The organism is Flavimaricola marinus (genome assembly GCF_900184895.1).
In the GTDB taxonomy this organism is placed as follows: Bacteria; Pseudomonadota; Alphaproteobacteria; order Rhodobacterales; family Rhodobacteraceae; genus Flavimaricola; species Flavimaricola marinus.
Genome location: NZ_FXZK01000004.1, coordinates 112,031 through 168,510, shown reverse-complemented (window position 1 = coordinate 168,510; position 56,480 = coordinate 112,031). Strand labels below are relative to the sequence as shown.

Below are 56,480 nucleotides of genomic sequence, written 5' to 3'. Positions count from 1 at the left end.
TGTAGACGCCCGGCGGGAAAGGCTCTCCCAGATCATTGACGCCCTCCCATTGGATCGGCTCGGCTGAAACCGGAATCGAATAGCGCTGCACCTCTGTTCCGGTCTCGTCCCTGACGACAAGTTCGACGTTTTCGGCAATCGCGGCAGGGTTGGGCGCGATGTCCACTGGCGAGCCGTCGAAATAGGTCGGCATCGCTGCCCGCACTTCCTGCCCGACCCACGCCGACATCTCGGCCACGTTGCTCAGGGCAATTTGCGAACTCAGCGCGACCAACAGATCATTGGTCAGCACTTGCTGCTCCACCGAAGAGAAGGTCGCCAACTGAACCGCAAAATCCGTAGATTCGATCGGGTTGAGAGGATCCTGATTCTGCATCTGGACAGACAGCATCTGCAAGAACGTGTCGAAGTCAGAGCTGATCGCGGATGCGGAGCTTGTCGAAGACGTGGGCGCTGTCGTGGTCGCACTGGTAACTGCTTGGGTTTCCATATCAATTTCTTTCCTATAGTCGGATATCAAGGTGGCCGTCAGGCCCACCTTGATGGGCCCGTTCGACCGTAGCGGTATCAATTTCGCCGCTGTCGGTACCGCTCTGTTCCGATCTGGCGAGGGGACGGTCTACTTGTCTTTGTGGCGGCGCCTGCTCCCCGAAAGCAAAGGTCACGTCCTCGAAACCGAGATCGCGAAACTCCTGTTCCAGCGTCTCGATATTTCGGCGCAGCAAGTCGAGCGTGTCGGGTCGATCGGCCATCACATGAAGCGTAATCGACCGGTCATCGCTCACCATATTGAGGCGCACCTTGCCCAGTTCTTCCGGGTCGAGAATCAGTTCCGTCCGGGCTCCGTTTGCCTGAATGGCCGCCCGCGCAATTTGTGCCGAGGCACTTTGCGCCACGGAGGCCGGGGTTGCGGCCGCGATACTGCTGGGACCGCTTCGCGTGTCCCCCGGCGCATGAACCGAGAAATCCAGTTCGACCATGAGACCGTCTTGCTCGGCCTCGAGTCCGGCGACGGGGTCAAAGGCACTCAGCGTCCGTGTCTGAGGCTTCGCGCTGACCAGTCCTGCGAAAGCAGCGGTTGCGCCGTGGGCCTGGGTTCTCGGATCGATTGCTGATCTCTCCAATACCGTCTCACGAGATGACAGATCAGACTCCGGGGGCCGTGTCAGTCCCGACCGATCAGGACGAAGACCACGACCTTCCTCGTCAAATTCCGACGGTGAGAGCGATTTGACACTCGCTCCGCTCGGCCCGCCCGGCCCCGTCGACAGTGCCGCAACGCCCGTTGCCTGTGTCGTCTCAGCCATTGCTCGACCATCGGGGATGCGGGTCGCGTCCCACCTGTCGTCGAGCGGAATGGCGAGGTCACCAACGCCGCTCGACGGTCGTGCGGAAGGATCGCCCGAAATCAGATGATCAATCCCGGCTATGGACACGTCTTTTGGCTGTGATCCGGCGCTCATTTGCACGGAAGGTAGGGTGTCGAAGTCTCGGCCGCTCCGAGATTCCCGATTCGCGCCCCGCAGCTCATCAAACGCCTGATACCTGTCGAAACCTTCACGTGGCGGGTCACCCATTTTCGGATCGGACCGGGACAAGGAAGTCGCATGTGGCGGCATCGAATCACTGGCGCGCACCAAAGTGCCTGGCTCCCTCGCTATCGGATCCTGATCAGCACCGCGCACGACGACTTCCGCACCCTCCGGCTCGCCGCGGCGAAGCATCTTGGTCATCTCGTGCGTCGAATGGTCAAATAGCAGCGGTATTGGAGAGGTCGCGTCCACCTCCGTCGTATCGGCCCGGGTCAGGACAGGTTCGTCGGCGGTGCCGTCGATTCTCGGTCCGATGCGCTCTGCATCAGCCTTTCCCTCTACATCAGGCAGGTCTTGATCCGAATCCATCGCGGCGGTGGCATCGCCATCTATGTCTTCGTATGTCGGCTCCGTGTCAGCCGAATCCGCTTCTGGATCGGACCGATCCTTTGCCGGCGACGAGCTTTGTCGGTGGCCATCGGTGCCCGAAGTGTTCGACGAATAGATCTCGGCAAAACGCTGGCCATCCCGCGGAGATTTCCCCGGTGGGGCGATCGGCGCGGGCCCGTTTCCGGGTCGCTTTTCTGTCGCGGTAAGGCCGTCCTGAGCGATGAGCAGAAACATCAGTTCTCCGATGCGCGATAACGTTTCGCCTATCTTTGACGGGCAATGCTTACCGTATCTTTACCGTCCTTGACGTATTTCAGACAAAGTCACTCGAATTGGAGTAGTCCATGTCCATACCGATTTCGTCGCCGTCGCCCCAATCGGCGGCCACGGCTGCAACCGCGCCGACGCGGGATGAGCAATTGCTCGCAGCCGCCCAGAACCTCGAAGCGAGTTTCCTCGCGGAAATGCTCAAATCCGCAGGGGTCGGGGCCCCACGTGAAACCTTCGGTGGCGGCGCAGGTGAGGAGCACTTCGCTTCTTTCCTGAGGGAAGCACAGGCCAAGGAAATGGTCCAAGCCGGCGGTATCGGCCTGGCCGAGGCGTTGTTCGAAGCGATGAAGGCACGGGCAGATGGCTGAGCAAAAACCTACCGCACTTCTGAAACTTCTGGACGACGAAAGGGCGGCTCTCCTCCGTGGCGACTATGCCGATCTGGATGAGTTGGCGCCATCCAAGCAGAAACTGCTCGCGCGGCTGGGCGAGCAGGCCTTGTCCGAGCGGAACATGCAGCGCGTCGCCCATGCCGTGCGGCGCAATCAAGCCTTGTTGGCTGCGGCCATCGACGGAATGCGGGCCGCGAGGGGGCGGATGGACGGATTGCGCCAGCAACGGTCCAGCTTTTCGACCTATGACAAATCCGGGCAACGACAGCAGGTCGACGCCGGACGCACCGTGATCGAGCGCAAGGTCTGAAACGTCCGATATTTTCGCTCAAATTGAGGGGATATGGGGGTCCGGAGTTAGGGTTTCGTTAGGCGGAAAGGTGCAGGTTGCACCGGCATCCACCGAGATGGCGCAGGCGGTTCGACGAAAGCGAAACGCAGGCAAATGTCAGAATGACAGTCCATACCGCTAGACAGCGGGATCTCGAAACTATGGCGTAAAAAGCGCCGACCTAACAAAGGACCACTACAACATGTCCAGCATTCTGACAAACAACGGCGCAATGGTTGCGCTGCAGACTCTAAAATCCATCAACAAGGATATGGCCAGCACACAAAACCTGATCTCGACAGGTAAAGCGGTCAGCTCCGCCAAGGACAACTCGGCAATCTGGGCGATCTCGAAGGTGATGGAGTCCGATGTCTCCGGCTTCAAGGCAATCAGTTCCAGCCTGTCCCTCGGCCAGTCGACGGCCTCCGTGGCACGGCAGGCCTCCGAAACAGTGACCGACCTTCTGACTCAGATGAAAGAGAAGATCGTCGCGAGCCAGGAAGAGAACGTCGATCGCGAAAAGATCCAGACCGATATCGCGGCACTCCGCGACCAGATCGGTGCGGTTGTCGGCGCGGCGCAGTTCAACGGGCTGAACCTCCTCGAGAACAGCAGCAATACGGCAGGAACCGGTTCGATCAACGTTCTCTCGTCGCTCGACCGTTCGGGTTCTGGCGTTGCGGCCTCTGAAATCAATGTGACGAAGCAGGACCTCGGCACATCCAGCGGCACGATGGCTACTGCTGGCGGCGCAGCAGGTCCCACCTCGGCCGCTGCTGCAGGGATTGTTGCCGGCGCCACCCAGGCCAACGCATTTACCGTCACCACTGCGCTGGCGACTCAAGGCTCCACCATCCAGATCAGCCAGATTGCCGGTACCGCTCTCGGCGCTGGCAACCAGATCATCGTGGGTGTCCGCGAAGGCGATACTCAAACCGACGTGGCCAACAACATGGTCACCGCGTTGAATTTCGCCGCGGACAAGTTGGGCATCAACGGCACATACTCGCTGAACGCCACAACTGCTGGTCAGATCGATTTCACCAATGACAACGAGACAGGTGGCGCCACTATCTCGCTGACGGCTGCCGACGTGACATCCTACGCGATCACGACACCGGCAACGGCAAACGGCAACGTTGGTGGCGGTCTTGCGCTTCTTGATCAGTTCGACGTGACCACGTCAAACGGCGCTGATGCTGCCCTCGGCGCTATCGAAGGGATGATCCAGACGTCGATCAATGCTGCGGCATCCTTCGGCTCGGCCCAAGGCCGGATCGACACGCAGATGGACTTTGTATCGGGCCTCACCGACGCACTGAAATCCGGTATCGGCAGCCTCGTGGATGCCGACATGGAAGAGGCATCTGCGCGACTTCAGGCGCTGCAGGTTCAGCAGCAGCTGGGCGTTCAGGCTCTGTCGATTGCCAACCAGGCACCGCAGACGATCCTGTCCCTGTTCCGGTAAGTCATCAGGTGAAGGCGGCGCAGGTCGCCTTCACCCCCCTGACCGCCCCTTAATGACGCGAAAAACTCGCGGCCCGTTCCACATTGGCTCCGGAAGGACAGCACGTGAACGCAATAGATCAGGCTCGAAAGGCCTACGCGCCCACCCAAACGCATCTACGCACCTCCAAGTCTATCGAATATCAGGCGTTCAGCGACATCATCGGTCGCCTCAAAGATGCCACAGAAAAAGATTCGTTTCGCGATCTCGTCGACGCACTTCACGACAATCGCACACTCTGGACAATCTTGGCCGCCGATGTGGCTGATCCAGACAATGGCCTACCACAGCAACTGCGGGCCCAGATCTTCTACCTCTACGAATTCACCAACTTGCACTCGAGCAAGGTCCTGCGGGGCGACGCCGGCGTCGAGGCTTTGATCGATATCAACACAGCAATTCTGCGTGGCTTGGGCACCTCGATTCAGGGCCGGGCAAAAGCTCAGGAGATAAACTGATGACTGGTCTTGTCCTCAAACTCGGACCCAAGGAACGGGTGCTGGTGAATGGCGCTGTCATCGAAAACGGAGATCGCCGTTCACGCCTCTCGATCCTCACGCCAAATGCAAACATTCTCCGGTTACGCGATGCCATCCGCCCCGACGAGGTCAACACCCCCGTTCGGCGCGTCTGCTATGTCGCGCAACTGATACTCTCGGGCGATGCCAGCGAGGACGAAGGTGCCATCCAACTGCTGCGCGGCATCGAGCAACTCAGCCAGGCACTCTGCGACCCCGACAGTCGCGCCATCCTGACGGAAGCGACGGAGGCGGTCACCTCGGGCGACTTCTATCGCGCGCTCAAACGTCTACGGACATTGCTTCCCCGTGAAGAGCGGCTCTTAGCCACCGCACCGAGGCTGTCATGACATTCCAGCCGGTCATTCCCATCACGGGCTATGCCGGCTGGCGATTCCTCCAGCGCACGCTCGACACTCAGAAGGACGCCTTCGTTCAGACGACGACCTTCCAGCGCCAAACCGACTACTTTCGAGAGAATATCAGCAAGATCAACACCGCCGAAGAACTGGTGGCAGACCGACGGCTGCTAGAAGTCGCTCTCGGTGCCTTCGGCCTCGACGAAGATATCGGCAACAAGGCCTTCATACAAAAGATTCTCGAAGACGGGACTTTGGCCGAAGACGCCCTCGCCAACCGTTTGTCCGACAAGCGCTACAACACGATGTCTCGGGAGTTCGGGTTTGGAGACCTCGGTAGTCGCACTCGACTGTCCAATTTCGCGGATCAGATCCTTGCGAGATTCGAGGATCGTCAATTCGAGCGCGCCGTTGGTGATGTAAACGGAGACATGCGCCTCGCGTTGAATCTTTCCAGCGGGCTTAGTGACATTTTTGATCAGGATCTTCCAAGTGACGCGCAGTGGTTCGCCGTGATGGGCAGCACTCCGGTGCGGACGATTTTCGAGACGGCTCTGGGGTTCCCGTCGAGCTTCGGCGCCATCGACATCGATCAACAGCGCACCGCATTCCAGGAGCGTTCGCAATCCGTGTTCGGCACGGATAAGGTTGAGGACTTCGCAGATCCCGAGATGCAGGAGAAGTTGATCCGCCTCTATCTCGTCCGATCCGAAATCACGGCCTATTCGAATGCCAGCGGCAGCTCAATCGCGTTGAACCTGTTGCAAGCCATGCCCAATCTCAACGCCTGATCAGCGTTTCGCCGTGCTTCGCGGTTGCGGGCGGGCATAGGACAAGGCCTTGCGCAACGCCGCAAAGCTGGACGCAATTCCCCCCTGCACCCTTTGTGCCATGAAAGTTTCTAAAGGAATGTGACAGGCTATTGCGGCATCGATCGCCGCATCAGACCCGGGTGTATACAGCCCAGCCTGGATCATCATTTCTGCCCGATCATAGGCCCCCATCATGGCCCGCGCCTCTGCAATCAGAACATTCTCCTGATCCGTCGCAGCCTTCGGTAAGGAACGCGAAACAGATCGAAGCATATTGACGGCCGGAAAGCGCCCGCGTTCGGCGATCTCCCGATCAAGGACCACATGCCCGTCCAGAACGCCTCGCAACATGTCTGCCACCGGCTCTTCCATGTCCGATCCCGCGACCAAGACAGTATAGATCGCGGTAATGTCGCCGGTTCCCGGCACGCCCGGTCCCGCTCGTTCACTCAAAGCTGCGATTGCCGGACCGGTGGTCGCCGGATACCCGCGGAGCCCGGACGCCTCGCCCGCCGTCGAGGCGAGCTCGCGGTGGGCTTCGGCAAATCTTGTGACACTATCCAAGAGCAACAGCACCTGTTTGCCCTCATCGCGGAAGTGCTCTGCCACAGCCGTGGCAGCCCATGCGCAGCGGCGCCTCAATTGCGGTGCGCGGTCCGAGGTCGCCGCGACGACCACCGCACGCGCCATTCCCTCGGCACCGAGCACGTCTTCCACGAAATGGCGCAGTTCCCGCCCGCGTTCACCGACCAACCCGATCACGATGACATCCGCGTTCACGCCACGGGCAAGGTCGCCCAGCAATGTCGATTTGCCGACGCCAGACCCGGAAAAGAGGCCAATCCTCTGGCCACGAACAATCGGCAGCATGGTGTCAAAGATGGCAAGCCCAGTCTCCAACCTTGTGCCGAGTTGTCGGCGCGCCTGCGGCGGCGGCGGGTCGGCACGAAGGTTGCGCGCTTTGGCACCGGCAAGCAGCGGGCGGCCATCCAGGGGAAGTCCATCCGGATCGACGACGCGGCCAATCCACGATTCGTCCGGCGCGAACCGAGGACGAGGCTCCAAAATCACCGGGTCGCCGACCAACAAACCGTCCTCGGCACCCTGTAACATCAGTTGAACAGAGCCGCGGTCGATTCGGATTACTTCCGCTTTCACCGGCGCGGATTGCGCCCCAATACGCACGCGATCGCCGAGGCGGGCGAATTCGGACAGTCCGGAGACATGGACCATTCCGCCCGTAGCTTCCGTGACCCGACCGACGCGATGCGTCGCGCGCATGGCGTCGAGGGCGATGCTCATCTTCTCAAAAACAGTCGGTTGCATCTGCAAGAGCTCCTTTGCCGTTCTGGCAACAACTCCTTCTTAAGGAATCAGGCTTAATGCTTGGTTGAAGCCAATCGAGGGAGAAGCCCCGATGTACAAAAACTTGGATCTTTTTCAGGTATCATCGCAAATGGCCCGGCATGCCGGGTCGCGTCAGGCCATTGTGGCGACGAATATCGCAAACGCGGATACACCCGGCTATCAGGCGCGGGCAATCGCGTCGTTCACCGACAGTTACAGCGCCGCGGAAACGGGGCGGATGCGGGCCACTCGCCCCGGCCACATCGGTGCGGCCAACAACTCGCCTGCAATCGCGCGGGCCGAGACAAGCGGCGCCGAGCCGTCGCCCAACGGCAACACGGTCTCGATCGAGCAGGAAATGCTCAACGCCGTCAATATCGAGCGTGAACATAGTCGGGCGCTTGCCATCTACAAACACGCGCTGACCGTCATGCGCACCTCGCTGGGGCGCTGATCATGACGGATTTCAGTGACGCCTTGAATGTGGCCGCCAGCGGCATGCGATCCCAAGCAGAGCGCATTCGCTATGTATCTGAAAATATTGCGAATAACGACACGCCCGGTTACCGGCGAAAGACCGTCTCCTTCGAGCAGGTCGTCGAGCGAGGCGACAGAACGGGGGCGGTGACGACAGGTCGGGTGCAACTCGACCGGACCGAGCTGCCGCAGGTCTACGATCCGGACAATCCATTGGCGGACGAGACCGGCTACTACATCGGCTCAAACGTCAACCTGCTGGTCGAAATCGCGGATTCCCGAGAGGCCAACCGGAGCTACGAAGCCAATCTCAAGATGTTCGATCAGGTGCGCAAGATGTCCGCGGCCCTGATGGATCTACTACGAAAATAGGAGCAATGAACAATGGAACTGAATACGTCCCTTGTTGCGCGGCAGTATGCCGCAAACCGAACCGCAACCACGCCGCAGCCGGGTGAAGAAACCGGCGGTGCGCTTTCCGGCCTTGTCCAGAATTTCGCGAGCACACTGCAAGAAAGCGAAGCCACCGCGATGGAGACGATGACCACCGGGTCCGATCCTCACGCTCTGGTTCAGGCGCTGGCTCAGACCGAGCTTGCCGTCGAGACGGCCGTCACGATCCGCAACAAGGTGGTCGAGGCCTATCAGGAAATCTTGCGGATGCCGGTGTAACCGGATGAACGAGGCTCTGTTCTACGACGTGTTGCGACAGGGTCTCTGGACCGCAACGCTGATCTCGATGCCGATCTTGGCGGTGGCGCTGGTCGCCGGTCTGACGGTCGGCCTGTTTCAGGCTCTGACCTCGATCCAAGAGATGACGCTCACATTCGTGCCGAAACTCGGGGCCATTCTTATCGTCTTCTGGATGACCATGGGATTCATGACCGAAACCCTGGTCAGCTTTTTCCAGACCACCCTCGTGCCGATCATAATAGGGACCTGACGTCCATGGACAATGCAACCTACACCGCGCTTACCCGGCAATCCGGCCTGCTGTCCGAGATGCAATCGCTCGCCAACAACATCGCCAACGCCTCGACGACGGGGTATCGGGCGGAGGGCGTGGTGTTCGCGGAATACGTGGCCAATTTGGGCGCAGACGCGCCATCGCTTTCGATGGCGTCGGCCGAGGTTCGCCAAACCGTGCAGTCCCAGGGCGGGCTCGCTCAAACCGGCGGAACGTTCGATCTGGCGATCGAAGGTGACGGGTTCTTCATGGTGCAGACCCCGCAGGGCGATCGTCTGACCCGGGCCGGGCAGTTCACACCAAACGAAAACGGCGATCTGGTTACGATGGACGGTTTTCCTGTCCTCGACGGCGGTGGAGCACCGGTCTTCGTCCCGCAAGGCACCCGAAGCATCGGGATTGCGGCCGACGGCACCATCTCCGCAGACGGGCAGCCTGTCGGGCAGGTCGGGATGTTCGTGCCGGTCGATCCGTTGAATGTGCGGCGCGAAGACGGCGTGCGGTTTGTGGCCGAGGGCGGCGTCGAACCCGCTTTGGACGCCCGAATGGTGCAAGGCTTTCTGGAGCAATCCAACGTCAACCCGGTTCTGGAAATCACGCGGATGATCGAGGTGCAGCGGGCCTACGAGCTTGGGCAGAACTTCCTCGACAACGAGGATCAGCGCATCCGCACCGTGATCCGTGACCTCAGCAAATAGGCCCGATTGACCGGGCCAAAAAAGGAGTTCGCAAGAAATGCGTGCATTACAAATCGCAGCCGCCGGCATGTCGGCGCAACAAATGCGGGTCGAGGTGATCTCGAACAACCTCGCAAACATGAACACCACCGGCTACAACGCCCGTCGCGCGGAGTTTGCGGATCTGCATTATCAGCAATTCGCCCGACCCGGCACGATAAACGCCGCCGACGGCACCGTGTTGCCAACAGGGGTGCAGCTTGGCCTCGGCGTCCGGCCAACCGCCGTGTCGATGATCCTTGCGCAAGGTGCGCTCAGCGCGACCAACGGCGATCTGGATCTGGCGATCGAGGGCGCGGGCTATCTTGAGGTCACGCTCCCGGACGGACGGGCCGCCTATACCCGCGATGGCGGGCTCAAGCGGACCGGCGATGGCCTGATCGTCACCTCCGACGGGTATCCCGTGGTGCCCAACGTCACGATCCCGGACGATGCCGCATCGATCTCGATCAATGCCGAAGGTGAGGTATACGCCTATTTCAACGACCAGGTGAACCCACAGCTTCTGGGTCAATTCACCCTCGCCGGTTTTACCAATCCACGCGGGCTCGAGGCGATCGGCTCCAACTTGTTTGTCGAAACACCGGCCTCCGGCCCGTCGCTCGTGACCACTCCCGGACAGGACGGGCTTGGCACGTTGCGGCAAGGGTACCTCGAAGACAGCTCCATCGATCCAGTCAAGGAGGTGACCGATCTGATCGAGGCCCAGCGCGGCTACGAATTGAATTCCAAGGTCATCACGGCGGCCGACCAGATGCTCAGCGCGATGGTGCAGATCAGATGACCCGGCTCGCGCTCTGCCTGATTTTGGCAGGCTCTGCCGCCTCGGCAGAGACCCTGGTCGCCAGTCGCACGATTCCGGCGCGCACCATTATCGGCCCCGGCGATATCGTGGTGACGGACGCCACGGTTCCGGGTGCGATCACTTCGCCGGACGCCGCCATTGGGCTGGAAGCGAAAGTGGCGCTCTATGCCGGGCGGCCCGTTCGCGCCGCAGACCTCGGGCCACCCGCAGTGGTCGAACGCAACCAGATCATCCCCCTGATCTACGCCAATGAAATCCTCACAATCTCGACCGAGGGCCGCGCCATGGACCGCGCCGGTCCGGGCGAGACCATCCGTGTCATGAACCTCAGTTCGCGCAACACCGTATCGGCCCTCATCGGACCGGACGGCACCGCCTACGTTTCTCGCTAAGGAACATCCATAATGTCGATCTCCCGCCTGATGATCATCGGTGTGCTGGGCATGTCAGCGGCCTGCGCCCAAGTCGAGCAAATCGGCCAAGAACCTCCGTTCACGCCGGTTCTGTCGACAACGGAACACACGGCCATGATGACCGCGAGCCTGCCGCAAAGCGTGGACACGATGGCCCTGCCGCCAACCGCCCCCGCATCGCTTTGGACCGGCGACCGCGGGTCGCTCCTCGGGGATCGACGGGCCATGCAGCGCGGCGACATTCTGACCGTCGTCATCGAGATCGACGATAGCGCCCAGATCAACAACTCCAGCGACCGGTCGCGCAGCGGCAATCAGGAGATGCAAATCAACGATCTCTTCGGGCTTCCGCAGCGGATCAACGAAGATCTGCCCGGCGGCGCGAGCCTCGATTCCGCAGTTGGCCTCGGCTCGTCGAGCACATTCTCGGGAACGGGATCAGTGCAGAGGAACGAGCGGTTGACCCTCCGCGTGGCCGCAACCGTCGTCGACGTTCTGCCAAACGGCGTGCTCTCGATCGAGGGAAGCCAGCAGGTCCGGGTCAATTTCGAAATGCGCGAGCTGCTCGTCTCCGGTTTTGTGCGGCCGGCGGACATCACCCGTCAGAACGAAGTCACCTACGACAAGATCGCCTCGGCGAGGATCGCCTATGGCGGACGCGGCCAGATCTCGGATGTGCAGCAGCCGCGCTACGGGCAGCAAGCCGCTGAAATCCTTCTGCCGTTCTAGCAAATGCCCTGAACTGGAGACGCCATGAAACTCATCCTGCCCCTGATCTTGCTGCTTGTCGGAACAGGCGGTGGCATCGCCGCCGGTCTGTTCCTGACACCCGCAGCCGAAGAACCAACCGAGGAAGCCATGGCCAACCCCTGTGGTCCTCTTCCCGAAGACGACCACGCCATGACCGCCGCCGAGGATCATTCCGAGCCCGAAGCGGCATCGGACAAGGAATATGCGAGACTGAACAACCAATTCGTCGTCCCCGTCGTCTCCAACGAACAGGTTCAGGCGCTTGTTGTCGTCTCCCTTAGCGTCGAGGTTCCCACCGGCGAGAAGGACTTCGTGTTCGAACAAGAACCAAAACTGCGGGATGCTTTCCTTCAGGTGCTGTTCGATCATGCCAATCTGGGCGGCTTCGACGGGCAATTCACGGCGACGACCAATATGCGCAACCTGCGAACAGCGCTTCGCAACGCCGCCCGTGAGGCGATCGGCAACCAGGTCAGCGATGTCTTGATCCTGGAGCTGGTGCGTCAGGACGTCTGAGCCGGTTCAGAAACCATTCCGTTCGGCCCGCCGGAGTTGCTCCGCGCGGGCCTTTTCGCTTGCCTGTTCGCGCAGTCCCTTGATCGCTTCGTGACGCCCGAATTCCTTGGTGAGCAGGGTCTTGGCTCGTGTTTGAGCCACCAGATTATTCACCAGTTCCTTGTTCAAAGCACTGCGGCGGGTATCGACCCAACGTTGCCACAAAAGATCGGCGCCTGCCCGCCGCGCAGGATCAGAGAACACCGCCTCACCGGCATCATGCTGGCGCGAGGCGGCCAACGCATCGAGCTTCTCGCGCAACTCCGTTTCCTTGCGTTTGAGTGCGCCCATCCTTGCCTGCGCTGCGGTGTATGCAGCAGCGGTCAACCCAGCAAGGGAAGCGAGATCGCGGGCCTTGTTGCTCATGTCATTCTCACCTTGGTGCGGACCTTCTCCGCAAATCGGATTGCCGCGGCGACGGCGCGGTAATGATCAGGCTTGATCTCGTCGCCGATCTCGACGCTGGCGAACAGCAATCGGGCTGTTGGGGGGTCTGAATGGACCGGCACCTCGTGCGTTTGCGCCAATTCGCGAATGCGCGCCGCGATTTCGTCCACGCCTTTGGCCACACAGATCGGCGCGCGCCCCGAGCCGCGCTCCCATTTCAGCGCAACCGCGTAATGTGTCGGGTTGACGATAATGACGTCCGCGTCGGGTACGTCTGCAAGCATCTGGTTCATCGCAAAGCCGACCGCCTTCTGACGCCGCTGCTGCTTCATCATCGGATCGCCCTCGGAATTCTTGTGCTCGTCCATCAACTCCTTGCGAGACATCCGGTTCTTGCGGGTGTGTTGGGCATTCTGAAAGAACCAGTCGACCGCCCCGATCGATACCGCGACCAGGAACACGATGAACAACAGCTGCAATGCCATCCCGAGGAACTCGGAGGCGATGAGTGCTGGCGCCATGATCATCGTGCCGATGATCTCCGGGAACTGGAACGTCAGGAAGAAGCCAAGCACGATACTGTAGATCACCAACTTGCCCGCGCTCTTGAAAAACTCGAACAGGCCCTCACGCCCGAATTTGTTGGTGAAACCCTTGATCGGAGATATCCGGGACAGTTTCGGTTCCAGTTTGCTCGGCGCAAAGACCAGCCCCCGCTGAATGATCACCGACAACAACGCAATGACCCCCGGGAGCACCATCCAAGGCGCGAGGGCCCAGCCCATTTCCGCAAGCATGTTCTTGGCAAAGAGCCCGCCGGACCCCGTAAACACCTGGGTCGAGAAACTGTCCGCCCGCGCCAGCAGCGCGGCCAGCGTTGCCCCAATCGCCAGGATCGACGCCGGGCCCGCCAAAGAGCCGACGACGAGAAACCCGAAATACGCCGCGGAGGTCGTCAGATCCACGGATTTCGGGACTTCACCTTTCTGCCGCGCATCGTCGAGCTTTTTCTGGGAAGGGTCGTATTGCTTGTCTTCTTCGCTGTCGTCACCGCTCATTGGATTGGCCCGAACGGTCGCGCCATGAAGCCAAAGAACTGATCGCTCCAGATCGACAGCAGGAACGGCGCGGAAATCATCAGCAGCGCCAAGCCTCCCGCGGTGATCGCGGGCGCTCCGACAAAGGCCACCATCAGTTGCGGCATGGCGCGGTTGATCACGCCCAAGGTGACATTGTAGAGGAGCGACGCCACCACGAATGGCGCCGCCAAGGTGAAGCCCAGCGAAAAACAGCGTGTGACCTCGGCCACGCCTGCTTCGGCAACAATTCCGGGCATCGGCAAAACGCCAATCGGAACAAGATCATAGCTCTGCAGCATATAGGCGGCGACCCTGACGTGCAGCCCCAAGAGAGCTGCAAGCGCGAGACCCGAAATCACGAGCACATGCCCCATGGCCGGCAACGGGTCCGCGCCGGCGCTTCCCCCAAACAACTGTGACAGAGAGGTCGACTGCGCCGCGATCGTGCCCGCGATCTGAAGCGCCATGATGAACAAGCGAAGCATCATGCCAAAGAAAAGGCCGGAGACGATCTCCGCGCCTGCCAGTCCGAGTATCGCAGTGGTTTCATTTGGCGGTTCAGCAATATGCGGCGCTGTCGCCGGCAGAACGATCAGGGTAAATGCGACCGTCAGACCCAGTTTCACCCGCGCCGGAACCGATTGCTCTCCAAAGGCCGGTATCAGGGCCATCATGGCGCCGATCCGCAGAAACACCAGCAATGCTCCCCAAAGCGTTCCCGTTGCGAGATCCGCAAAATCAGCGAGCGCCAAGGTCATGCGGGGACCAGTCCGACCAATGACGGGCGGGCGTCTACCCCGATCTCCTCGAAAGACAGGCAGGGGTTTGGAATGCCCTTGGCCGTCATGACCGTCCGCAGGAACCGCCTGCGCCGCATCGATGTGACCACCGCCGGATAGGCTCCCTTCTCGGCCGCCCGATTGATCTTGTCGGCGATGGCGGTCGCCAGACGATTGAAGTCCTCCGGCGGCAAAGCCACATCCGACGATCCGCGCTCGGACGTAATCTGATAGGTGTTGAAGGTCTCTTCCCACTCGGGGGCGAGCTGGATCAGGGGGATGGTGCCATCCTCGCGCCGCATCTCGGCGACCAGTTGAAAGCCAAGACGCTGCCGGACGTGCTCCGCGATGCCCTCCGGCGTGGTGTGAACTTGACGACCTTCGGCGACGGCTTCGATGATCAACGGCAGGTTCCGGATCGACACACGCTCTTCCAGCAGAAGCCGCAAGGTCGACAGCAACATATCCGGAGGAACCTTGTCGGGCATCATTTCGTCGAGCAGTTTACGGTTGGCGGTCGCTCTGTCCGTATCGGTGAGGTTGGTCATCTCTTCAATGAGGCGCCGCATCGACTTGTGCGACAGCAGCCTGGGCAAATTGCGCTTGATGATCTCGAGCAAGTGCGTGGCCAGAACTTCGGCGGGCCAAACCGTGGTCAAACCGGTCAGGGCCGCTTCTTCCTGTTGATCGGGCGCGATCCAACGGGCGGGCGCACCATAGACCGGTTCACGAACCGCTTCACCCTTCAGCGCAGATGCATCTCCATCTGGTAGCAACGCGAGCAATTGACCGGGGCGCAGTTGGTCTCGCACCTGCTCCACGCCTTGCACTTTGACAACATAAGTATTGGCCGGCAGTGCCGCGTTGTCCGTCAACCGGATCTCGGGCAGGAGCACGCCGAAATTCGTCGCCACGTGGTTGCGCATATTGGCGATCCGCGCGTCCAAGCCGGTCGCGGGATCAAGAACCATTTCCACCAGATCCGGCGAGAATTCGACATGAATATCGTCGAGATCGAGCAGATCGCCCATTGACGCCTTCTTCGCCGCTTCCGGTCTTGCGACACCTGCCGCCTCTGCCTCAAGCCGTTCACGCTCTTGCTTTCTGGCAAGAATCCAGGCGCTCCCTCCGAGGACGATCGCGCCGATGACAAAGGGCAGAAACGGAAGTCCCGGCACCAGCGCGAACAGAGCCATCAAACCACCCACAGTCGCCAGTGCAGCCGGGTGCCGCCCAAGTTGCGCCACGATGGCGAGGTCGGTGGCCCCGGTGGCGCCGCCTCGGGCTAGCAACAGTGCCGACGCGATCGAAATGATAACCGCGGGAATTTGACTCACGAGACCATCGCCGACCGTCAAGATCGAATAGGTCTCAAACGCTTGACCAAGCGGCATGCCGTGCATCGTGATGCCGATAATCAAACCCACGACCAGGTTGAGCGCCGTGATCAAGAGCCCAGCGACGGCATCGCCCTTGACGAATTTCGATGCACCATCGAGAGAACCGAAGAACGTGGTTTCCGCTTGCTCGAGCTCTCGGCGCCGCTTGGCTTCTGCATGGTCGATGGCGCCAGCCGACATGTCGGCGTCAATGGCCAACTGCTTGCCGGGCATTGCATCCAGCGCAAAGCGTGCGCCCACTTCGGCCATTCGGGTCGCGCCCTTGTTGATCACGATGAAATTCACGATCAACAAGACGCAGAACACGACGATCCCGAGAAGGACGGACCCGCCCATAACGAAATTGGCAAAACCCTGGATGACGCCGCCCGCCGCATCGGTTCCGGTATGACCGTCAGCGATGATCAGCTTCGTCGATGACACGTTCAGCGACAAGCGAAGCATCAGGGACGCCAACAGAACAGTGGGAAAAGCAGAAAAATCCAGTGGCCGCTGGATGAACAAGGTGACGGTAAACATCAGAATGGCGAGGCCAAACGACAAGGCCAGCCCCATGTCGAGAACCCAAGCCGGCATCGGCAGGATCATCATGACGATGACCGCCATGAGAGCCAAAGCGAGCAGCACGGTTGGCTGAAAAATGTTCTGAAGCGTCAGACCCTGCATGTGACTGGCTCCAGTCGAATGCCTCGGATCGCAGTTCCGTCGCAAACGAGAAGAACGGTCCTTTTCGCAGGATCAAAAGGCCGGCTCGGTCTGCAATCGATGGCAGAGCACGCGTCTTTGAATCGCGCAAGCCTGCCCGGCGAGCACCCCATTTCATCGCTCAAATAGGGATGACTCATTAAAACGTCTCGTTCCGAGACGGCCGGTTTTCCACCTGCGATTGGGGTCGGCCATGCCAACCACGCGATTCTCGCGTTCATTCCATGCGCCTTCTGCTACATATCCGATTTGACGCTACGATCGTTGCGTTTACAAATCGTAAGCAGTGACCCGATTTACTCGACGCTCACCTGATCGGCGTCGATGTTAAACCGATCGAGCAGCTCTTCGGTCATGGTCCGAGTGGCCTGCGCCTCTTCGATCAGATCCCGACGTGACTCCAGTGTCGGCGGACTTGGCAGCACGACAGGATCTGACAGAATTGCGCGAGACGCGGTTTGGAGCAGTGGGTCGTCGCCGGATTCCAGCAAGGTCCACGCTCCGGCCCGCCAAGCACCCTCGGGGCTCGCAACGGCATCGGGTTGCTGCAATTCCTCCGCCAGTGCGCTTTGGAAATCACCACTCGCAGCAAGCGCCCTCGCCCGAATCTGCGCTGCCCTCGGATCGGACAAACCGATCAGTGCGGCATTCAGCGCGTCGATATCGCCGATTTCAGCCGCGGCCTCGCCTCTCAGATACCGACGCTCGGCCATGGCCTCCTGCACGGCTGGCCCAGCAAGGATCGACATGGCGCGATCCGGAAAGCCCACTTCCAGCAGTCTCTTTGCGACGGCATTCTCTGCCTCAGCACTCAATCCGTTCGGGAGGTCGGCGAAGGCAAATTCCAGAAAGGATGCGGTGTCTCCGCGTTCAGCCATCTCCGCCACAACTTGCGATGTCTGTGCGTCGCGATCGACCTGAGCGATCGGCAAGGAGACATCAGACACAAGTACCAGCGCGGCATCGAACTCATCTCGCGCCGTGCGCGCCCGTAGTTCGGCCAGGCCCAGTTTTCGAGCATCATCCGATCCGCCCGCCTCAAAGCGCATGGCCGAAGCCAGATCGAGAAGCGGATCATCAACCGTACGGCCCTCTGCCAGCAGCAAATTGATCAACTGTACCAATCCGTCCGCGGTCATCCGGGTGTCTTCGTCGGCCATGGCGCCCAGAACTTCGATTGCCGGCCCCGCGCCTTCCGTCGACTCGATCACCGCGGCGCCGGTCAGATCGGCCTCGACCGTATGCCCCGTTTCCAGCCGCTGGGACGCAGTCAGGATCATATCTGCCGTCGTCGAATCTCCGGCTTCGAGGAACAGCCGGGCAAGGCGTGCGCCCAAATGTCCTCGCAATTGGTCAGGCAGCAGCCGAAAGGCCATTACGGCAGCGTTGCGCCCATCGGTCGAAGACTCGCCCAGGCTGCCGTTGGCCAGAGCCGCCCACATGACGACGAACCCTGAGCAGTCCATCTGATCATCAAGAACGCCGTTGCGCTGAGGCACATCGTCCACAACACGCGACAGGGCGTCGAGGACGAGTCTTTCCTGAGACCCTTGGCCATCCAGCGCCAAGACCTGCCGCGCTTCCTGACCGAAGCCAAAAAAGATGTAGGTCTTGGCGAGATCCTCAATCGAGCCCTCTGGATAGGCGTCAAATTCGCCGGTCAGGATACGGCGATGATCCGCAATCTGCGTCGAGAAGTCCCTATCGTCGCCCCACGTATCCAGGCCGAGCATCTCGTCCGAGATACAGTGGCCGGACTCTTCGATTATGCCCTGCTTCCCATTTTCGTCGCGCTCGATCCCGGTGCGCAGCACCAGCCCGGGGCCGCCGGTGCCCGAGGAGTTGGAAACAGGGGTCGGGATCCCATCCATCGGGTCGGTGATCGGAGTCAGAACAGGAAGCTCGGCGGAATTCGCAGAGCCGTCCTCGCTCAGATTGTCAGGTATGATCGGCACGGGCCGCGATGGAATATCGAAGACACCTTGGCTAGCGGCACGCGCGAGGCTCTCGATGACGGCACGTTCGGCTTCAGCCACGCGATTGTCAGTGGGTGGCGTGACGGCAAATGTGCCGGGGACCAACGGTGGCCGCGCCCCGGCATCGGGTGCTTCAATCAGCAAAGGCAGGTTGACCTGGTCGGCGGAGTTGGATTGTGGCTCCTCGGTCGATCCGCCGACCAAGGCAATCTCGAACTCCGACCCGTCAGGCGGTGGTCCATCCACAACGTCGACCACGAGCTTGTCAGCCCGCCAGAGGAAGGCATCTGCGTGGCATTCACAAGAGACTGAGATGCGCAAACGGCCATCTTCGCTCTCGATCGAAGCGATCCGGTCGGGGGGAATCCTGTCGAAAACAGTGGTGGTATCATAGGTATCCGACCCGTCGCCGAGCTCCAACGCGTATCCATCCGACACGCGGCCCAAGGTCCACTCGCGGCCTTCGGGAATGGTCAGAACCAAGCGCGAGAAACGATCGTGCTCGCCGGAACGTATCGAAACGACCTCGGCCCCGACCGGCGCACAGCAGATCCAGAATACAAGCGCGAGAAAAATCCTCATGCGGCGTCCTTCGTAGCCTTGAGGGCCTCTTCCAAATCCGAGAATGCCGGCCGATTGTGACCGGGAGTGTTCTGACGGCCGACTTCGATGCAGATGTTGGGGGCATGGCGATGCAGGTTGGCGACGAGCACCTCGCGGATGAGTTGATAGAAGTGCCCGTCCTCTTCGATCACAGATTTCAACCGGCCGGCGAGCGGGCCGACCAGACCGTAGGCGAGAAACACGCCCAGGAAGGTTCCCACAAGAGCGCCACCGATCATTTTCCCAAGGATTTCCGGCGGCTGGTCAATTGACGCCATCGTCTTGATAACCCCTAGAACCGCCGCGACGATCCCGAGCGCCGGAAGCCCGTCCGCGATGGAGTGCAGCGCATGAGTCGAGTGCATCGAATGATGGAAATTCGCTTCGATTCTCTTTTCCAAGACCTCTTCGACCTGGTGCGGATCGTCGTAGTTCATGGATGCCGACCGCATCGTGTCACAGATCAGGGCGATGGCCTCATTGTCGGTCATGATTTTTGGATACTTCGTGAATATCGAAGATTCGGTCGGGTTCTCGATATGTTCCTCAAGGGCGACGGGGTTCGCCCGTGCGACCCGGATCAACTCGAACAACAGACACAACAGATCCCGATAATCGTCTGATTTCCACTTCGGGCCTTTGAAGACCTTGCTCACGTCTTTCACCGTGTGCTTGATCCCCGCCCCGTCGTTCGACAACACGAACGCGCCGATGGCCGCGCCGCCGATCATGATCATCTCGAACGGCAGGGCCTTGAGAATGATCCCCATCTTACCACCGGCAAGGACATATCCGCCGAACACCATCACAAAGATGATGACAATCCCCACCACACCGACCATCGCGTCAAACTCCTATGAAGACAGCAGGGCCAGAGGTCTTGGCCCTGCGAACATTTTTGCAGAAAGGCGTTAACGGTTGGTCATCGGCAGAACGATTCTGACTCTATTCCGTCGGTGCGTTGGCATTGCGCCCGGCCAGGACGACGCTGATCAGATAGGCGGTCTGAGATTCGAGATTGGTCATGATCGCTGCAGCAGATTCCGGGCGCATCCGTCCCATGAAACCGGCTGAAAACGCCGGCTCCATCGCCTCGAACAATGCGGCCGCGTCCTGTGGCTTCATGTTCTCGTAGACAGCGGTAAGACGATTGAGATCATCCTCTGCGGCGGAATTCGCCAGTGCGAGCAATGCAGCAAGGGAGTCCTCCGCCTCGGTCAGTTCGGCGATCTTTTCCTCGATCTCGGCCTCGGCGACGGCCATCGCTTGCATCCGATCTGCGATCCGCGCTTCCCGGGCCACGACCCGCGCCTCTCGCTCCTGAAGCGCTTCGATGAGCGCAGCTGGTGTGTCCTCTGGTCCGCAGACAGCAGGCTCCACCGTCTCTGACATTGCCGGTTCTTCGGCTGCCCCAACGGCAAAAGCGGGACCGGCCGTGCCAGCAACCCTGACAACGGCAGAGGCCATCAGAAGACCGGCGATCACTGTCAACGCGCCTCGCCTTGCCGTTCCCCTGCGGCTCATGGGTGGGTTCCCTGACCTTCGGGATGACGCACGAAGAAGGGATTCACAGGCGCTTTTTGAGGCGTCGGCTCCGGCAGGTCGTGCAACGATGCCACAAGCAATTCGAGGCGCCCAGCCGCCGCTTCGGCACGAGCATTCACCTCGTTCAGGCTCGAAACAGAGGTCTTGGCTGACCCCTGCGCCTTGTTCAATGTCCGTGTCAGATCATCGACCTGGGCAGACAACACAGCGACCGCGCCGCCGACGCCCTTTTCAAGGTCGGTGAATCGGCGCAACCGCCTCGACAATACATAGCAGTAGAAACCGGCGCCCAACGCTCCGGCCATCAAGAGAATATCCGATATCAACGACATGAGCTGCCCCTTTCTAGTTCAGCACGAATTCCATAATCAGAAGGTCGCGGACGCGACCCTCCCCCGTCACGACCTGGACGCGACGCAACATCTGCGCGCGCAGACGCATCAACGCCGTCGGATCCTCGAGGTCGGATACTTCGACGGCCCGTAGATAGCCGTTGAGAACATCGACAATGCGAGGTTTGACGGCTTCGACCTCGGCGGCATGTTCGGGGGCCACCTCCAACTGCGCGGCAAACCGAAGGAACTGGCGACCCGACTGATTCGGCATGTTCACGATCAATGGATCGAGTGCGACAAACGACGCCGGAGCGAGCGGCGGCAGCTCTGCGAGATGAGCCTCGTCCTCTGCATGCGTCTCGGTTCCCCCGCCGCCCAGAAGGCCCATTTTTACAGCCATGAACCCACCGCCCCCGCCGACAAGAGCAAGCACCACGCCCAGTATCAGCGGCAGCTTGGATTTCTTTTTTGGTTCCTCGGCTTCGGCCGGATCGGCAGCGGCAGTCATCGGTTTCTCCAATTTGTGACGATGCCCTTTCATAGCGCCGCACAAACTAACCGATTGTTAAGCCCACCAAGGTTAACTGAATGCATCAGGGCAGAACGCCCGTCGTTACCGGAGGAATTCTCTTGGACAGCTTGATGACAGTTTGGTCAGGCCTCAACGCAGGGCGTCGAGCCATCGTTGTTCTCGCCACTATCGCCATGTTCGTGACGGTATTCGCCCTGTCGCGCGGCGCGACGAAGCAGGACATGTCGCTGCTCTACGCCGGGTTGGAAGAGCGGGCGGCGGGCGACGTGATCACCGCGCTCGAGCAGCAAGGCGTCGCCTATGACGTGCGCGGATCGGGCATTTACGTGCCGACGGTCCAGCGGGATCAGCTCCGAATGACACTTGCCGGACAAGGCCTGCCTGCCAATTCGTCACAGGGCTACGAGCTGCTCGATTCGCTCACCGGTTTCGGCACGACATCGCAGATGTTCGACGCCGCCTATTGGCGGGCAAAGGAAGGGGAGCTGGCGCGCACCATTCTGACGAGTCCTTATGTGCGGTCGGCGCGGGTACACATCTCGACGCCGACAAACCGGCCCTTTCAAAGAGAGGACCGGCCCACCGCCTCGGTCACCGTCAGCACCGGCTCCGGCACATTGTCGCCGGCGCAGGCTAATGCGCTGCGGTATCTGGTGGCCTCCTCGGTTTCTGGCCTGGCGCCTGAGAATGTCGCGGTCATCGACGGCGAAGGCGGCCTTATCGGCGGTTCTGACGAAGGGAATCAACCCGGAGGCCAGGCATTGTCCGAAGAGCTTCAGGCGCGTGCCGAACGGCTCCTTGCCGCGCGGGTCGGATATGGAAATGCGGTTGTCGAAGTGTCGGTCGAGACCGTCACCGAGCAGGAATCCATCGTCGAACGGCTGATCGATCCGGACAGTCGCGTCGCGATTTCGACCGAGGTGGAGGAGCGTTCCAACACCTCCAACGATTCGCGCGGCGGCGACGTGACCGTCGCGTCAAACCTGCCCACCGGCGATGCCGCGGGCGGTGGCGGCACTTCGACCAGCGAAGACAGCGAGACGCGGTCACTCACCAACTACGAGGTTTCCGAGACCAGCCGTGAGGTCCTGCGCAATCCCGGTGCTGTGCGGCGGATGACCGTGGCCGTGCTGGTCAACAATGCGACCGTGACGGACGACGACGGCAACCTCGTCAGCGAACCTCGCGACGAGGAGGAGCTACTCGCCTTGCAGGAGCTCGTCGCTTCCGCCGTCGGGTTGGACGAGACGCGGGGTGACGAGATCACGGTCCGGTCGATGGCCTTCGAAGCGCCCGAAGTGCTGGGAACAGAGGCGGTCGAGCCGGGCGGATTGCCGCTGGATATGATGTCTTTGATCCAGATCGGCGTGCTGGCGCTTGTTGCCCTGATCCTCGGTCTCTTTGTGGTGCGGCCAATTCTGTCGCCGCGCAAGGCGGCGGCCCTCCCCGCGCCGGATATGGGCAACCAAATGGGTGCGCTGGATCAGAACGCCCTGCCCTCCCCGGACGACCGCGATCCAAGAGTGATCGACGGCGAGGCAGTGCCCGAAGGCGACCCCGTCACACGGCTGCGCAAGATGATCGACGAACGACAGGACGAAACGATCCAGATCCTGCAGAGCTGGGTCGAAGATCCCGATGGCAAGGAGCATGCATAATGGCGAAACCTGCGTTTCTGGAGCCTTTCGAGGTGATCGATGGCGGCGGCGATTCGCAGCCGTCGGAAGACTGGCAAAACGGACATGACGCAGGCTACGCCGAAGGTCTTGCCGCGAGCGAAGCGGAGCAGAACGTTCTCTCTGCCGCCCTTGTCCAGACTTTTTCGGACATGCGCTTTGGATACCACGAGGCACGCGAACACATGATGGTCGCACTTCGCCCGATGTTCGACAGCCTGATCAAGGCGTTCGTGCCGGCCTTTGCGCATGAGATGCTGGTGCCGCACATCGTGGCCGAACTCGCGGCCAAGGCGATGGAAAACGCCGATGCGCCGGTGACGATCTCGGTCGCACCAGGCCAGCGGGCCGATGTCGCAGATGCGCTCAGCCGCTTCACCGACCTGCCATTCGAGCTGCATGGCGATGCCGCACTGTCGCCGGCTCAGGCGATCTTGCATTCCACACAGGGCGAGGTGGCCATCGACCTCGACAGCCTGATTGCACAGACGAAAGACATCTTGTCGGCACTTCTCGACATCACCGAACAACAAAGGTCCGAACATGGATAATCCCGGCACGACTCCCCCTACAGACCCGCACACCGATCACCCGCTCCATTCGGTTCCGATCGAAATCACGATCTCCGTCGGCCATGCCCGCCCCTCCGTCCGAGATTTGCTGGCGCTGGGTGAAAACGCAGTCCTGCCACTCGATCGTCGGGTCGAAGACCCGGTCGAGCTCTTCGTCGGCGGTCGGCTCATCGCGCGGGGCGAACTTCAGGAACTGGACGGCGGTGAACCGGGGCAGCTTGCTGTGCGTCTGACGGAAGTGGTGAGCCTGCATGGCGATCTGGGGTAGGTCAGGTTTGAACCGGCCCCTCCCCAGATCGGCCGCAGTCATCTGCGGCTGTGCCCTGCTCGCGATGACGCTCGCCATCGCGTCTCCGGCCACGGCTCAAGAGGTCACCTTGTCACTCGGCGATGACGGGTCCATGGCGGCGCGGTCGATCCAGTTGATCGTGCTGATCACTCTGCTCAGCCTCGTGCCGGGGCTCGCAATCATGATCACGTGTTTTCCGTTCATCGTGACGGTGCTTGCGATACTCAGGCAGGCGATCGGGCTGCAACAATCACCGCCGAACATGCTCATCGTGACCTTGGCGATGTTCCTTACCTACTTCGTCATGGAGCCGGTATTTCTGGCCGCCTGGGCCGAGGGGATCGCACCGCTGATCAACGAAAATATCTCTATCGAACGGGCCTTTACGCTGACCCTTGGTCCGTTCCGTGATTTCATGGCCGGACGGATCGATATCGATACCTTCGAGTCGCTGGCCGCACTGAGACCCGACCTTTCTCAGTCGACCCCGGTCCCTGAGTCCCCGCTTTCGGTCCTGGTGCCATCCTTTCTTCTGTCCGAGATTTCACGGGCCTTTCAGATCGGGTTCATCATATTTCTGCCCTTTCTCATCATCGATCTCGTCGTCGCGGCGATCCTGATGTCGATGGGCATGATGATGGTGCCGCCCGCAATCGTCTCTTTGCCGTTCAAGCTGGCGTTCTTCGTCGTGGCCGATGGCTGGAGCCTGATCGCCAGCAGCCTCGTCCGGAGCTATTTCTGAAATCTCGGTGTCGTCCCTCCGACATTGCCAAAGGCCCAGAATGGGAGCGGCATGGATTTCCGCTCCCATTTCCGTTGAGGCTTTGCCCAAAACCCACCCCCGCCAACCACTCTTTGAAACCACTCGATCATTGCGGTTGAGCCGTCACTTGCACTGGAATCAGTAATCGTATCACCGCACTCTCTGGCGTTGCTGCTCGGGCCTTCCGACCATCTGCCAATCGCCCGCCGCAAACCGCGCGATGAGCACGGTCAAAGCGGTTGAAACAGGCCGCGACACATTTGTGTTGCGGCCTGATCTTCAGCGCACGATGAACTCGGCGTGAAGCGCGCCCGCAGCCCTGATGCTCTTGAGAATGTCGATCATGTCGTTCGGCGCCACTCCAAGTGCATTCAGCCCGGCGACGACCTCTGACAGGGACGTCCCTTCAGGCACCTCGGCCAATCCGATCCCCGGCTCCTGCTCGATGTCCGCCTGTGTGCGGGGGACCACAACCGTCTGCCCAGGTGCGAACGGGTTAGGCTGCACGACCAAGGGTGCCTCTTCGATCCGCAGGGTCAGATTGCCTTGGCTGACAGCGACGCGGCTGATGCGCACATCCTCGCCCATCACGATGGTGCCGGAGCGTTGATCGACGACGACCCGCGCCCGGATCTCGGGCTCGATCATGATGTTCTCGATCCGGCCCAAGGCATGTGCGGCCGACGGCATATGGGTCGCAGCGATGTCGATCTCGACTGTGCCAGCGTCCAGCATTACGGCGACGGGTCGATGGAAATGTCCGTTGATGGCCTGTTCGATGCGACCTGCCGTCGTGAAATCCGGGGTGCGCAATGCCAACCGCAAGGACCGCAGACCCGAGAAATCGAAATCTACTTCCCGCTCGACTGTCGCACCCGCCGGTATCACGCCGGCCGTGGGAACGCCTTGGGTGACCCGAGCGCCTTGGCCTTCGGCCGTGATGCCGCCCGCGATGATCGTCCCCTGCGCCACCGCATATATCTCGCCATCCGCAGCATTCAGCGGCGTCATGATCAGGGTCCCGCCCAGCAAACTGGATGCATCGCCAATCGCCGACACGGTCACATCGATTGGGCTCCCGGCCCGTGCGAAAGGCGGCAGGCTAGCCGTCACAAGAACGGCCGCCACGTTGCGCGGACGAAACTGCTCGCCCGTCACATTCACACCCAGACGTTCCAGAATGTTGCTCATGATCTCTTCGGTGAATGGCGAATTGCGCAAGCCGTCACCAGTGCCGTTCAGCCCCACAATCAGCCCGTATCCGACCAGATCATTCGAACGGACACCGTCGAATTCGACGATATCTTTCAGCCGGATAGGGGACGCGATGGCGCTCAGCGGGACCGCGGCGATCAATAAAGTAGCGATCAGCTTTCGGAGAAACCTCATCACAGGTACCCCACCAGGCTCAGGCCCGACAGACGGGCGGTCACCGTATAGTGGGTCTCGAGTTGCGTCTGCACCTGCTCCAGCTCGGACGCCGTCTCGAAGGGATCTGCCGACACCATGTCGTTGCGCATCAGCGAAAGAGCCGAGACCTGTGCCGTCAGCCGCGATTTCGCGCTCTCCACCCGGGCCTCCTCCGCACCCGTGCTGGCCTGTAAGTTCACAAGTCCGCTGCTGGCCGAGACCAGCGCCGTCGTAGCCTCGGCAAACATCGCCGCCCGCTCTGAGCTGCCCATGGCGAGGCCAGTATCGGTCGCCAATGCTGCGAGAGCCGAGGCTTTCAACACGTCGCGCACGGCCTGATCATCTGCGCGAGCCACGAACTGCGCCGTCGTCTCATCGTCGATCCGTCGGGTTGGGCTGGCCCCGGTGTCGCCCAGATAGCCCAATGTCTCGAACCCGCCGCCTGGCGTGTCGAACCAGGCGGTGATGGCGGCACTCGCGTCGGCTGCCGTGGTTGCGCCGGCGATCGCTGTGCGCAGCTCGGCCAGCATCACGTCGGCGCCCGCGAGCGCTGGGCTGTCCGGGGTCGCTCCGGCAAAGAGCGACTGCCCCACAAACTGCGTGTTCATTGCGCTTACGATCGATTCAAATGCGGATGTGCCGGCATCGGCGCCAAACTGCAACTGCGCTTGGGTTGGCTCCAGAGACATCGATCCCGTGCTTTCCACCAACCCGCTGCGAAGGCTGTCCACGCGCTCCAACGTCGCCTGCATCACGCTCAATCGGCGGGCGACCGAGTCGGCGGTGGCAAGCTGAGCCCCACCGACGGCAATCCGCCGGTCGATATCGGCAAGTTGCACCGCGTCACCCTTCAAATGTGCCGACAGGTCTTCGACCCGCCCTGTCGAAAGCTCGTTCGACAGCGTCATCAGCCGGGATTTGATCTGATAATTGGTACGGCTGGATGTGAATAGCTGTGCCATATCGCCAAGTGTGTTCATCGCCATTTCTTAGATCTCCATCAATCTGCGGATCATGTCGTCGATGGTCTGAACCACCTTGGCATTTGCTGCATAGGCCTGCTCGATCTTCAGGAGCATCTGCATCTCCTGATCGGTATCCACCCCGTCGGCCAACTCGGCTTCCCGAAGCGTGCTCCATCTCGCCGACGAAAAGGCGACCTCTTCATCGGCATTCACCCGGCTCATGCTGATGGCCGAGGCGAATTTCGAGACGTTGCCGGCAAAGGACGATGCGGTGCCACCTGTCGACAGGGTGCGCGACTGCGACAGTGCACCAATCCAGGCGTCGATCTGGGTGGCATTGCCAATCGGCCCCGCCGTCGTCGCTCCGACCCCGTCGCGCAACCGGCTGAGAGCGCCACCCTGCGTCGGATCGACGGCCGGGTTGACCGCAATCCGCCCGGCCAGCCCCACCTCATCGAGGGGGTCGAATGCCAATCCGGCGTCGGTGAACAGGCCGGGCTGGCCCGCCCCGACGGTCGGATCAGTCGCCGGATCTGCAAATCGCTCCAAGAGATCGCGTGCCAGCGCGTCGAGGGTCGTCTGAGCCTCCACCAAGGTTTCGTCGCGCAAGGTGAATGTCGCCTCGAGAGAGCCACCCGACAGGCGGCCGAAGCCGTCGGCGCCCATCGAAACACCGTCCTTGGTGATGCCGGACAACATGCCTGCGGACAGCGTCATGTGCGGCATGATGATTCCGGACGCGGCGAATTCGTAGGTCGGTGCCGGGCCATCTATCAGCATTTCACCGCTGACCGTCATCAGGGCGATGCGCCCGTCTGCGCGGTCGAGTTCCTTGACGGGCACGATGGCGCTGATCTTGTCGATCGCGACCTGCCGCTGATCCATCAGCGCAGACGGATCGGTGCCCATGGCCTTGGCCTTGGTGATATCGGCGTTCAGGGTTTCGATCTGCTTCAGCGAGGTGTTCAGTTGCGACACCTGGTCGGCGATGTCCGCATCCGCTTGCTGGCGCAGATTGCTGATCCCGGCCTGATCCTCGTTCAGGCCCTTGGCCACCGATTTGAACTTGTCCAACGCATCGGACAGGAACAGATCGGACGTCGGGTCGCCCGCCGCGCTGGCCAGCGAGGCTTCGAGCGCCGCAACCCTCCCGGCGAGGGAGGACGGATCGTCGGGCTTTCCGATCAGGCTTTCGAGGCTGGTCAGCGCCTCGGCAAACGTGATGGACCGACCGAGATCCGCGTCTGCCAATCGGCGCTCGGCCAGAACCGTGCGGTCGACCACGCGGCTGATGCCGTCGATCGTGACGCCGGCGCCCCTGCCGCCGACGTCCTGGGCCGAGAGATTGACGACGCGGCGGCCGTAGCCTTCGGTCAGGACGTTGGACAGGTTCGACGATACGACCTCGGCCATGCGCGACGTCGCGGTCAATCCGGATAGGGCATTGGATAGGGAATGCGAAATGCTCATTAATCAGTGCCCCTCCGCGGGCTGAAGATCAGCGTTTGATATTGGTGGTTTCCTGCAGCATCTCGTCGACCGTCTGGATCACCTTGGCGTTCGACGAATAGGCGCGCTGGGTCTCGATGAGGTTTGTCAGCTCGCGGGCCACGTCGGTCGCGGATTCCTCACGGGCATAGGCCACGATATCCCCCACCGGGCCATCCGCCGCGTCCCAAAGGAACATGCTCCCGCTCAGGTTCGAGATGGAATAGGTCTGATTGTCCATCACCTTGAGGCCGTTGGGATTGGCCACGTTGATCAAGGGCACCTGATAGATCCGGGTCGACATGCCGGTGTCGAAGAACGCATAGACATAGCCGTTTGCATCGACCTCAACAGAGGTCAGGTTGCCGGCGGGAAACCCGTCCTTCGAGATCTGGCCGGGGGAAAACAGATCGGTCAGCTGTGTCATGCCGCTCGGCTCACCGGGAAGGCCGATATCGAAGGTCATCGGGCCACCCGCCACCGCCACGTCGAATGTGCCGGTCAGCGGGTCATAGGCGCCCCCCGAGACCGTCGCGACGTTCAGCAAGGTGCCCCCCGTATCGCGGGCATCGTCGAATTGAAGGGTATACTCACCGATGACCGCGCCGCCCGAGGCGGAATCGGTCAGCGTCATCGTCCACTCGTTCGAGGCGCCGGCGGCGCCCGGCACGGTCGGGGTATAGGTCACCGTGATCGTCTGGGATTTGCCGAGATTGTCGAAATACTCGATCGACAGCGTCTCGGGCGTGCCATCAGCACCGAATTCGGTCGACGTGGCCGGCAGGTTCACCGCCAATTCGATCTGGGTGGTGGCGGATCCGGTGACCTGACCGGCATTGATCTGGATCGGCTCGAGGCCCGCGTCGGAATCGCGGGGATAGTCAGGGATATTGCCATCGGCATCTGCGGGCCAGCCCATCAGGATCAGGCCACTGGGCGATTCGAGATAGCCTTCCGCATTCATCCGGAACGATCCTGTGGTGGTCAGCTCGAGCGGAGTCTCTCCGCCACCAGCCACCGCACTGGCGCTCGTCACCGGCAGGAATCCACCGCCGCGGACCGCCAGGTCGGTCGCATTGGTGGTCGAAATCAGCGACCCACGCTCATCGATCAGACGTTGAACAGATACTCCCACGCCCCCGGCCGTATAGGTTCCCGGCGTGCTCCCCGTGACCATCGAATCGAAATCGGTCGTCGCGCGCTTGTAACCATAGGTCGAAGAGTTGGCGATATTGTCGGATATCGTGGCCAACTGGCTTGCGTTGGCCTGCAAGCCCGCGACACTGGCGTTGAGAGAAGAAGAAATTGTCATTCGGTGAGCCTTTCTGCATCGGATCTGTCTAATCCCTCCCCCTGACGTAGCGGCTTGCGCTTAACATGTGCCTAACCGCTAAAATCGGATCTACTTCCGGGGGCGGCGATCAGGGCACTTCCCGCAGCAGGATGATCTCCAACCGGTCGTTGCGCACGTCGAGCGGTTGCTCGGTAAAGGGCGACTGGTCGCCGTGACCGGTCAGGCGGGCGGTGCGGTCGGGATCGAAACCGGCCTCCTGCATGACACGGCGGGCCTCCATGGCGCGGGCGGTCGTCACATCCCACACCGGGTTTTCCGCCAGTACGATCGGTTGCGACGGGATATGCGATGCAAAAGCCACCGGATTGGGAATGATCGCGGACACCCGGGCGATCATGTTCAGCAGCTCGACGGTCAGCGGGAGCGGCTGGTCGGTCATGCCGTCAAAGATCGGAATGCCGGGAAGAGCAAAGATCTCGATCACCAAGCCCTCGTCGGTCAAGCGGGTCACGACATGGCGCAGCGCGTTCTCCGACAGGACGGCCTCGCCGCCACTGCCGAGCAGGATCTCTTCGATATCGCGCAAGAGGTCGACCTCGGCGGCACGGGCCTGAGCGGCGGCCGCTTCGGCCTCGCTCATCTCCGGCACGTCGATGCCGCCATTGCCTCTGCGCAGGCCCGAGTTGGTCGACTGGAAATCCTCGCCGCCGAACATGTCCTCGCCGCCGCCGGACACGCGGTTTACCGCGATCGTGGGTGTGAAGTAATCCGCGATCCCCTTGCGCTGCTGTTCGGTCGTCGCGTTCAACAGCCACATCAGCATGAAGAACGCCATCATCGCGGTCACGAAGTCGGCGTAGGCCACTTTCCATGCACCGCCATGATGGCCGCCACCTGCGATCACCTTCTTGCGTTTGATAATAATCGGAGCATTCGCCTGAGCGCTCATAGTCACCACCTTTTGTCTCACCCGCAATCTGACTAGAGGGCGGGCTGTGAAGGTGACTTTAACGTTTCAAATGCAGGTCAAAGGTCGCGTCTGCGCCACATTTCGTCGGGGCCACAAAACTCGATCAGATCATAGCCGGCGGCGTGCATGATCTTGCGGATCTCAGGCGTCGCGGTGTTGTTTTCTATGGACCAAATCCCCACGCGGTGGCGATCGAAGGGAAACGATTCCAGCGCCGCGACCTCGCCGCCCTCGATGTCGAGTGAGACAAAATCTGGATGCTGCAATCCGGCGTCCGTGAGAATTCGACTCAGGGTTCGGGTCTCGACCTTGAGCTTGCGCTCCTTGTGGCGGGGATCCTGGCGGACGCGAGTCAGCATCGCGGGATCGTAATTGCCGGCCAATCCGCTCATCTGGGTGTAGCCTTCGGTCACCTCCAGAAACTCCGCCTCGCCGTCGCCGGACGCCACCGCATAGGGCAGGCAGGGGGTTCGGCGGACCGCCTCGGCGGCCTCGCGCTGGGCCGGCACAGGCTCGACGATCACCCCGGTCCAGCCGCGAAACATCTCAAAGAACAGGGTGTTCGATCCGGTCACCCCGTCATAGCCGCCGATATCGGCAAAGGTGCCGCCGCGGAGGCCCTTGAGCACGGTGTCCACCACCCGGTCCTGCCCGGCCTGCGAGAAATAGCGGTAGTTCGGATCGCGCATCAGGCGGATCTCGTGCAGTTGGCGGTTCATCTCGCCGCGCTTGCGACTGCGCTCGCCCGACATCGCCTTGACCAGCCGCGCCTCTGCGGCCCGCAGATCGGCGCGGGCCTTGGCCAGAGCGTCAGTCTCGCTCATGCGGCAGGGCCATCTGGCGAGACATAGGATTTCTCCTCGACAATGGCCGAGCCGAGCAGCAGGTTGATCGCCTTCTTCACCTCGGCGCGGCGGTCGTTGGTGCGATAGACCGCGCGGGCGAGGCGAATGAACTCCGGCCCGAAATCGGACCCAGCCTCGCAGGCGCGGATATCGTCCTCGATCTGCCAAAGGCCGGCGTTGATCTGATACAGATCCTCCCACAGGGCAGCCAACTCCGCACTCCGCGGCAAGGCAGCGTCGGCGACGGCCTGCAAAGCGGCTTGCTCGATGAGGACATTCTTGCGTTTGGCAAGGTCGGTGATCCGCTCGGCCTTCAGGCGGAGGATCGTCAGCTTGTCGATCAACTCACCCGGCGCGATGGGCACCATGATGACACTCATGCGCGGGCCTCTTTCCACTTGTCGACCTCGGCGAACAGGCGGGTGCGGACGCGGGTGAACACCCCGCTCCAATCGCGTGGCGTGGTCTGGCGGAACAGACGCATCGACGGATACCACGGCGTGTGGGGGCCCTCGTGGCGCCACAGCCAGAAGGCGTCCCAATGAAGCAACGTCCAGACAGGACACCCCAGCGACCCGGCCAGATGGGCGGTCGCGGTGTCGGAAGTGATGATCAGGTCCATCTCCTCCATCAAGGCGGCACAATCGGCAAAATCGCGATCGCGGCTGCCCGCGTCGATGATCAGCATATTGCTGCCGTCGGCACGAAACGCATCGAGCTTTGGGCCCTTGTAAAGCGAGAACATCTGCACCTCGGGAATATCGAGCAGGCGATGAAACTCGGTGTGGGAAAAGGACCGGAACGCATTCGCGCGGTAGGTCAGGCTGCCGCTCCACACCACGCCCACTTTGAAACGGTCGGCATTGGGCGCCACCAAGGCACGGGCACGGTCGCGGCTGTCCTGCGGGATATGCAGGCCGGTCGGGGCCGGCGGGGTGTCGATCTGCTCAAAATGCAGGGGCGGCAGGTCCATCAGGTTGGTCCAGACGTCGAATGCATCCTCGGGCGGCGGGCCGACGACCAGACGGTCCACCCCTTCGAGCCCTTCATAGAGGCGGGCGACGGGACGTTCCGTCTGCATGATGACCTCGGCAGGCTCAAACGCCTGCAACATCGGCAGAAAGCGGGCGAATGCGATACCGTCGCCAAAGCCCTGTTCGGGCAAAACGAGAATGCGTTTGCCGTTCAGCGGCGCTCCGTCCCACTTGGGCTTGGTGATCTGGCGGGGGGTCAGCTCGTTGGTCCGCCAGCGGGCGTCAAAGTTGCGAAATCCCTCGACGTAATCGGCACCCGCCAGCTGCGACATGGCAAGCTGAATGGCGATCTCGGGCTCGTCGGGATGCGCGTCGCGGGCGGCCTCGAGGAAGGACACCGCATCGTCCGTGCGGCCCAACGAACGGAGAACCTTGCCGATCATCGCCTTGAGCATGGGATCGTCAGGGCGGGTCTTGAGAACCTCGCGGCGCAACTCCAGCGCCTCTTCGCATTCACCCAGATCGGCGAGGATATTGGCCAGATTGTTGGCAATCGAAATCCGGTCCGGCTCCAGAGCATAGGCGCGGCGCTGCGCCACGCGGGCCAGTTCGTGCTGCCCGGACGAGCGGAGCAGAGCGCCAAGGTTCGACCACATCAGCGCGTCGTCGGGGGCCTGCTCCAGATAGCGGGCATAGAGCGGGCGGGCCTCGGCGATCTTGCCGGCCTTGTGCAGGGTCATCGTCTGTTCGCGCAACGCCTCCAGCGTTTGCGGGCTCGGGGTTTCCGGCTTCGGCATCTGGTTCATTCCGGCTGCCCGCCACGGCGCTTGACGGGGGTGATCAGGGTCTCCGGGCGGCGGGCTTCCGCGGCCTCGAACAGCGAGAACGTCTGATTGACGTAGTTCACCGCGCCCGAAATCATCTCCATGTATTCGGTCAATTGCGGCGTCACCTCGGCCTCGACGACCGTGACGCTGCGATCCTGCGGCATGGTCTCAAAGCCCACGTAGAACAGCGGATCGCCGCGGTTCACCTTGATCGGCTTGGTGGTGTCGTGCCACTCGAACGCCCACATCAGGGGGCGGGGCCAGACGTTGATCGGATAGCGGCCGCCAAAGATCGTGCCGGGTAGCGGCTCCTTTGGATAGTGCATGAACGGCGCGACCTGACTGGCATAGACCGGCTCATCCGAGACAAAGACATAGGGAAGTGCCAGCTGGATCGTCGGCACGTTGGGATGGCGCCATTCGACTTCGTTGGTCAGATGCAGCTTCTCGCCCAGCTTGCTGGCGCGGATGGTGCTGGCCTCGCCGCTCAGGTTGCGCAGGGCGGGCTTGCCCTTGTCGTCGCGGGTGAACCCGATGTTCAGATCGAACGGGCAGCGGATCACGAAATACCGGCTCTCGAGGTTGATGACAGCGGGGCAACGCGACGCCGACTTGGCGTGCTTCTTGTTCAGATCGACCGACCGCACCCGCTCCGGCGGGCCGTAAATTACACCCGCCTTGCGCTCGTTAAGAAACCAGCCAACCGTCACCGGGCCGCTGCGCTTGGCACCGTCGTCACGGGTGTTCTCGAAACTCACGGACAGTTTCATTTCATGGGCTCCTTCAGGTGCGGCGCCCGGCATCAGACGGCGGGTCAAACGGGATCTCGGGCAAGCGCACCATATCGGACTTGGCCAATATCAACACGATTATCAGGGCTTGGTTAACAGAGGTCTGCAAACCTTGTGCCAAGCGGGTCACATCTGTGGGGCCGTTGGCCTCGAGCCATTGGCACGCCTGATGCAATGACAGCGGCGGCACCGCATGGCGCCTGTATAGCTCACGCCCGCTGATCTGACTGTGCAGGGCGATCTCTTCTGGCGTCACCGGCCGCACAAGGGTCACCACGTCGTCGGGGCGGATCTTGGTTGAGGGATAGTCCTGATAGAGCGTGAAGGGATCGATTTGAAGCGGGTTGACCGAACGCTTGGGCGGCTCGGCCCCGCGAAGCGCGGCCAGATCTTCGGCCAGCGCCAGATACTGTGGAATGACGGCGCTCCAATCAAGCGTTGCCCGAACATGGGCGGCGGCTTGACGGCCCATCTTGGCGCGCAACGCGGGGTCCCTGATCAGGGCCTCGAACGCCGCGGCATAGGCCGGCACTTCGATCTGCACCTGCGCCTGCACCAGCGCCAGATACTGCAGATATCCGTCGACCCCCTCTGCAAAGCGGCGGGCCAGTTGCGCCCCGCTCCCCACCGGCGCCATTCGGGTCGGCACCAAGAGGCCGGTCTCACCGTGGATCACCGTATCGCGAAACCCGTCCCAGTCGGGCATGACCACGGGCAGTCCGGCGGCCATCGCCTCGACCGGAACAAGGCCAAAGGTTTCCTGAATACTGTCAGCGGGCAGGGTGAAGATATCGGCCCCGGCCCAAACATCGCGGCGGATATCCGGGTCACGACCATCCAGAAAGCGGACCTGCACGCGATCACACAGCGCCTCGGCGGCGGTGCGGTGCAAGGCCTCCTCTTCCTCTCGGCTGGCCCATCCAGTCATCCACAGATGCACCTCGCGGCCCGTACGATGGGCGACCTGCTCCAGCGCCAGCAAGAGCGGGATCGGGTTGGCCTTTTCGATCACGCTCATGCGGCCCATCGTCAAGACGACGACAGCCTCCTCCCGCGCACCCTGCGCCGCGCGCATCCGGGCACGGGCTCCGTCGCGAGGGGTGAAATCGTCCGCGGCAATGCCCAGCGGGATCACCGGAAGCTGCGGCTGCGGCACCCGCGTCGCACCATACCGGGCGCGAAAAAACTCGGCCTCGGCCTCGAATTGACGGGCAACCACGGATTTGACGGCATGAGACGTGCAGATCACCGCATCCCAAGGCTCCACCGGCTCAGCGAGCATCTGATGGATCCCCTCGATGATGCGGCGGGTGGACACGGTATGCGTGATCCCGACGAGCGAGCAAGACGCAGGACCATGGCGCATCCGCTGCCAAGGGGTGCCCTGAAAACCGGGGGTCGGGAAAAAAACGGTGCCGGCAAAGGCCGGATCAAAGCCGCCGCGCAGGCTCGGCACTCTGAGGGGGCGGGTCTCGCCCAAGGCGCGGGCGGCCTCGTCAAACGCCTTGGCGGCCTTTGGCGCATCGACATAGGCGCGGACCTCGTCGCCACCGGCATGGGCCAGAAACCCCTTGAGAAAACTCTGCCCGGCCGATCTGCGGCCCACGATCTCGCGGCCCTCACCCTCGACCGCATCGGGATGGAAAAAGATCGCAACCTTTTCCGGTTGGCTCATACCTGCACGCCTCTTGGCTTTTCGGATAATCTGACCGACTGACAGGCTTGGCGCAAGGCTGGCGTGTCAGACAGGCAAGCTCAAGGAGCCCTGCGCATCGGACTCGGCGGCCAAATCCAAAAGTCGCTGCATTTCCAGACCACGGTCGAAATCGGGCAGCACCTGCGCCTCGGCGCGGACGGCGGCGATAAAGCGTTCGTAGTTGGTCGGCACCGGCGGGGTCGGGATCTCGTGCCACGTCGCGGTCTGCAAATCCGGCTCCAGACAGGCGCGCAACTGGCTTTCGTTGTTCACATATCGCACTTCGAGGCCGCCCTTGGTGCCAAAGATGCGAAGCTGCAAATCGTTGAGATGGCCAGACGCCATGCGCGAGGCATGAACCACGCCTGTAGCGCCGTTCTCAAGGCGAAGATGCATGGCAAAGCTGTCGTTGGCATCCAGCACATACTCGCCGATACGGTCGCCCGGCGCCTTGTGAAACGTGGTCAGGCGGCAGGAAATATCGGTGGCGGAAAGGCTGGCGGCATAAGTGGCATAGTCCAGAATATGCACGCCGATATCGCCCAGAACCCCCATTGAGCCATGCGCCGATGACAGACGCCACAGCCATTGGCTCTCGGTGCTCCATTCGCCCCACGCAGGCTGGGTAAGCCAGCTCTGCAGATACGAGGCCTCGAAGTGACGGACATCGCCGATCTCTCCAGCGGATATGATCGCGGCGGCCTGCACGAGGGCCGGCACGTTGCGATAGGTCAGGTTCACCATGTTGACGACGCCGGCCGCGCGGGCGGCGTCGGCCATGGCCTTGGCGTCGGTGGCGTTCACGGCCAAGGGCTTTTCGCACAAGACGTGCTTGCCGGCGGCCAGCAGGGGCATCGTCGTGGGATAGTGAACGGCGTCCGGGGTGACGTTGGACACCGCATCAAACTCGCCCCACGCAATGGCCTCTTCGACACTGGCAAAGCCATGCTCCATGCGGTGACGGGCCATGAATTCGGCGCGGCGACCGGGGTTGGTATCGACCCCGGCGGCAAGGGTCACGCCGGGGATCTCGGCATAGGCCTCGGCATGGGCATTGGCCATGCCGCCGGTGCCAAGGATCAGAACGCGGACCGGCTTCACCGGAAGCCTTCCTCGCCATCGGCGTGCAACTTGGGGCCGCGCTCGGTGATCGGCTCCAACGCCGTCTCGACGGGAACGTTCGGGGCGTCGGTCACGCCCTGCACCCTTGCGGCCGGGTTGTTGGCCCAATGAACGGCGTTGCGCAGGACGGTGCGGACGTTGGGGTCGAAATAGGTGGGATAGGTCTCGTGGCCGGGGCGGAAATAGAACACGTTGCCCGCGCCCCTGCGCCATGTCGCACCAGAACGGAACACCTCGCCGCCCTCGAACCAACTGACAAAGACGGTCTCCATCGGCTCGGGGATGCCAAATGGCTCGCCATACATTTCCTCGTTCTCCAACTCGAAATGATCGGGCAGGCCACGGGCGATGGGATGGTTGCGCGAGGTCAGCCAAAGGCGCTCGCGCTCACCGGCTTCGCGCCATGTGAGGTTGCAGGGGGTTCCCATCAGGCGCTTGAAGATCTTGGCGAAATGCGCCGAATGCAGACAGATCAGGCCCATGCCGGACCAGACCGCCTCGGCCACACGCTCGACCACCTCGTCAGAGACATCCCCGTGGGCGGCATGACCCCACCAAAGCAACACGTCGGTGTCGGCAAGGCGCTCCGCGGTCAGGCCGTGCTCGGGCTCTTGGAGGGTGGCGGTGGTGGCACTGATGGCATCGTCCTCGTTGAGGGCGGCGGCAATGGCCGCGTGCATCCCGTCGGGATAGATCTCCGCGACGACGGCGTTCTCGCGCTCGTGGACATTCTCGCCCCAGACGACGGCTTTGATAGGCATGGCGACGGTTTCCTTTGGTTCTGCGGGGTCAGCATACCGACGCAATGACCCGGCGCAATGTGAGATGTGTGGCGGCGGTCAGATGCCCCAGACAGAGCGGCTGCCATCCCAGATCAGCTTGACCGACAGCAGGAACAGCATGGTGTACATGATCGGATAGAACACCTCCGCACGAAGCCGTTTGACGATCGCCACCCCGGCAAGAGTGGCCAGCAAGGCAACGGGCAACAGGGCGGCAGAAGTCGCCAAATTCTGCGTGTCGAACTGGCCCAGCGCGAAATATGGGATCACCTTCACGAAGTTGATGATCGAGAAAACGGCAACGCTGGTGCCGGTAAAGATCTTCGGAGGCAGGCGCAACGGCACCGTATAAATCTGATACGGCGGGCCACCGGCATGAGCGACAAAACTGGTATAGCCCGAAATCGTGCTCCAGATCGCCGCAGCGACGGGATTGTGGGGCTGCGCCGTGGCACGGGCCGCTTTGCCGGCGGTCACCCAGCGGATAATGAACAACAGGGCGATCAGGCCGACGATCAGGCGGATCACGCCATCGGTGACATAGGCGGCGGTCGCCCACCCGATCGCGACGCCGACCAAGGCGCCGGGCAGCATCGTGCGGATCAGGCGGACATCCCACGACTTCCACCAGGACCACAGGCTGACCGCGTCCATGGCCAGCAGGATCGGCAGCAGGATACCGGCGGCCTGCACCGGCGGCACGATGAGGGACAGGGTGGCCATGCCCATGATCGCCATCGCTCCACCAAGGCCGCCCTTGGCAAGGCCGACCAAAGCGACCGAGAGCATTGCCAGGATCAAGGAGGTCAGATCGTCAAAGGCGAGTATCTCATACATGGCAATGCCTGCGGCTACGGGGGGTGGGGCGGGACTAGAACGGAGCCTTGGCGGTAATCCGGGTGCCTTGGCCGCCGTCCGGGTGGCGGAATTGAAGGGTCTCTGAATGCAGCATCAATCGCGGAAAATCGCGGGCAGGACCAGAGGCATAGAACGGATCGCCAAGGATCGGATGACCGATTTCGCGCATATGGACGCGCAACTGGTGCGACCGGCCGGTGCGGGGCATTAGGCGAACGCGGGTCTCCTCCTCCGTAGAGCGGACAACGCGCCAATCGGTGATCGCCTGCTTGCCGTTCTCGTGGTCGACCATCTGCAACGGACGGTTCGGCCAATCCACGATCAGCGGCAGATCGACAGTGCCGGTGCGCTCTTCGATCCGGCCCCAAACGCGGGCGACGTAGGTCTTCTTTGTCTGACGCTTCTCGAACTGCAGGCCCAGATGGCGCTGGGCATGGGGGGTCAGGGCAAAGATCATCACGCCCGAGGTGTCGCGGTCGAGGCGATGGACGAGCAGCGCCTCGGGAAACACCGCCTGCACCCGCGCGATCAGGCAATCGGCCAGATGCGGCCCCTTGCCGGGCACGCTGAGCAAGCCCGACGGCTTGTCGACAAGCAGGACCTCGTGGTCATGGTGAAGCACGACCAAGGGGTCTTGGGGCGGGGCGTAGGTATCGTCCAAACCGGGATCCTATCCGGGACAGCGGGGCAAGAGCGCCCTGATCCCCCGCACTGACCACAGGGCAGGTCGGGTTTCAACCCACCCCGGCGCAGGCCGGGCGGGCGGACCGCGGGTCGATCACATGCGAACACGCTCCGACGCAGGATCGTACAACGGCTTCATGGATGCCTTTGCGGGCACCCGCACCCCGGCCACGTCGATCTGATACTCCGACGCCAAAACCTCCGCCACGCTTTCCCCTTTGCACGGCACATAACCAAGACCGACAGCGCCGCCCAGATGGTGACCATAAGCACCCGAGGTCAGGTGACCCACGATCCGGCCATCGCGCAAGATCGGCTCGTTGTGATAGAGGAGCGGCTCCGGATCGGTGAGCATGAATTGCACGAGGCGGCGGTCCAATCCGGCCTCGCGCTTGGCCAGCACGGCATCGCGGCCAATATAGTCGGGCTTGTCCTTGCCCAGCGCAAAACCCAGCCCCGCCTCCAGCACATGATCCTCGCAAGTGATGTCATGGCCGAAATGGCGAAATCCCTTCTCGGAACGGGCGCAATCCATCATGTGCATCCCGCACAGGGTCAGGCCCATCCCCTGCCCGGCCTCCCAGATCGTCTCGAATGCATGGGCGGCCATATCGGAGGACACATAGACCTCCCAACCCAGCTCGCCCACGTAGCTCACCCGGTGGACGCGGGCCAAGCCGAGGCCCAGCTCCACCGTCTGAGCCGTGCCGAACGGGTTCACTGCGTTCGAGAAATCGGCCGGCGACACCGCCTGCAACACCTCACGCGCCCGGGGGCCCATCACGGCCAGAACGCCCTCACCGGCGGTCACATCGGTGATCACCACGGCAGCATCCCCCAGATGGCGGCGCATCCACGTCTCGTCGGCAAGGCGCGTGGCGGCTGGGGTCACCACCAGATAGGCGGTCTCCGACAGGCGGGTCACAGTCACATCGGCCTCGATCCCCGCGCGAGCATTGAGGAACTGGGTATAGACGATCTTGCCCACCGGGACAGACATCTGCGCACCGCAGACGCGATTGAGAAACGCCTCGGCATCGCGGCCTTCGACACGGATCTTGCCAAAGGACGACATGTCGTAAAGGCCCACGCCGGTTCGGACAGCGGCGACCTCGGCAGCCACATTGTCAAAGAAGTTCTGGCGTTTCCACGAATAGACATACTCCTTGGGCTGGCCCTCACGGGCAAACCAGTTCGCCCGCTCCCAGCCTGCCAATTCGCCAAAGACGGCACCGCGCTCCACCAGATGGGCGTGAAACGGCGAGCGGCGAACGCCGCGGGCGGTGGCCTTCTGGCGATAGGGGAAATGATCGGCATACAAGAGGCCCAGCGCCTCGGTGGCGCGTTCTTGCAGATAGCGCCGATTGCCCTGAAACGGCTGCATCCGGGCAATATCCACATCGCCCAGATCGAACGGCTTCTCGCCCGTATCCATCCACTCGGCCAGCGCCATGCCAGCGCCGCCCGCCGACTGAATCCCGATGGAGTTGAATCCCGCCGCCACCCAGACATTCGACGCATCAGGGGACAGCCCCAGATGATAGGCATTGTCCGGGGTAAAGCTCTCGGGGCCATTGAAGAACGTATGAATGCCAGCCTCGGCCAGCATCGGCATCCGGTTCACAGCCGCCTCGAGGATCGGTTCGAAATGGTCGAAATCTTCGGGCAGTTGATCAAACTCAAAGCCCTCGGGAATGCCCGCCATGCCCCACGGCTTCGAGACAGGCTCGAACGCGCCCAGCATCATCTTGCCCGCATCGACCTTGTAATAAGCGCATTCGTCCGGGACGCGCAGCACCGGAAGCTGCTCAAGGCCCGCCACAGGCTCGCTGACAATATAGAAATGCTCGCAGGCTTGCAGGGGGACATTCACGCCCGCCATCTGGCCCACCGCGCGGCCCCACATACCGGCGCAATTGACGATCATATCGCAAGCGATATGACCCGCCTCTCCATTCTCGGCCTGCCAGTCCACGCCCGTCACCCGGTCGGCCTCGCGCTTCACCGAGGTCACAGCGACACGCTCGAAAATCTGCGCCCCACGCTGACGAGCACCCTTGGCCAAAGCCAGCGCGATATTGCCCGGATCACCCTGCCCGTCCTTGGGCAAATAGACGCCGCCGGTCACTCCATCCAGATTCAGATGGCCATATCTCTGACCAACCTCAGCGGTCGAAATCTCATCGACCTCCACCCCGAAAGCGCGGGCCATCGCGGCAGTGCGGCGGATCTCCTCCAGCCGCTCGTCGGTCAACGCGACAGTGATCGAGCCCACCCGGCGAAACCCGGTGGCAAGGCCGGTCTCGGCCTCCAGCCCGCCATAAAGCTCCTGCGAATACTTGGCGAGCCGGGTCGTGTTGGCGCTGGAGCGTAACTGGGCGATCAACCCTGCAGCATGCCACGTCGTGCCGGATGTCAGCGCCTTGCGTTCCAATAGGACTACATCCGTCCAGCCCAGCTTGGTCAGGTGATAGGCCACCGAACAACCAATGATCCCGCCGCCGATGATAACGACGCGGGCCTTTGCAGGAACAGTCATGTCCGTGATCCTCTAACGAATGACATGGCCGGCAGCGCGAAGCGCCTCGGCCACAGCGGCAATATGAGCGGGACCCACCTCACAGCAGCCGCCCACGATCGTAGCACCCTGATCGACCCATGACAGAGCCATCCGGGCATAGGACTCCGGGCTCAAATCCTGACGGGTGATCAAGGCATCGACCGTCGGCTTGGCACCCAGGAATTCCTTGGTGATGCGGGTAAACCCATTGGCATAAGCCCCCATCGGCAAACCCGCGCCCTTCAGCGCGGCCAGCGCGGCAGGCATCGCTTCGGGGGCGCTGCAATTGGCCAGAACGGCCTCGGCGCCTCCCTCGACCGCAATGGCACAGACTTCGGCCACCGGCTCGCCAGAGCGGAGCAAGCTGCCATCCTCGTCGTCCACCGTGACAGACAGCCAGACCGGCACGCCACAATCGCGGCAACCATCCAGAATGGAGCGGGCATGCAGCAACGAGGCCACCGTCTCGCAGATGATGAAGTCGACCTGCTGCGCGATCTTGGCAGCAAACTCCGCATACATCGGGACCGAAGTGTCATAGTCGGGATGGACATCCGGGCGATAGGTCGCGCCCAACGGGCCGATCGAGCCCGCCACCCGGCCACCTTCGACACGGGCGGCATTCGCCTCGGCCAGCGCAATATCGTGCAACTGGGAAAACTGACCCTCCATCGGGGTGCCGACAAGGCGGTCGTGATGAACGGCATAGGTGTTGCAGGTCGCGACAGTCGCCCCGGCAGCATAGAAATCACGATGGACCTCGGCCACCAGACCGGGGCGATCGACCATCACCTGGGTCGACCACAGAGGGGTCGGACGGTCGCCCGCACGATGCACCAATTCCTGGCCCATACCACCATCCAGCAACACCACATCAACCATCATGCTTCCTGACTTCTTTGGGTCTCAAATATCCTCGGGGGGCGGCCGCAGGCCGGGGGGCAGACAGCCCCCTACGCCCGCAAACGCGCGTTCGCCGGATCCCATAACGGGGCATCGGGCGCAACCGTCGCAGCACGGCGCTCGCCGAATATCTCGACCTCCAGCCGCGTTCCCGGCACCGCCAGATCCGGTCGGATCATCGCCAAGGCGACCGACGCGCCGACGCGGTAGCCCCAGGCACCGCTGGTGGTCTCTCCCACCACGGCGTCCCCGTCCCAAACGGTCGACATATAAGGCGCATCGCACGGGCCGGGGTCATCCAACGTCAGGATCGCAAAGCGTTTCGCCGCGCCCGTCCGGCGCTCGGCCTCCAAGGCGGACTTGCCGGGAAAGTCTGATTTGTCCCAATCGACAAAGCGGTCCAGCCCGGCCTCGAGCAAAGTGTAGTCGGTGGACAGATCGCCCTTCCACGCGCGATAGCCCTTCTCGATGCGCAGGGCATTCAGGGCATACATGCCAAAGGGCTTGGCACCGGCGGCGACAACGGCGTCCCAGATCGTCGGAGCATCGGCCACCGCGCAATGCAGCTCCCAGCCAAGCTCGCCGGCGAAGGAAACGCGAAGCAGAGAACAGTCGACACCGGCGACGCGCGCCTGCTCCTGAACGGACAGCCACGGCAGCGCCAGATCGGCGTCCGTGAGGGGGGCCAGTATCTCACGGGCCTTCGGGCCGGTGACAAGCAAGCACTCGGCCGCCTTGGAGTGATCGGTGACGGTGACACCCTCGGGGGCCTGCCGCGAAAGATGCTCGGCATCGTGCCATTGGGCCGCGGCAGCGGTGATGAGACCCACCTTGTCGGGGCCATGAACCATCACCGACATCTCGGTGACGATACGGCCGCGGCTGTCGGGGAAATAGGCCAGACCGATACGGCCCTCGCGGGGCAGGCGGCTGGCGGTCAGGCTATCGACGAAATCGCGGGCGCCGGGGCCCTCGACCAAGAGGCGGGTGAAGCCGGAGATCGGCAGGACACCGCAGGCATCGCGAACCGCCTCGCACTCCTCCTTGATACGAACGGCCCAAGGACCGGCGCGGTCCCATGTCTGGGTGGCGGCCTCCGAGGTGTCGTCGCCGGGCTTGGCAAACCAGTTGGCGCGCTCCCAGCCGCCGTAGGCACCCATAGCGGCGCCGGCCTCGAGCAAACGGTCGTGCAGGCTAGAGACCTTGCGATCACGGCCGGCCGGCCACTCGTGATGCGGGAAATGCATCGCATATTCATGGCCGTAAACCTCGACGGCCTTGGCGTTGCAATAGTCCTGATCGGTGTAATCGGTAAACCGGCGGGGATCGACGGCCCACATGTCCCACTCGGTCTGGCCCTCGGTCACCCACTCGGCCAAGACCTTGCCCGCGCCACCGCCTTGGGTGATGCCAAAGGTAAAGACACAGGCTTCATAGGCATTGGGAACACCGGGCATCGGGCCGATCAGCGGCAGGCCGTCCGGGGCATAGGGGATCGGGCCGTTGATGACACGGCCGACACCGGATTGGCCAAGCAGCGGGACGCGGGCCATGGCGTCCTCGATATACCACTCGAGACGCTCCAGATCGTCGGGATAAAGCTGAAAGCTGAAATCCTCCGGCATCGGGTCGTCCGGGGTCATCCAGTGGCCCTTGCAGTTGCGCTCATAGGGTCCGAGGTTCAGGCCGTATTTCTCCTGACGCAGATAGTAGGAGCTATCGACATCGCGCAGGAGCGGGAGCTTGCCGTGCTCCTTGCTCCATGCCTCCAGTTCGGGGACGGGCTCGGTCAGGAAATACTGATGGCTCATGACGGCCATCGGAACGGTGCGGCCGCCATAGGGCTTGAACCACTCGCCCACGCGCTGGGCATAGTAGCCGGCCGCATTCACGACCTTCTCGCAGCGAATATCGCCCTTGTCGGTATGAACGATCCACTCACCCCCCTCGCGAGAGACGCCCGTGGCGGGGCAAAAACGCTCGATGCGGGCGCCCATCTGACGGGCCCCCTTGGCGAGGGCCTGTGTCAACTGGGCGGGGTCGATGTCTCCGTCGTCCGGGTCGTACAGAGCACCGGCCAGATCATGGGTCTCGATGAACGGATAGCGATCCTTGAGGTCGGAGACCTGCATCATCTCGAGGCTCAGACCCTGATAGCGGCCCATGCCTCTGGCGCGCTCGAATTCCTGAACGCGCTCCTTGGTATGGCCAAGGCGGATCGAGCCGGTGACATGATAGTTCATCGGGTAATCGACCTCGTCGGCCAGTCCACGATACAGGCCCAGCGAATAACGCTGCATGTTCATGACTGCCCAAGAGGTGCTGAACGAAGGGCAGTTGCCAGCCGCATGCCACGTAGAACCGGCGGTCAGCTCGTTCTTCTCGAGCAGAACGCAATCGGTCCAACCGGCCTTGGCGAGATGATAGAGGGCAGAGACGCCGACGACGCCGCCACCGATGATGACCACGCGGGCGGTTGTGGGGAAATCAGCCATTCTCTAGTGCCTCCTGCGGAAGACTGTCAGTTATGTCGTAGTAGTCGCCCTTGTCGGCGACAAAGATATGGCGCTCCAGGCGCAGCCCGGTTGGGGCCTCGAGCGCGCCCAAAGCGACAGCGATCTCGTCCTCGGCATGGGCTTTCCAGAACAGCGACGATCCGCAAACCGGGCAAAAACCGCGCTTGGCCGCCGGGCTGGACTCGTACCACCGCACTTCGCCCTCGATCGTCAGCCCGTCCAAAGGCACATTGACAGACGCCCAGAAATGGCCGGACATCTTACGGCACTGGCCACAATGGCAGGCAGCCGGATCACGGACCGGGACACCGGTGACAAAGCTGACCGCGCCGCATGAACAGGTTCCTCTCAATGCGGGCACTCCTAATACACCGGGGGCGCGATGACCCAGATCACAACGCAGGGAACATCATGCGGGTTGATCCAGCGAAAGTGCTCGCCGCGAATACGAAAACTGTCGCCCGGCGACAGATGGAAATAGTCGCCCTCGATCCACAGGACCAATCTACCCGACACCACATAGCCGACCTCCTGGGTCGGGCGCGAAACTGGCTCGGTGATCTTGGCGTGGGGCTGAAAGACGGAATGAAGAACCTCGAAGTCGTCCGTCAGATCGGGAGAGAGCAGCTCCTCGACCAAGCCCGCCTCACGACTACCGATCGGACGACGGGCGCCAGCACGGACGATCAGACCCTCCTCCTCCGGAGGAGCCTTGGCACGGAACAGGCTCGACACCGAAACGTCCAGGGCGGCGGCAATCTGTCGAAGATCCGTCACGCTGGGCTGGGACATATCCCGCTCCACCTGGCTGAGCCAGCCGACCGAGCGGCCCAACTCATCGGCCAGCGCCTGCAAGGTCAGTCCGCGCGACCGTCGCAGCGACCGCAGGTCCGCCCCCAATGTCCGGGCCTCGGGTGGGATCTCATGGCGCATGGCGACTCGCGTGCAAAAGGGCTTCTTGCGCAACCCTTCCACAGCTTCGTGAAATTTCAAAGGCAATTTTCACGCCCTTTCATCTTGGCCAAGAAAACTCCCCCCGGAGGGCCGCTATACCAAAGGCTCCACCATTGATGATCCGGGCCGCCTAGACGATAGGGCAGAGGGGGCTGTCTGCCCCCGCCCTTCGGGCCCCCCGAGGATATTTCAGACCCAAAGAAGGCATGGCGATTGCAGCCCGACGGATCGCCGCAAACATGACACGATGTCATCATGCTCCCGCCCGGTTTGTCCCCGAAAACAGGGGCGTAGCTGCATAGCTTCTCTCGGCGTCGCGTGACAAAGCCCCCACCCAGTAGCGCGACGTCGAGATTTACGCCCCCAAACGACGTTGCATCTGAGCCGCACGGCGATAGTGTGCGTCCAAGCACTTGAGGGAGGCGATTATGCGCGATTTTCAACGTCCGGGCCGGTCTGTCGCCTATGCGACCAACGGCATGTGCGCGACGTCTCATCCATTGGCAGCCAAGGTCGCGGTGCAACTTCTCGAAGCGGGTGGCAATGCCGTGGACGCGGCCATTGCCGGGGCGGTTCTGCTGGGCCAATGCGAACCGGCGATGACCGGCATTGGCGGTGATCTGTTCGCCCTGATCAGTCCGCCCGGCGGCGAGGTTGTCGCCTTGAACGGATCCGGCCGTGCGCCTGCCGGACTAAGCGCCGCGGCCATGCGGGACGCGGGTCACGCCACGGTGCCGCTGGACGGGCCGGAGGCGGTCACCCTGCCGGGGGCGGTGGATGCCTTCTGCCGGATGTCGGCGGATTGGGGCAAGATCGGGCTGAGGGCCAGCCTCGCCCCCGCGATCCACTACGCCGAGGCGGGCATCCCCGTCGCCCCTCGGGCGGCGCTTGACTGGGCGATGCACCAAGACAAGCTCAAGGGGGCCGCCCGCCGGCACTTCCTAATCGACGACTCCGCCCCGCGCGCCGGGCAGATATTTCGTGCGCCGCAGCTGGCCGAGGTGTTGCGGCGGATCGCGACGGAGGGACGGGACGGGTTCTACGCCGGAGAGGTCGCCGAGGACATGGCCTCGAGCCTTCAGGCGCTCGGCGGCACCCACAGCCTTCAGGACTATGAGGACACCAGAAGCGACTATGGCAAGCCGATCTCGGGAACCTACGCCGGGGTCGACCTGCTCGAGCATCCGCCGAACGGTGTCGGGGCCATGGCGATCCTGATGCTCAACATGCTGAGCCATTTCGATCTGTCGGAGATGGACCCCTTCGGCACCGAACGGGCGCATCTGGAGGCCGAGGTCGCCAAGCTCGGCTTCGATGCTCGCAACCGGTTCATCGCCGATCCCGACCACGTCTCCCGGCTGGAGCACATGCTGGCCCCGGAAACGGCGGCGGAACTGGCCAAGCTGATCTCGATGAAAAAGGCGCTGCCTTTCCCCGCGCCGCTCGCGGAAGCGGTGCACAAGGAAACCGTCTACCTCACCGTCGTCGACAAGGACCGGATGGCGGTTTCGCTGATCTACTCGGTGTTCAAGGACTTCGGTACCGGGCTCGCCTCCGAGAAATTCGGGATCCCATTCCACAACCGGGGGGCGGGATTCACCCTCGAGGCAGGGCACCCGAACGAGGCCGGGCCGGGCAAGCGGCCGATGCACACGATCCTTCCCGGAATGCTGCGCGAGAACGGGCGGATCTTTGGCTCGTTCGGGGTGATGGGCGGCGGCTATCAGCCCATCGGCCACGCCCGGTTCCTGACGAACATGCGCGATTTCGGCATGGACGTGCAGGAGGCGATCGACGGTCCACGCTGCTTCTTCGAGAACGGCAAGCTGCTGGTGGAGCGGGGCTATGCGCCCGAAGTGCATCAGGGACTGGCCGATCTGGGGCACGACGTGGTGGTGCCGCCGCGGCCCATCGGCGGGGCGCAGGCGATCCTCATCGGCGAAGACGGTGTGCTCAGCGCCGGGTCAGACCCCCGCAAGGACGGCATGGCACTGGGCTATTGACCGCCAAGTCAGGGTTGGCGGTCAACCGTCGGCCGTTGCGGGACCTCGGGGCAATCCGATGTGCGGAGTTTGGCTGCCCCCTTCGCCATGAGGCTAGGGGCAGGCGATATCGGCCGTGCCGTGCGCCACCTTCCCGCTCTCTCCGGCAGGAGTCGCCAGAATCGGGCGGCGGGATCCTACAGGCCGGTGCTTAACGTTTCGCAAATGAGAAGCGCCGTCCTGTCACGGCGGCCGATTCTGCCTGCGCCGATAACGACACCGACGCCATACCGACGTCGGACCGACGGCAAACCGCAGCCCGATTTCTCGCGGTGGAGCGTGTTAACGAATCAGGTGAAATGGTGCGGCTATCTGCTCGGCAGCGGTCAGTTCAACTGAACCTGAAGCGGATAATGTCCATCCTCGAACGGACCGAAGAGATCTTCGAGATCGGGATGTTCGACGGGTCTGCCGGAATAGTCGGCAATCAGATTTTGTTCTGAAACATAAGCCACATAGTAGCTTTGATCGTTCTCGGCGAGCAGGTGATAGAATGGCTGATCCTTCTGGGGGCGGCTCTCCTCCGGGATCGCCTCGTACCATTCCTCAGTGTTCGAAAACATCGCGTCCACGTCGAAAACCACGCCCCTGAAGGGGTGTTTACGGTGCCGGACAATCTGGCCCAGGTGGTATTTGGCGCGCGTTTTTAACATATCATCCTTTGCCCCTCCTTCGTTCATACGCCCTTAAACCTATAAAAGTCTATGGGTTAGGGCCGGCAAATGCAGAAACAGTCTGTGCATCCCCGCTCATTTCCGGCGATCGGCGGTTTACCGACATCACGCGAATTCTAGCGCACATGCTCGGCTTGCCCGTTCACAGAGCGGCCAAAAAACGCTATGGTCGAAAAAAACAAAATAGAGCGAGAGGCAGATGAGCAGACTCTTTCGCGCGATGGTTCTTTTGGCCTTGTTGGCCGGTTGTGGCAGCCGAGACTACCAGGCGCCCCGAGAACTGGATAACGCGTGCAGTATAGTGGCTGAACGGCCGAATTATCTTCGGGCGTTTCGCGCAACCGAGCGGAAATGGGGCGTTCCCGTAAACGTCCAAATGGCGATTATTTACCAAGAGAGCAAATTTATTGGAAACGCCCGTCCGCCGCACCAATATGCGCTCGGTGTGATCCCGATCGGACGGCAGTCATCCGCCTACGGCTATTCGCAAGCTCTGGATGGCACGTGGGACGAATATGTCGAGGACGTCGGTGGCCGCCGGTCTCGCCGTGATGATATCCGCGACGCGACCGATTTCATGGGATGGTATATGACCCAGACCCGTGACCAGTTGGGCATTCCGCTTTCCGATACCCGCAACCAGTACCTTGCCTACCACGAAGGCCGGACAGGGTATCGGCGGGGGAGCTACAATTCAAAGGCTTGGCTGGTTCGGATCGCTGGTGAACTGGAATCGCGGGCTGCGCTCTATCAGGCGCAGTTGGTGAGCTGCGGCAGGGCCTGAGCCAAATACCAGTTGGGCTTTGTCGGACAAAAACGAAAGGAGCCGCAGTCAACCTGCGGCTCCGCCAAGATCAGTCGGTCGATTGTTGAGATCAGTTCCCGAATGACTGCTCGGCTGCTTGGATATTGAACAGAATATCGTTCAGTGATCCGCCGCGCTGCAGATCATTCAGGATAACCGTAGTTTGCTGACCGGTATCGTCTGTCACAATCCATTGGCGCAATTCGACGGGGTTGGCCGTGTAGACCATCTGGATAGATCCATACTCCGGCCTGTCGGGGTCTTGCGCCGTGATCGTCGTCGTCGTGCCGTCAGAGGTGTGACCAGTGACCATACGCGCCCGTGTCAGATCCACGTCGCGCGCCAGAATGATCGACAGAGGGGTCTGGTTGAGCGGATAGCGATCGGGGCCTGCATTGGATCGCGGATCAAATATCGCCACCGAACCACCGCCCGCGATCACAAGGCTGTTCTCCGGTGGATCGTATTCGAACCGAATGCGACCGGGGCGCTTGATATAGATCTGGCCGGTCGAGATCGTCCCGCCGCCATTGATCTGAGTAAAGCCACCCGTCGCGGTTTGAAGGCGGTTCAGGTATGTCGAAACCTCGGCAAGTGAAAGCTGCTGGGCCATTGCGGGGCCAGCCAGCGCCAAGGACAGGGCGAAAGGCGCAAGGAGCGCGGTGCGTCGTGTGATATTGGTCATGGTCACTACCTAATCCTACCGCAGGGCAAATGCACCCTGCATCGTCGTAGAATATCTGGGCCATTGCCCCCCGTTATTCCATATCACGGCCATATTAATCGCCTGTCAGGCAATAACCGGCTGATCCTGCAGGCCTAGCAGCCGCGGTTGCCATCGCCGTCAGCGAAATCCACGACCAGATACTCAGGCTGCGCTCTGCCACCACAGAGCAAGACCAGAACCTGAAGGGGGCTGCCACCGGTAATGATCCGCGCAATCAGGGGATCGGTGTCTCCTCGGGCATAGAGCTGCGGGATTTGGGCACGCAATGAACGATCCCCAAAAAACGGGTCGATCTCGTCGGATGGATCGCGCTTGCCAAACCGGTGCACATTGGCCCGATCCTGCTGCAGAATCGCACCCAGATCGGTCAGCCGGGTACCGGATGAATTGAACATGTCACGCTGACTGATCTCGGCGTAGTAGGCTTCGATGACGGATTGGGCTTGGCTCGTCGCGGGAACGGCAATCGCAATAGCGGCAGCAAGGGCTAGAATACGCATCGGTCAATCTCCATGGCAGAATATCCGCCCACGGTAATCAACCGAATCGCATTCTTCCAAGCCCCATTTGTCTCTGTCAGTGCACCTCTGGCACGAGGATCTCGCGTTTTCCAACATGGTTGGCAGATGAGACGACGCCTTCGTCTTCCATCTGTTCGACCAGTCGGGCGGCCTTGTTATAGCCGATCGCCAGTTTGCGCTGGATGTAGGAGGTCGAGCACTTGCGGTCCTTGGCCACGATCTGCACGGCCATATCGTAAAGCGCATTCTCTCCGTCATCGCTGGAACCGAGGCCGAGGACTGCGTCGATGCTCGACTCGGTCGCCTCGTCAGGACCGTCCACCACGCCGGACATGTATTCCGGCGGACCAAAGCCCTTGAGGTGATTGACGATCTCTTCGACTTCCTCATCCGAACAGAACGGTCCGTGGATACGGCTGATCTTGCCGCCGCCAGCCATATAGAGCATGTCACCCATGCCCAAGAGCTGCTCGGCCCCCATCTCGCCCAGAATGGTGCGGCTGTCGATCTTCGAGGTCACCTGGAACGAGATCCGGGTGGGGAAGTTTGCCTTGATCGTGCCGGTGATCACGTCCACCGACGGACGCTGAGTGGCCATGATCAGATGGATCCCCGACGCCCGAGCCATCTGTGCAAGGCGCTGGATGCACGCCTCGATCTCTTTGCCGGCCACCATCATCAGATCGGCCATCTCGTCCACGATCACGACGATGAACGGCAGAACCTCTGGCGTAATCGTCTCGGTCTCGAAGATCGGATCGCCGGTCTCCTCGTCAAAGCCTGTCTGGATCGTGCGGTCGAAGGTTTCGCCCTTGGACAGCGCCTCGCGCACCCGACCATTGTAGCCGTCGATGTTGCGCACGCCCATCTTGGACATCTTGCGATAGCGTTCCTCCATCTCGCCCACGACCCATTTCAAGGCCACGACGGCCTTTTTGGGATCGGTCACCACCGGTGACAGAAGATGCGGGATGCCGTCATAGACACTGAGTTCCAGCATCTTGGGGTCGATCATGATCAACCGGCATTCCTCTGGAGTCAGCTTGTAGAGCAGCGACAGGATCATCGTGTTGATGGCCACGGACTTACCCGAACCGGTCGTCCCTGCGATCAACAGGTGAGGCATCTTGGCGAGGTTGGCGATGATCGGCTCACCACCAATATCCTTGCCCAGAGCCAGAGGTAGGCGCATCTGGCTGTCACCGAAATCGCGGGCGGCGAGGATTTCGCGCAGAACGACCATCTCGCGCTTCTCATTGGGCAATTCGATACCGATGACGCTGCGCCCCGGCACGGTCGAAACACGCGCGGACAGGGCGGACATGGACCGCGCGATATCGTCCGACAGACCAATGACCCGGCTGGCCTTGAGACCCGGTGCCGGCTCAAGCTCATACATCGTGACCACCGGGCCCGGACGAACGGACACGATTTCGCCTTTGACGCCATAGTCGTCGAGAACGCTTTCCAGCATCCGGGCATTCTCTTCCAAGGCCTCATCACTCAGGTGATGACGCTCGACTTCGGACGGATTGGTCAGCAGGCTCAACGGCGGTTGCTCGTAGTCTGAGAATTTCTCTTCCAGCGGAAGGGCGGGCTGCGCTTCGGCCTTGGCACGGGTTGAAGGCTGGATAGTGCGCTTGGCCGAATGCTGAACGACAGCTTTGCGCGGCTCTGCCGGACGGGGTGCAGAAACGGGTGCCACTCGCGGAGTGTGCGGCGTGTTGTCGGCCGAAACAGACCAGTCGTTGTCATCTTCTATGAACATGTTGTCCGTCGAAAGGTCGGCGTCATCCTCTTCGATCAAATCCGGCGAAGGCGGCAGCGCAGTCCGGACCGAGGAAATCGTCGGGGCCGTGAGAGGAGGTTCGGCGGGCGGCTTGGGGCCAAGGTCAAGCACTAGGGGTTTGGGGCCCTGGCGTCGCTCTACCTGTGGCTCCACGCGCACGGGAGCGGCCCCGCGTGAGCGGTTGCGGATCGCGTCCGATATCCGGGCCTTGATGCGATCGCCGTCCATCGGCTCGGTCTCACCTGCCCAAGCGTCGCTTTCGATCAACTCGGGTTCAGGCATGGTGTTGGGGACGGGCTCGGACCGCTTCAACAGCGATGGCATACGAGCAAGGAAGCCGCTGGGCTGCGGTTCCGCGGCGCGGGCAGGCGCGACAAGGGGCGCTGCGCCGGCCGCCGGCGGCATCCGGCGAGGTGCGGCGGTGGGACGGGCTTCGGTGGCCGGCTCGCGGCGCACTGTGGTGACTTGTGGTGCCGAAGCCGGCATCGCGCGGCCGGTCGGCATGGCGGGGTTCGCGCGAACTACGGCGGCAGCGCGCTCGGAGGGGCTTTGGACCTGCGGCGCAGGAATCGCTCTTTCGGCCGCCATTTCGGCTTCGAGCATCTCGCGCTCGGCCCGCGACACTTCGCGCCGGTTCTCGATCTCCGACTGAACACGGCTCTGAACGCCGTGAGCGGCCTTGAGAGACGCTTGAGCGCCCTGCCCGAGCACCTTCAGGATAAGATCATACGCGACAACCAGCCCAAAGACGAAGCGCTTCCAAAGCTGGCCGATTTCTTGCTTGGTGAAGCCCAACACATATGCTGCCAGCGCCAAAGTAGCGACGAACGCGGCCAAGGAAAGAAGCTTCACTCCGACGGCTGCCCCTAGGGGTAGAATGGTCAGCAACACGCTCAGAACCGTGTCGCCAAACAGGCCACCCATGCCGAAGCTGTGCGGCCAACCGGCCGGCGGGGAAAGCGTTGCGGCGTAGACGGCACCCACGGCTATGGCGATCGGCGCGAACACGACGCGCCCCATAGCCCGATCCGTTCCGGAATGAGCCGCGAGGCGGAGACCCCATACGCAAAGTGTCACGGCAATGCCCCAGGTCGCCATTCCACCAATCATGAAAAGCGGCTGAGCGAGCGACGCGCCAAACCGACCGAGCCAATTCTTGACCGGTGCGTCAGAGGCCAGCATCCAGTTGGGATCGTCGGGAGAATAGCTGCCAATCATCATGGCGGCCAAGACGCCGAGAACGATCAGCCCGATGCCCAGAAGTTCTTTGCTCCGTTTTTCGAGCACGGCTTGCGTCGTGCTGTCCAAGAGCGGATCCCGACCTCGTGTCTGATATGCCATCTCGTCCCTCGCCTCTTAGTCGTACAAGCAGTCGCGAAGCTGCGAGAGCCCGCGCTGCACCGTTTGTGTCGGGGCCACCATCGCGACCCGAATATATCCTGCGCCGGGGTTTCCCTCGGCGGTATCGCGGCTGAGATACGCACCGGGCAGCACCCTAACGCCAGTCTCTTGCCAGAGTTTGAGCGCAGCCTGCTCTCCGTCCTGCACCGGCAGCCACAGAAAAAATCCGGCAGGGGGCGCGACATAGCCCGGCACATCACCCAGAATCTGATCTGCGACCTGATATTTCTGCTGATAAAGCGCGCGGCTCTCGTCGACATGCGCCTCGTCGGCCCAGACCTTTTCGGCAACCCGTTGCAACGGCAGCGGCAGAGGTGCGCCTGCGTAGGCCCTGAGTTGACGGATACGCGCGATGCTCTTTGGACCGCCCGCTACAAATCCGGACCGCAGACCCGGCAGGTTGGACCGCTTTGACAAGGAATGAAAGATCAGAACACGCTCGGGGTCTGCTCCCATTTCTTTGGCGATTTGCAGCGCCCCCACCGGTGCAGCGTCCCGCCACACTTCGGAATAGCACTCGTCCGCGAGAATCCGGAAATCGTGCTTCTCGGCAAGCGCGATCAGGCTGCGCCAATATTCCGCAGAAGCGACGGCCCCCTGCGGGTTTGCCGGCGAACAGATATAGGCCAACGCGGTCCGATCCAGAATGGCATCTGGAAGGCTCGCGAAATCAGGCAAATGGCCGGTTTCGGCGGTCGCACTTACATAGACGGGCTCGGCATTCACCGACAGGGCAGCGACGGCATAGACCTGATAGAACGGGTTCGGCGTGAGGATCACCGGACGACCGTTCTTGTCCTCGGGGCAAAGCGCCATCGCGGCGTTGTAGAGCCCCTCGCGCGTGCCATTCAGCACCATGATCTGATCGTCATTCAGCGACACGTCATAGCGGCGACCAACCCAAGCCGCGATCGCCTCAAGCAGCTCGGGCGAGCCGTCGTTCGGCGGGTATTTGGCAAACTCGTGCGTGTGCGCGGCGAGCACGTCCTGCACCCATTCCGGGAAGGCGTGCTGAGGCTCTCCGATGGTCATGGCAATTGGATCGCCGCCCGGGGTGTGGGCGTCGAGCAAAGTCCGCAAACGCGGGAACGCATAGGCCGGTAGGTCCGAAAACCGCTCGGGAAACACCATTGCTGCCTCAATCATCGGGATCATTGTCGCCCCGTTTCAATCAAACTAGCCGCTGCTGCCCTTCGATGTCCAGAAAAACGACACAATTTCCGGGGCCTGAGACTCCGCTTTGTGGCTTTTAGGTCAAGACCGCCTCTGCCGCCGCCCCAAGCTGCAACAATCGCTCTTCTTCACCGGGCAATGCGTTGAACAAAATACCACATGACGGTGTGCCGGTAGGCAGGCTTAGCCCACAGAGCCCCATCAGGTTGCCGATGCGTGTATTGCGTAACGCATTGAGATTACTGGAAACGTAATAGGCATCATCCGATGTGATCCGCTCCACCTTCGGTGGCATGTTTGGGGCCGTCGGGCAGATTACCGCATCATAGCCCTGCGTCGCCTCGGCCCATTTCACCCTCAGCGCCCTGAGCTTGGTCCACGCAGCGATGAAATCCGTGGCCATGACAGAGCCACCAGCACTGACCCGCTCTCGGATATGATAGAACATCTTGTCCGGCGCAGCCTCGACATAGGGCTTCCAGTAGGCATAGGCCTCGGCCGGATAAACCGTCGCGGTCAACTCAAACGCCTTCTTCAGAAACTGGATTTCGGCGCGTTCGACCACAGCCCCGGCAGCGATCAGTTTGGCCACTGCGGCCTCGAACGCGGCGGCGGGGGCGTCCTCGAGGTCCTCCATGCCGACGGTTTCGACAACCAGGAGCCGTTTGCCCTTTAACGTCGCGCCGGTCAGCGACGTGGGTGGGCCGCCCAAGACCTCGAAGGTCAGCGCCGCATCCTCAACGGTGCGGCACAGCGGTCCGATTGTGTCGAAGGAGGCGCAAAGCGGAACGACCCCGTCCAAAGGCAATGCGCCGTGGGTCGGCTTGAACCCGACGAGATCATTCCAGGCCGACGGAAGCCGAACCGATCCCCCCGTGTCCGATCCAATGCCGACGGGGGCCAGCC

Annotated in this window: 58 protein-coding genes (2 of these 58 running past the window's edge); 21 read left to right on the top strand and 37 right to left on the bottom strand. The window is 62.0% G+C overall.

Translation table 11 applies throughout. From position 1 onward, the window contains the following. A protein-coding gene (locus LOM8899_RS11875) for a flagellar hook capping FlgD N-terminal domain-containing protein (RefSeq protein ID WP_306456518.1) crosses the window boundary here: on the bottom strand, positions 1–538 show its 5' portion. 182 nt of this gene lie to the left of the window's left edge; the window shows 538 of its 720 coding nt (coding positions 1–538); its start codon is at positions 536–538; its stop codon lies beyond the left edge, outside the window. Further along, the gene (locus tag LOM8899_RS11870; RefSeq protein WP_168770533.1) at positions 504–1,901 is read right to left on the bottom strand and encodes a flagellar hook-length control protein FliK; all 1,398 of its coding nucleotides are present in this window, start codon (positions 1,899–1,901) and stop codon (positions 504–506) included. The genes LOM8899_RS11875 and LOM8899_RS11870 overlap by 35 nt, the downstream gene beginning before the upstream one ends. Before the next feature lie 365 nt (positions 1,902–2,266). Between LOM8899_RS11870 and LOM8899_RS11865 the strand changes: the two genes are divergently transcribed. From LOM8899_RS11865 to LOM8899_RS11840, 6 genes are all read left to right on the top strand, one after another. Next, positions 2,267–2,560 (top strand): rod-binding protein, encoded by a 294-nt coding sequence (locus LOM8899_RS11865; protein ID WP_093992442.1) that lies wholly within the window; start codon positions 2,267–2,269, stop codon positions 2,558–2,560. After that, entirely contained in the window at positions 2,553–2,894 is a 342-nt protein-coding gene (locus LOM8899_RS11860; protein WP_093992441.1) for a hypothetical protein, read from the top strand. Before LOM8899_RS11865 ends, LOM8899_RS11860 begins: the two co-directional genes overlap by 8 nt. Positions 2,895–3,117: 223 nt before the next feature. Further along, positions 3,118–4,383, top strand: a complete 1,266-nt coding sequence (locus LOM8899_RS11855; protein WP_093992440.1) for a flagellin N-terminal helical domain-containing protein — start codon at positions 3,118–3,120, stop codon at positions 4,381–4,383. Between the two features lie 104 nt (positions 4,384–4,487). Further along, a complete protein-coding gene (flaF, locus tag LOM8899_RS11850; protein WP_093992439.1) occupies positions 4,488–4,880 on the top strand; it encodes a flagellar biosynthesis regulator FlaF in 393 nt (130 codons plus the stop codon). After that, positions 4,880–5,290, top strand: coding sequence for a flagellar biosynthesis repressor FlbT (gene flbT / locus LOM8899_RS11845; RefSeq protein WP_093992438.1), 411 nt, complete (start codon positions 4,880–4,882; stop codon positions 5,288–5,290). The genes flaF and flbT overlap by 1 nt, the downstream gene beginning before the upstream one ends. Continuing rightward, positions 5,287–6,090, top strand: a complete 804-nt coding sequence (locus tag LOM8899_RS11840; RefSeq protein ID WP_093992437.1) for a DUF1217 domain-containing protein — start codon at positions 5,287–5,289, stop codon at positions 6,088–6,090. The genes flbT and LOM8899_RS11840 overlap by 4 nt, the downstream gene beginning before the upstream one ends. On the opposite strand, the gene LOM8899_RS11835 is transcribed toward LOM8899_RS11840, so the two are convergent. Continuing rightward, complete coding sequence (locus LOM8899_RS11835; RefSeq protein ID WP_093992436.1) at positions 6,091–7,437, bottom strand: FliI/YscN family ATPase; 1,347 nt, start codon at positions 7,435–7,437, stop codon at positions 6,091–6,093. A gap of 91 nt (positions 7,438–7,528) precedes the next feature. Between LOM8899_RS11835 and LOM8899_RS11830 the strand changes: the two genes are divergently transcribed. The 9 genes from LOM8899_RS11830 to LOM8899_RS11790 are packed head-to-tail and all read left to right on the top strand — an operon-like array spanning position 7,529 to position 12,123. Continuing rightward, positions 7,529–7,912, top strand: coding sequence for a FlgB family protein (locus tag LOM8899_RS11830; RefSeq protein ID WP_093992435.1), 384 nt, complete (start codon positions 7,529–7,531; stop codon positions 7,910–7,912). A gap of 2 nt (positions 7,913–7,914) precedes the next feature. Then, on the top strand, positions 7,915–8,307 hold the full coding sequence (flgC, locus tag LOM8899_RS11825; RefSeq protein ID WP_093992434.1) for a flagellar basal body rod protein FlgC: 393 nt from the start codon (positions 7,915–7,917) through the stop codon (positions 8,305–8,307). Between the two features lie 12 nt (positions 8,308–8,319). Continuing rightward, positions 8,320–8,607, top strand: coding sequence for a flagellar hook-basal body complex protein FliE (gene fliE, locus LOM8899_RS11820; RefSeq protein WP_093992433.1), 288 nt, complete (start codon positions 8,320–8,322; stop codon positions 8,605–8,607). 4 nt (positions 8,608–8,611) lie between these two features. Further along, complete coding sequence (locus LOM8899_RS11815; RefSeq protein WP_093992432.1) at positions 8,612–8,878, top strand: flagellar biosynthetic protein FliQ; 267 nt, start codon at positions 8,612–8,614, stop codon at positions 8,876–8,878. Between the two features lie 5 nt (positions 8,879–8,883). Next, entirely contained in the window at positions 8,884–9,600 is a 717-nt protein-coding gene (locus tag LOM8899_RS11810) for a flagellar hook-basal body complex protein (protein ID WP_093992431.1), read from the top strand. A 37-nt stretch (positions 9,601–9,637) separates the two neighbouring features. Continuing rightward, positions 9,638–10,423 (top strand): flagellar basal-body rod protein FlgG, encoded by a 786-nt coding sequence (flgG, locus tag LOM8899_RS11805; protein ID WP_093992430.1) that lies wholly within the window; start codon positions 9,638–9,640, stop codon positions 10,421–10,423. After that, positions 10,420–10,836 carry a flagellar basal body P-ring formation chaperone FlgA gene (gene flgA / locus LOM8899_RS11800; protein WP_093992429.1) on the top strand — a complete coding sequence of 139 codons (417 nt, stop codon included), beginning with the start codon at positions 10,420–10,422 and terminating at the stop codon, positions 10,834–10,836. The genes flgG and flgA overlap by 4 nt, the downstream gene beginning before the upstream one ends. A 12-nt stretch (positions 10,837–10,848) precedes the next feature. Next, positions 10,849–11,586, top strand: a complete 738-nt coding sequence (flgH, locus tag LOM8899_RS11795) for a flagellar basal body L-ring protein FlgH (RefSeq protein ID WP_093992428.1) — start codon at positions 10,849–10,851, stop codon at positions 11,584–11,586. 24 nt (positions 11,587–11,610) lie between these two features. Next, entirely contained in the window at positions 11,611–12,123 is a 513-nt protein-coding gene (locus tag LOM8899_RS11790) for a flagellar basal body-associated FliL family protein (RefSeq protein ID WP_093992427.1), read from the top strand. Between the two features lie 6 nt (positions 12,124–12,129). Here the strand turns inward: LOM8899_RS11790 and LOM8899_RS11785 are convergent, their stop codons facing one another. The 9 genes from LOM8899_RS11785 to LOM8899_RS11745 all read right to left on the bottom strand — a co-directional run bounded on the left by LOM8899_RS11785 (position 12,130) and on the right by LOM8899_RS11745 (position 21,479). Next, positions 12,130–12,528, bottom strand: a complete 399-nt coding sequence (locus tag LOM8899_RS11785) for a hypothetical protein (protein WP_093992426.1) — start codon at positions 12,526–12,528, stop codon at positions 12,130–12,132. Next, positions 12,525–13,607, bottom strand: a complete 1,083-nt coding sequence (locus tag LOM8899_RS11780; protein WP_093992425.1) for an EscU/YscU/HrcU family type III secretion system export apparatus switch protein — start codon at positions 13,605–13,607, stop codon at positions 12,525–12,527. The genes LOM8899_RS11785 and LOM8899_RS11780 overlap by 4 nt, the downstream gene beginning before the upstream one ends. After that, positions 13,604–14,386 (bottom strand): flagellar biosynthetic protein FliR, encoded by a 783-nt coding sequence (locus LOM8899_RS11775; protein ID WP_093992424.1) that lies wholly within the window; start codon positions 14,384–14,386, stop codon positions 13,604–13,606. The genes LOM8899_RS11780 and LOM8899_RS11775 overlap by 4 nt, the downstream gene beginning before the upstream one ends. Then, positions 14,383–16,473, bottom strand: a complete 2,091-nt coding sequence (gene flhA, locus LOM8899_RS11770) for a flagellar biosynthesis protein FlhA (protein ID WP_093992423.1) — start codon at positions 16,471–16,473, stop codon at positions 14,383–14,385. Before flhA ends, LOM8899_RS11775 begins: the two co-directional genes overlap by 4 nt. 335 nt (positions 16,474–16,808) lie before the next feature. Further along, positions 16,809–19,070: a hypothetical protein gene (locus LOM8899_RS11765; protein WP_093992422.1), complete on the bottom strand. Its 2,262-nt coding sequence runs from the start codon at positions 19,068–19,070 to the stop codon at positions 16,809–16,811. Beyond that, positions 19,067–19,933: a flagellar motor stator protein MotA gene (motA, locus tag LOM8899_RS11760; RefSeq protein ID WP_093992421.1), complete on the bottom strand. Its 867-nt coding sequence runs from the start codon at positions 19,931–19,933 to the stop codon at positions 19,067–19,069. Before motA ends, LOM8899_RS11765 begins: the two co-directional genes overlap by 4 nt. Before the next feature lie 103 nt (positions 19,934–20,036). Next, the gene (locus tag LOM8899_RS11755) at positions 20,037–20,483 is read right to left on the bottom strand and encodes a MotE family protein (RefSeq protein WP_306456516.1); all 447 of its coding nucleotides are present in this window, start codon (positions 20,481–20,483) and stop codon (positions 20,037–20,039) included. Positions 20,484–20,611: 128 nt separating this feature from the next. Next, positions 20,612–20,968 (bottom strand): hypothetical protein, encoded by a 357-nt coding sequence (locus LOM8899_RS11750; RefSeq protein ID WP_093992419.1) that lies wholly within the window; start codon positions 20,966–20,968, stop codon positions 20,612–20,614. Positions 20,969–20,981: 13 nt separating this feature from the next. Further along, entirely contained in the window at positions 20,982–21,479 is a 498-nt protein-coding gene (locus LOM8899_RS11745) for a flagellar basal body-associated FliL family protein (RefSeq protein WP_093992665.1), read from the bottom strand. Positions 21,480–21,613: 134 nt separating this feature from the next. Between LOM8899_RS11745 and fliF the strand changes: the two genes are divergently transcribed. The 4 genes from fliF (at position 21,614) to fliP (ending at position 24,782) form a co-directional block, all read left to right on the top strand. Continuing rightward, positions 21,614–23,161: a flagellar basal-body MS-ring/collar protein FliF gene (gene fliF / locus LOM8899_RS11740; protein WP_245820515.1), complete on the top strand. Its 1,548-nt coding sequence runs from the start codon at positions 21,614–21,616 to the stop codon at positions 23,159–23,161. Further along, positions 23,161–23,730, top strand: coding sequence for a FliH/SctL family protein (locus LOM8899_RS11735; RefSeq protein WP_093992417.1), 570 nt, complete (start codon positions 23,161–23,163; stop codon positions 23,728–23,730). The genes fliF and LOM8899_RS11735 overlap by 1 nt, the downstream gene beginning before the upstream one ends. After that, a complete protein-coding gene (locus LOM8899_RS11730) occupies positions 23,723–24,019 on the top strand; it encodes a FliM/FliN family flagellar motor switch protein (RefSeq protein WP_093992416.1) in 297 nt (98 codons plus the stop codon). The genes LOM8899_RS11735 and LOM8899_RS11730 overlap by 8 nt, the downstream gene beginning before the upstream one ends. Before the next feature lie 64 nt (positions 24,020–24,083). After that, positions 24,084–24,782, top strand: coding sequence for a flagellar type III secretion system pore protein FliP (gene fliP, locus LOM8899_RS11725; RefSeq protein WP_093992415.1), 699 nt, complete (start codon positions 24,084–24,086; stop codon positions 24,780–24,782). Between the two features lie 300 nt (positions 24,783–25,082). On the opposite strand, the gene LOM8899_RS11720 is transcribed toward fliP, so the two are convergent. From LOM8899_RS11720 to LOM8899_RS11630, 19 genes are all read right to left on the bottom strand, one after another. Further along, positions 25,083–26,192: a flagellar basal body P-ring protein FlgI gene (locus LOM8899_RS11720; RefSeq protein WP_211096195.1), complete on the bottom strand. Its 1,110-nt coding sequence runs from the start codon at positions 26,190–26,192 to the stop codon at positions 25,083–25,085. After that, a complete protein-coding gene (locus LOM8899_RS11715) occupies positions 26,192–27,199 on the bottom strand; it encodes a flagellin (RefSeq protein WP_093992413.1) in 1,008 nt (335 codons plus the stop codon). Before LOM8899_RS11715 ends, LOM8899_RS11720 begins: the two co-directional genes overlap by 1 nt. A gap of 3 nt (positions 27,200–27,202) precedes the next feature. Continuing rightward, on the bottom strand, positions 27,203–28,648 hold the full coding sequence (flgK, locus tag LOM8899_RS11710; protein WP_093992412.1) for a flagellar hook-associated protein FlgK: 1,446 nt from the start codon (positions 28,646–28,648) through the stop codon (positions 27,203–27,205). Between the two features lie 28 nt (positions 28,649–28,676). Then, positions 28,677–29,978 (bottom strand): flagellar hook protein FlgE, encoded by a 1,302-nt coding sequence (locus tag LOM8899_RS11705; RefSeq protein WP_093992411.1) that lies wholly within the window; start codon positions 29,976–29,978, stop codon positions 28,677–28,679. A 109-nt stretch (positions 29,979–30,087) separates the two neighbouring features. Next, positions 30,088–30,909: a flagellar motor protein MotB gene (locus LOM8899_RS11700; protein WP_093992410.1), complete on the bottom strand. Its 822-nt coding sequence runs from the start codon at positions 30,907–30,909 to the stop codon at positions 30,088–30,090. A 77-nt stretch (positions 30,910–30,986) separates the two neighbouring features. Further along, positions 30,987–31,754: an FkbM family methyltransferase gene (locus LOM8899_RS11695; protein ID WP_093992409.1), complete on the bottom strand. Its 768-nt coding sequence runs from the start codon at positions 31,752–31,754 to the stop codon at positions 30,987–30,989. Next, positions 31,751–32,155, bottom strand: a complete 405-nt coding sequence (locus LOM8899_RS11690) for a DUF6165 family protein (protein ID WP_093992408.1) — start codon at positions 32,153–32,155, stop codon at positions 31,751–31,753. The genes LOM8899_RS11695 and LOM8899_RS11690 overlap by 4 nt, the downstream gene beginning before the upstream one ends. Then, positions 32,152–33,555, bottom strand: coding sequence for a tetratricopeptide repeat-containing glycosyltransferase family protein (locus LOM8899_RS11685; protein ID WP_245820514.1), 1,404 nt, complete (start codon positions 33,553–33,555; stop codon positions 32,152–32,154). Before LOM8899_RS11685 ends, LOM8899_RS11690 begins: the two co-directional genes overlap by 4 nt. After that, positions 33,552–34,346 carry a hypothetical protein gene (locus tag LOM8899_RS11680; RefSeq protein ID WP_093992663.1) on the bottom strand — a complete coding sequence of 265 codons (795 nt, stop codon included), beginning with the start codon at positions 34,344–34,346 and terminating at the stop codon, positions 33,552–33,554. Before LOM8899_RS11680 ends, LOM8899_RS11685 begins: the two co-directional genes overlap by 4 nt. A 13-nt stretch (positions 34,347–34,359) precedes the next feature. Then, positions 34,360–36,042, bottom strand: coding sequence for a glycosyltransferase family 4 protein (locus LOM8899_RS11675; protein ID WP_093992407.1), 1,683 nt, complete (start codon positions 36,040–36,042; stop codon positions 34,360–34,362). Between the two features lie 66 nt (positions 36,043–36,108). Next, positions 36,109–37,164: a Gfo/Idh/MocA family protein gene (locus LOM8899_RS11670; RefSeq protein WP_093992406.1), complete on the bottom strand. Its 1,056-nt coding sequence runs from the start codon at positions 37,162–37,164 to the stop codon at positions 36,109–36,111. Then, positions 37,161–37,946 (bottom strand): ThuA domain-containing protein, encoded by a 786-nt coding sequence (locus LOM8899_RS11665; RefSeq protein WP_093992405.1) that lies wholly within the window; start codon positions 37,944–37,946, stop codon positions 37,161–37,163. The genes LOM8899_RS11670 and LOM8899_RS11665 overlap by 4 nt, the downstream gene beginning before the upstream one ends. 78 nt (positions 37,947–38,024) lie before the next feature. Then, the gene (locus LOM8899_RS11660) at positions 38,025–38,804 is read right to left on the bottom strand and encodes a sulfite exporter TauE/SafE family protein (RefSeq protein ID WP_093992404.1); all 780 of its coding nucleotides are present in this window, start codon (positions 38,802–38,804) and stop codon (positions 38,025–38,027) included. A gap of 34 nt (positions 38,805–38,838) precedes the next feature. Further along, entirely contained in the window at positions 38,839–39,486 is a 648-nt protein-coding gene (locus tag LOM8899_RS11655; RefSeq protein WP_093992403.1) for a pseudouridine synthase, read from the bottom strand. Positions 39,487–39,603: 117 nt separating this feature from the next. Beyond that, positions 39,604–42,048: a GcvT family protein gene (locus tag LOM8899_RS11650; protein WP_093992402.1), complete on the bottom strand. Its 2,445-nt coding sequence runs from the start codon at positions 42,046–42,048 to the stop codon at positions 39,604–39,606. 12 nt (positions 42,049–42,060) lie between these two features. After that, a complete protein-coding gene (locus tag LOM8899_RS11645) occupies positions 42,061–42,951 on the bottom strand; it encodes a homocysteine S-methyltransferase family protein (protein WP_093992662.1) in 891 nt (296 codons plus the stop codon). 71 nt (positions 42,952–43,022) lie between these two features. Continuing rightward, complete coding sequence (locus LOM8899_RS11640; RefSeq protein ID WP_093992401.1) at positions 43,023–45,467, bottom strand: GcvT family protein; 2,445 nt, start codon at positions 45,465–45,467, stop codon at positions 43,023–43,025. Further along, complete coding sequence (locus LOM8899_RS11635; RefSeq protein ID WP_093992400.1) at positions 45,460–45,849, bottom strand: GFA family protein; 390 nt, start codon at positions 45,847–45,849, stop codon at positions 45,460–45,462. Before LOM8899_RS11635 ends, LOM8899_RS11640 begins: the two co-directional genes overlap by 8 nt. Before the next feature lie 2 nt (positions 45,850–45,851). Further along, entirely contained in the window at positions 45,852–46,421 is a 570-nt protein-coding gene (locus LOM8899_RS11630) for a helix-turn-helix domain-containing protein (RefSeq protein ID WP_093992399.1), read from the bottom strand. Between the two features lie 449 nt (positions 46,422–46,870). On the opposite strand from LOM8899_RS11630, the gene LOM8899_RS11625 reads away from it, so the two are divergent. Then, the gene (locus LOM8899_RS11625) at positions 46,871–48,445 is read left to right on the top strand and encodes a gamma-glutamyltransferase family protein (RefSeq protein WP_093992398.1); all 1,575 of its coding nucleotides are present in this window, start codon (positions 46,871–46,873) and stop codon (positions 48,443–48,445) included. 365 nt (positions 48,446–48,810) lie between these two features. Here LOM8899_RS11625 and hspQ read toward each other — a convergent pair whose 3' ends face one another. Beyond that, positions 48,811–49,137, bottom strand: coding sequence for a heat shock protein HspQ (gene hspQ, locus LOM8899_RS11620; RefSeq protein ID WP_093992661.1), 327 nt, complete (start codon positions 49,135–49,137; stop codon positions 48,811–48,813). 220 nt (positions 49,138–49,357) lie between these two features. Here hspQ and LOM8899_RS11615 point away from each other — a divergent pair, with 220 nt between their 5' ends. Then, positions 49,358–49,942 carry a transglycosylase SLT domain-containing protein gene (locus LOM8899_RS11615; protein WP_093992397.1) on the top strand — a complete coding sequence of 195 codons (585 nt, stop codon included), beginning with the start codon at positions 49,358–49,360 and terminating at the stop codon, positions 49,940–49,942. Between the two features lie 91 nt (positions 49,943–50,033). On the opposite strand, the gene LOM8899_RS11610 is transcribed toward LOM8899_RS11615, so the two are convergent. The 5 genes from LOM8899_RS11610 to LOM8899_RS11590 form a co-directional block, all read right to left on the bottom strand. Beyond that, on the bottom strand, positions 50,034–50,648 hold the full coding sequence (locus LOM8899_RS11610) for a LolA family protein (protein WP_093992396.1): 615 nt from the start codon (positions 50,646–50,648) through the stop codon (positions 50,034–50,036). A 134-nt stretch (positions 50,649–50,782) separates the two neighbouring features. Further along, entirely contained in the window at positions 50,783–51,190 is a 408-nt protein-coding gene (locus LOM8899_RS11605) for a hypothetical protein (protein ID WP_093992395.1), read from the bottom strand. Between the two features lie 76 nt (positions 51,191–51,266). Then, a complete protein-coding gene (locus tag LOM8899_RS11600) occupies positions 51,267–54,341 on the bottom strand; it encodes a DNA translocase FtsK (RefSeq protein ID WP_093992394.1) in 3,075 nt (1,024 codons plus the stop codon). A 15-nt stretch (positions 54,342–54,356) separates the two neighbouring features. Beyond that, a complete protein-coding gene (locus tag LOM8899_RS11595) occupies positions 54,357–55,529 on the bottom strand; it encodes an aminotransferase class I/II-fold pyridoxal phosphate-dependent enzyme (RefSeq protein ID WP_093992660.1) in 1,173 nt (390 codons plus the stop codon). A 121-nt stretch (positions 55,530–55,650) separates the two neighbouring features. Then, positions 55,651–56,480 carry the 3' portion of an amidase gene (locus LOM8899_RS11590; protein ID WP_093992393.1) on the bottom strand. Its footprint extends 496 nt past the window's final position, so only the last 830 of its 1,326 coding nucleotides appear in the window; the start codon falls outside the window, past its right edge; the stop codon is at positions 55,651–55,653.

Bases quoted from the DNA above. Each gene is read 5' to 3' on its own strand.
- LOM8899_RS11870 (WP_168770533.1), bottom strand. From the start codon at position 1,901: ATGGATTCGGATCAAGACCTGCCTGATGTAGAGGGAAAGGCTGATGCA.
- LOM8899_RS11865 (WP_093992442.1), top strand. From the start codon at position 2,267: ATGTCCATACCGATTTCGTCGCCGTCGCCCCAATCGGCGGCCACGGCT.
- LOM8899_RS11860 (WP_093992441.1), top strand. From the start codon at position 2,553: ATGGCTGAGCAAAAACCTACCGCACTTCTGAAACTTCTGGACGACGAA.
- LOM8899_RS11855 (WP_093992440.1), top strand. From the start codon at position 3,118: ATGTCCAGCATTCTGACAAACAACGGCGCAATGGTTGCGCTGCAGACT.
- flbT (WP_093992438.1), top strand. From the start codon at position 4,880: ATGACTGGTCTTGTCCTCAAACTCGGACCCAAGGAACGGGTGCTGGTG.
- LOM8899_RS11840 (WP_093992437.1), top strand. From the start codon at position 5,287: ATGACATTCCAGCCGGTCATTCCCATCACGGGCTATGCCGGCTGGCGA.
- LOM8899_RS11835 (WP_093992436.1), bottom strand. From the start codon at position 7,437: ATGCAACCGACTGTTTTTGAGAAGATGAGCATCGCCCTCGACGCCATG.
- LOM8899_RS11830 (WP_093992435.1), top strand. From the start codon at position 7,529: ATGTACAAAAACTTGGATCTTTTTCAGGTATCATCGCAAATGGCCCGG.
- flgC (WP_093992434.1), top strand. From the start codon at position 7,915: ATGACGGATTTCAGTGACGCCTTGAATGTGGCCGCCAGCGGCATGCGA.
- fliE (WP_093992433.1), top strand. From the start codon at position 8,320: ATGGAACTGAATACGTCCCTTGTTGCGCGGCAGTATGCCGCAAACCGA.
- LOM8899_RS11815 (WP_093992432.1), top strand. From the start codon at position 8,612: ATGAACGAGGCTCTGTTCTACGACGTGTTGCGACAGGGTCTCTGGACC.
- LOM8899_RS11810 (WP_093992431.1), top strand. From the start codon at position 8,884: ATGGACAATGCAACCTACACCGCGCTTACCCGGCAATCCGGCCTGCTG.
- flgG (WP_093992430.1), top strand. From the start codon at position 9,638: ATGCGTGCATTACAAATCGCAGCCGCCGGCATGTCGGCGCAACAAATG.
- flgA (WP_093992429.1), top strand. From the start codon at position 10,420: ATGACCCGGCTCGCGCTCTGCCTGATTTTGGCAGGCTCTGCCGCCTCG.
- flgH (WP_093992428.1), top strand. From the start codon at position 10,849: ATGTCGATCTCCCGCCTGATGATCATCGGTGTGCTGGGCATGTCAGCG.
- LOM8899_RS11790 (WP_093992427.1), top strand. From the start codon at position 11,611: ATGAAACTCATCCTGCCCCTGATCTTGCTGCTTGTCGGAACAGGCGGT.
- LOM8899_RS11785 (WP_093992426.1), bottom strand. From the start codon at position 12,528: ATGAGCAACAAGGCCCGCGATCTCGCTTCCCTTGCTGGGTTGACCGCT.
- LOM8899_RS11780 (WP_093992425.1), bottom strand. From the start codon at position 13,607: ATGAGCGGTGACGACAGCGAAGAAGACAAGCAATACGACCCTTCCCAG.
- LOM8899_RS11775 (WP_093992424.1), bottom strand. From the start codon at position 14,386: ATGACCTTGGCGCTCGCTGATTTTGCGGATCTCGCAACGGGAACGCTT.
- flhA (WP_093992423.1), bottom strand. From the start codon at position 16,473: ATGCAGGGTCTGACGCTTCAGAACATTTTTCAGCCAACCGTGCTGCTC.
- LOM8899_RS11765 (WP_093992422.1), bottom strand. From the start codon at position 19,070: ATGAGGATTTTTCTCGCGCTTGTATTCTGGATCTGCTGTGCGCCGGTC.
- motA (WP_093992421.1), bottom strand. From the start codon at position 19,933: ATGGTCGGTGTGGTGGGGATTGTCATCATCTTTGTGATGGTGTTCGGC.
- LOM8899_RS11755 (WP_306456516.1), bottom strand. From the start codon at position 20,483: ATGTCAGAGACGGTGGAGCCTGCTGTCTGCGGACCAGAGGACACACCA.
- LOM8899_RS11750 (WP_093992419.1), bottom strand. From the start codon at position 20,968: ATGTCGTTGATATCGGATATTCTCTTGATGGCCGGAGCGTTGGGCGCC.
- LOM8899_RS11745 (WP_093992665.1), bottom strand. From the start codon at position 21,479: ATGACTGCCGCTGCCGATCCGGCCGAAGCCGAGGAACCAAAAAAGAAA.
- fliF (WP_245820515.1), top strand. From the start codon at position 21,614: ATGACAGTTTGGTCAGGCCTCAACGCAGGGCGTCGAGCCATCGTTGTT.
- LOM8899_RS11735 (WP_093992417.1), top strand. From the start codon at position 23,161: ATGGCGAAACCTGCGTTTCTGGAGCCTTTCGAGGTGATCGATGGCGGC.
- LOM8899_RS11730 (WP_093992416.1), top strand. From the start codon at position 23,723: ATGGATAATCCCGGCACGACTCCCCCTACAGACCCGCACACCGATCAC.
- fliP (WP_093992415.1), top strand. From the start codon at position 24,084: ATGACGCTCGCCATCGCGTCTCCGGCCACGGCTCAAGAGGTCACCTTG.
- LOM8899_RS11720 (WP_211096195.1), bottom strand. From the start codon at position 26,192: ATGAGGTTTCTCCGAAAGCTGATCGCTACTTTATTGATCGCCGCGGTC.
- LOM8899_RS11715 (WP_093992413.1), bottom strand. From the start codon at position 27,199: ATGGCGATGAACACACTTGGCGATATGGCACAGCTATTCACATCCAGC.
- flgK (WP_093992412.1), bottom strand. From the start codon at position 28,648: ATGAGCATTTCGCATTCCCTATCCAATGCCCTATCCGGATTGACCGCG.
- LOM8899_RS11705 (WP_093992411.1), bottom strand. From the start codon at position 29,978: ATGACAATTTCTTCTTCTCTCAACGCCAGTGTCGCGGGCTTGCAGGCC.
- LOM8899_RS11700 (WP_093992410.1), bottom strand. From the start codon at position 30,909: ATGAGCGCTCAGGCGAATGCTCCGATTATTATCAAACGCAAGAAGGTG.
- LOM8899_RS11695 (WP_093992409.1), bottom strand. From the start codon at position 31,754: ATGAGCGAGACTGACGCTCTGGCCAAGGCCCGCGCCGATCTGCGGGCC.
- LOM8899_RS11690 (WP_093992408.1), bottom strand. From the start codon at position 32,155: ATGAGTGTCATCATGGTGCCCATCGCGCCGGGTGAGTTGATCGACAAG.
- LOM8899_RS11685 (WP_245820514.1), bottom strand. From the start codon at position 33,555: ATGAACCAGATGCCGAAGCCGGAAACCCCGAGCCCGCAAACGCTGGAG.
- LOM8899_RS11680 (WP_093992663.1), bottom strand. From the start codon at position 34,346: ATGAAACTGTCCGTGAGTTTCGAGAACACCCGTGACGACGGTGCCAAG.
- LOM8899_RS11675 (WP_093992407.1), bottom strand. From the start codon at position 36,042: ATGAGCCAACCGGAAAAGGTTGCGATCTTTTTCCATCCCGATGCGGTC.
- LOM8899_RS11665 (WP_093992405.1), bottom strand. From the start codon at position 37,946: ATGCCTATCAAAGCCGTCGTCTGGGGCGAGAATGTCCACGAGCGCGAG.
- LOM8899_RS11660 (WP_093992404.1), bottom strand. From the start codon at position 38,804: ATGTATGAGATACTCGCCTTTGACGATCTGACCTCCTTGATCCTGGCA.
- LOM8899_RS11650 (WP_093992402.1), bottom strand. From the start codon at position 42,048: ATGACTGTTCCTGCAAAGGCCCGCGTCGTTATCATCGGCGGCGGGATC.
- LOM8899_RS11645 (WP_093992662.1), bottom strand. From the start codon at position 42,951: ATGGTTGATGTGGTGTTGCTGGATGGTGGTATGGGCCAGGAATTGGTG.
- LOM8899_RS11640 (WP_093992401.1), bottom strand. From the start codon at position 45,467: ATGGCTGATTTCCCCACAACCGCCCGCGTGGTCATCATCGGTGGCGGC.
- LOM8899_RS11630 (WP_093992399.1), bottom strand. From the start codon at position 46,421: ATGCGCCATGAGATCCCACCCGAGGCCCGGACATTGGGGGCGGACCTG.
- LOM8899_RS11625 (WP_093992398.1), top strand. From the start codon at position 46,871: ATGCGCGATTTTCAACGTCCGGGCCGGTCTGTCGCCTATGCGACCAAC.
- hspQ (WP_093992661.1), bottom strand. From the start codon at position 49,137: ATGTTAAAAACGCGCGCCAAATACCACCTGGGCCAGATTGTCCGGCAC.
- LOM8899_RS11615 (WP_093992397.1), top strand. From the start codon at position 49,358: ATGAGCAGACTCTTTCGCGCGATGGTTCTTTTGGCCTTGTTGGCCGGT.
- LOM8899_RS11610 (WP_093992396.1), bottom strand. From the start codon at position 50,648: ATGACCAATATCACACGACGCACCGCGCTCCTTGCGCCTTTCGCCCTG.
- LOM8899_RS11605 (WP_093992395.1), bottom strand. From the start codon at position 51,190: ATGCGTATTCTAGCCCTTGCTGCCGCTATTGCGATTGCCGTTCCCGCG.
- LOM8899_RS11600 (WP_093992394.1), bottom strand. From the start codon at position 54,341: ATGGCATATCAGACACGAGGTCGGGATCCGCTCTTGGACAGCACGACG.